47 protein-coding genes (2 of these 47 running past the window's edge) are annotated in these 57,671 nt (G+C 40.4%); 26 read left to right on the top strand and 21 right to left on the bottom strand.

What is annotated here, in order from left to right:
- The 3 genes from ACSLUH_RS01770 to ACSLUH_RS01760 form a co-directional block, all read right to left on the bottom strand.
- Nucleotides 1–1,409, bottom strand: partial view of a DEAD/DEAH box helicase gene (locus tag ACSLUH_RS01770; RefSeq protein WP_448563960.1) — the 5' portion only. It extends 343 nt beyond the left edge of the window; only the first 1,409 of its 1,752 coding nucleotides appear in the window; it begins with the start codon at nt 1,407–1,409; its stop codon lies off the left edge, out of view.
- A 292-nt stretch (nt 1,410–1,701) separates the two neighbouring features.
- Complete coding sequence (locus tag ACSLUH_RS01765; RefSeq protein WP_448563958.1) at nt 1,702–4,092, bottom strand: AAA family ATPase; 2,391 nt, start codon at nt 4,090–4,092, stop codon at nt 1,702–1,704.
- Nucleotides 4,093–4,203: 111 nt separating this feature from the next.
- The gene (locus tag ACSLUH_RS01760; RefSeq protein WP_448563956.1) at nt 4,204–4,686 is read right to left on the bottom strand and encodes a zinc ribbon-containing protein; all 483 of its coding nucleotides are present in this window, start codon (nt 4,684–4,686) and stop codon (nt 4,204–4,206) included.
- A 264-nt stretch (nt 4,687–4,950) separates the two neighbouring features.
- On the opposite strand from ACSLUH_RS01760, the gene leuS reads away from it, so the two are divergent.
- From leuS to lipA, 13 genes are all read left to right on the top strand, one after another.
- The gene (gene leuS / locus ACSLUH_RS01755) at nt 4,951–7,530 is read left to right on the top strand and encodes a leucine--tRNA ligase (RefSeq protein ID WP_448563954.1); all 2,580 of its coding nucleotides are present in this window, start codon (nt 4,951–4,953) and stop codon (nt 7,528–7,530) included.
- Nucleotides 7,530–8,033, top strand: coding sequence for an LPS-assembly lipoprotein LptE (locus tag ACSLUH_RS01750; RefSeq protein ID WP_448563952.1), 504 nt, complete (start codon nt 7,530–7,532; stop codon nt 8,031–8,033). Before leuS ends, ACSLUH_RS01750 begins: the two co-directional genes overlap by 1 nt.
- A 14-nt stretch (nt 8,034–8,047) precedes the next feature.
- Nucleotides 8,048–9,091, top strand: coding sequence for a DNA polymerase III subunit delta (holA, locus tag ACSLUH_RS01745; protein ID WP_448563950.1), 1,044 nt, complete (start codon nt 8,048–8,050; stop codon nt 9,089–9,091).
- Between the two features lie 9 nt (nt 9,092–9,100).
- Nucleotides 9,101–9,751, top strand: a complete 651-nt coding sequence (gene nadD / locus ACSLUH_RS01740) for a nicotinate-nucleotide adenylyltransferase (RefSeq protein ID WP_448563948.1) — start codon at nt 9,101–9,103, stop codon at nt 9,749–9,751.
- Nucleotides 9,752–9,826: 75 nt separating this feature from the next.
- Nucleotides 9,827–10,144 carry a ribosome silencing factor gene (gene rsfS, locus ACSLUH_RS01735; protein ID WP_448563946.1) on the top strand — a complete coding sequence of 106 codons (318 nt, stop codon included), beginning with the start codon at nt 9,827–9,829 and terminating at the stop codon, nt 10,142–10,144.
- A 12-nt stretch (nt 10,145–10,156) separates the two neighbouring features.
- Nucleotides 10,157–10,627 (top strand): 23S rRNA (pseudouridine(1915)-N(3))-methyltransferase RlmH, encoded by a 471-nt coding sequence (gene rlmH, locus ACSLUH_RS01730; RefSeq protein WP_448563944.1) that lies wholly within the window; start codon nt 10,157–10,159, stop codon nt 10,625–10,627.
- Between the two features lie 2 nt (nt 10,628–10,629).
- Entirely contained in the window at nt 10,630–12,591 is a 1,962-nt protein-coding gene (gene mrdA, locus ACSLUH_RS01725) for a penicillin-binding protein 2 (protein WP_448563942.1), read from the top strand.
- Complete coding sequence (gene rodA / locus ACSLUH_RS01720) at nt 12,591–13,706, top strand: rod shape-determining protein RodA (protein WP_448563940.1); 1,116 nt, start codon at nt 12,591–12,593, stop codon at nt 13,704–13,706. Before mrdA ends, rodA begins: the two co-directional genes overlap by 1 nt.
- 24 nt (nt 13,707–13,730) lie before the next feature.
- Nucleotides 13,731–14,546 (top strand): septal ring lytic transglycosylase RlpA family protein, encoded by an 816-nt coding sequence (locus tag ACSLUH_RS01715; protein WP_448563938.1) that lies wholly within the window; start codon nt 13,731–13,733, stop codon nt 14,544–14,546.
- Between the two features lie 133 nt (nt 14,547–14,679).
- Nucleotides 14,680–15,876, top strand: coding sequence for a serine hydrolase (locus tag ACSLUH_RS01710; protein WP_448563936.1), 1,197 nt, complete (start codon nt 14,680–14,682; stop codon nt 15,874–15,876).
- A gap of 158 nt (nt 15,877–16,034) precedes the next feature.
- The gene (gene ybeD / locus ACSLUH_RS01705) at nt 16,035–16,298 is read left to right on the top strand and encodes a DUF493 family protein YbeD (protein ID WP_448563934.1); all 264 of its coding nucleotides are present in this window, start codon (nt 16,035–16,037) and stop codon (nt 16,296–16,298) included.
- A gap of 67 nt (nt 16,299–16,365) precedes the next feature.
- Nucleotides 16,366–17,025 (top strand): lipoyl(octanoyl) transferase LipB, encoded by a 660-nt coding sequence (lipB, locus tag ACSLUH_RS01700; RefSeq protein ID WP_448563932.1) that lies wholly within the window; start codon nt 16,366–16,368, stop codon nt 17,023–17,025.
- The gene (gene lipA / locus ACSLUH_RS01695; RefSeq protein ID WP_448563930.1) at nt 17,015–17,983 is read left to right on the top strand and encodes a lipoyl synthase; all 969 of its coding nucleotides are present in this window, start codon (nt 17,015–17,017) and stop codon (nt 17,981–17,983) included. Before lipB ends, lipA begins: the two co-directional genes overlap by 11 nt.
- Nucleotides 17,984–18,043: 60 nt before the next feature.
- On the opposite strand, the gene ACSLUH_RS01690 is transcribed toward lipA, so the two are convergent.
- Genes ACSLUH_RS01690 through prmB form a run of 4 tightly spaced genes read right to left on the bottom strand, consistent with a single transcriptional unit; the run spans nt 18,044 to nt 22,078 of the window.
- Nucleotides 18,044–18,823 (bottom strand): substrate-binding periplasmic protein, encoded by a 780-nt coding sequence (locus ACSLUH_RS01690; RefSeq protein ID WP_448563929.1) that lies wholly within the window; start codon nt 18,821–18,823, stop codon nt 18,044–18,046.
- A gap of 56 nt (nt 18,824–18,879) precedes the next feature.
- Nucleotides 18,880–20,025: an MFS transporter gene (locus ACSLUH_RS01685; protein ID WP_448563927.1), complete on the bottom strand. Its 1,146-nt coding sequence runs from the start codon at nt 20,023–20,025 to the stop codon at nt 18,880–18,882.
- A gap of 17 nt (nt 20,026–20,042) precedes the next feature.
- A complete protein-coding gene (gene aroC / locus ACSLUH_RS01680) occupies nt 20,043–21,134 on the bottom strand; it encodes a chorismate synthase (RefSeq protein WP_448563925.1) in 1,092 nt (363 codons plus the stop codon).
- Nucleotides 21,135–21,139: 5 nt separating this feature from the next.
- A complete protein-coding gene (prmB, locus tag ACSLUH_RS01675) occupies nt 21,140–22,078 on the bottom strand; it encodes a 50S ribosomal protein L3 N(5)-glutamine methyltransferase (protein WP_448563923.1) in 939 nt (312 codons plus the stop codon).
- Between the two features lie 71 nt (nt 22,079–22,149).
- Between prmB and smrB the strand changes: the two genes are divergently transcribed.
- Nucleotides 22,150–22,683: an endonuclease SmrB gene (gene smrB / locus ACSLUH_RS01670; protein WP_448563921.1), complete on the top strand. Its 534-nt coding sequence runs from the start codon at nt 22,150–22,152 to the stop codon at nt 22,681–22,683.
- A gap of 5 nt (nt 22,684–22,688) precedes the next feature.
- Here smrB and sixA read toward each other — a convergent pair whose 3' ends face one another.
- A complete protein-coding gene (gene sixA / locus ACSLUH_RS01665; protein WP_448563919.1) occupies nt 22,689–23,162 on the bottom strand; it encodes a phosphohistidine phosphatase SixA in 474 nt (157 codons plus the stop codon).
- A gap of 195 nt (nt 23,163–23,357) precedes the next feature.
- On the opposite strand from sixA, the gene ACSLUH_RS01660 reads away from it, so the two are divergent.
- The 3 genes from ACSLUH_RS01660 (at nt 23,358) to ACSLUH_RS01650 (ending at nt 31,362) form a co-directional block, all read left to right on the top strand.
- Nucleotides 23,358–26,123 (top strand): insulinase family protein, encoded by a 2,766-nt coding sequence (locus tag ACSLUH_RS01660; protein ID WP_448563917.1) that lies wholly within the window; start codon nt 23,358–23,360, stop codon nt 26,121–26,123.
- Nucleotides 26,124–26,254: 131 nt separating this feature from the next.
- Nucleotides 26,255–30,802 (top strand): EAL domain-containing protein, encoded by a 4,548-nt coding sequence (locus ACSLUH_RS01655; RefSeq protein ID WP_448563915.1) that lies wholly within the window; start codon nt 26,255–26,257, stop codon nt 30,800–30,802.
- 125 nt (nt 30,803–30,927) lie between these two features.
- Nucleotides 30,928–31,362, top strand: coding sequence for a hypothetical protein (locus ACSLUH_RS01650; RefSeq protein ID WP_448563913.1), 435 nt, complete (start codon nt 30,928–30,930; stop codon nt 31,360–31,362).
- Nucleotides 31,363–31,537: 175 nt separating this feature from the next.
- Here the strand turns inward: ACSLUH_RS01650 and ACSLUH_RS01645 are convergent, their stop codons facing one another.
- The 3 genes from ACSLUH_RS01645 to fadI all read right to left on the bottom strand — a co-directional run bounded on the left by ACSLUH_RS01645 (nt 31,538) and on the right by fadI (nt 35,468).
- Nucleotides 31,538–31,741: a hypothetical protein gene (locus tag ACSLUH_RS01645; protein WP_448563911.1), complete on the bottom strand. Its 204-nt coding sequence runs from the start codon at nt 31,739–31,741 to the stop codon at nt 31,538–31,540.
- A 290-nt stretch (nt 31,742–32,031) separates the two neighbouring features.
- Entirely contained in the window at nt 32,032–34,164 is a 2,133-nt protein-coding gene (fadJ, locus tag ACSLUH_RS01640) for a fatty acid oxidation complex subunit alpha FadJ (protein WP_448563909.1), read from the bottom strand.
- Nucleotides 34,164–35,468 (bottom strand): acetyl-CoA C-acyltransferase FadI, encoded by a 1,305-nt coding sequence (fadI, locus tag ACSLUH_RS01635; RefSeq protein ID WP_448563907.1) that lies wholly within the window; start codon nt 35,466–35,468, stop codon nt 34,164–34,166. Before fadI ends, fadJ begins: the two co-directional genes overlap by 1 nt.
- A 249-nt stretch (nt 35,469–35,717) precedes the next feature.
- On the opposite strand from fadI, the gene ACSLUH_RS01630 reads away from it, so the two are divergent.
- The 8 genes from ACSLUH_RS01630 (at nt 35,718) to ACSLUH_RS01595 (ending at nt 43,953) form a co-directional block, all read left to right on the top strand.
- A complete protein-coding gene (locus tag ACSLUH_RS01630; protein ID WP_448563905.1) occupies nt 35,718–36,674 on the top strand; it encodes an AAA family ATPase in 957 nt (318 codons plus the stop codon).
- 98 nt (nt 36,675–36,772) lie between these two features.
- Nucleotides 36,773–37,690: a DUF58 domain-containing protein gene (locus ACSLUH_RS01625; protein WP_448563903.1), complete on the top strand. Its 918-nt coding sequence runs from the start codon at nt 36,773–36,775 to the stop codon at nt 37,688–37,690.
- The gene (locus ACSLUH_RS01620) at nt 37,678–38,157 is read left to right on the top strand and encodes a DUF4381 domain-containing protein (RefSeq protein WP_448563901.1); all 480 of its coding nucleotides are present in this window, start codon (nt 37,678–37,680) and stop codon (nt 38,155–38,157) included. Before ACSLUH_RS01625 ends, ACSLUH_RS01620 begins: the two co-directional genes overlap by 13 nt.
- Nucleotides 38,154–39,161: a vWA domain-containing protein gene (locus ACSLUH_RS01615; protein WP_448563899.1), complete on the top strand. Its 1,008-nt coding sequence runs from the start codon at nt 38,154–38,156 to the stop codon at nt 39,159–39,161. The genes ACSLUH_RS01620 and ACSLUH_RS01615 overlap by 4 nt, the downstream gene beginning before the upstream one ends.
- Nucleotides 39,158–40,978, top strand: coding sequence for a VWA domain-containing protein (locus ACSLUH_RS01610; RefSeq protein WP_448563897.1), 1,821 nt, complete (start codon nt 39,158–39,160; stop codon nt 40,976–40,978). Before ACSLUH_RS01615 ends, ACSLUH_RS01610 begins: the two co-directional genes overlap by 4 nt.
- The gene (locus tag ACSLUH_RS01605; protein ID WP_448563895.1) at nt 40,972–42,627 is read left to right on the top strand and encodes a BatD family protein; all 1,656 of its coding nucleotides are present in this window, start codon (nt 40,972–40,974) and stop codon (nt 42,625–42,627) included. The genes ACSLUH_RS01610 and ACSLUH_RS01605 overlap by 7 nt, the downstream gene beginning before the upstream one ends.
- 65 nt (nt 42,628–42,692) lie before the next feature.
- Entirely contained in the window at nt 42,693–43,247 is a 555-nt protein-coding gene (locus tag ACSLUH_RS01600) for a sigma-70 family RNA polymerase sigma factor (RefSeq protein WP_448563893.1), read from the top strand.
- Nucleotides 43,240–43,953 carry a DUF3379 family protein gene (locus ACSLUH_RS01595; RefSeq protein ID WP_448563891.1) on the top strand — a complete coding sequence of 238 codons (714 nt, stop codon included), beginning with the start codon at nt 43,240–43,242 and terminating at the stop codon, nt 43,951–43,953. The genes ACSLUH_RS01600 and ACSLUH_RS01595 overlap by 8 nt, the downstream gene beginning before the upstream one ends.
- 95 nt (nt 43,954–44,048) lie before the next feature.
- On the opposite strand, the gene putP is transcribed toward ACSLUH_RS01595, so the two are convergent.
- Complete coding sequence (gene putP, locus ACSLUH_RS01590) at nt 44,049–45,491, bottom strand: sodium/proline symporter PutP (RefSeq protein ID WP_448564015.1); 1,443 nt, start codon at nt 45,489–45,491, stop codon at nt 44,049–44,051.
- Nucleotides 45,492–45,910: 419 nt separating this feature from the next.
- On the opposite strand from putP, the gene ACSLUH_RS01585 reads away from it, so the two are divergent.
- Nucleotides 45,911–47,134 (top strand): EAL and HDOD domain-containing protein, encoded by a 1,224-nt coding sequence (locus ACSLUH_RS01585; RefSeq protein WP_448563889.1) that lies wholly within the window; start codon nt 45,911–45,913, stop codon nt 47,132–47,134.
- Between the two features lie 96 nt (nt 47,135–47,230).
- On the opposite strand, the gene galE is transcribed toward ACSLUH_RS01585, so the two are convergent.
- From galE to ACSLUH_RS01540, 9 genes are all read right to left on the bottom strand, one after another.
- Nucleotides 47,231–48,241 (bottom strand): UDP-glucose 4-epimerase GalE, encoded by a 1,011-nt coding sequence (galE, locus tag ACSLUH_RS01580; RefSeq protein WP_448563887.1) that lies wholly within the window; start codon nt 48,239–48,241, stop codon nt 47,231–47,233.
- A gap of 57 nt (nt 48,242–48,298) precedes the next feature.
- Entirely contained in the window at nt 48,299–49,255 is a 957-nt protein-coding gene (locus ACSLUH_RS01575; RefSeq protein WP_448563885.1) for a DHH family phosphoesterase, read from the bottom strand.
- A 51-nt stretch (nt 49,256–49,306) separates the two neighbouring features.
- Nucleotides 49,307–49,909 (bottom strand): adenylyl-sulfate kinase, encoded by a 603-nt coding sequence (gene cysC, locus ACSLUH_RS01570; protein WP_448563883.1) that lies wholly within the window; start codon nt 49,907–49,909, stop codon nt 49,307–49,309.
- Between the two features lie 22 nt (nt 49,910–49,931).
- Nucleotides 49,932–51,650, bottom strand: coding sequence for an SLC13 family permease (locus tag ACSLUH_RS01565; protein WP_448563881.1), 1,719 nt, complete (start codon nt 51,648–51,650; stop codon nt 49,932–49,934).
- 114 nt (nt 51,651–51,764) lie between these two features.
- Nucleotides 51,765–53,180, bottom strand: a complete 1,416-nt coding sequence (cysN, locus tag ACSLUH_RS01560) for a sulfate adenylyltransferase subunit CysN (RefSeq protein ID WP_448563879.1) — start codon at nt 53,178–53,180, stop codon at nt 51,765–51,767.
- 55 nt (nt 53,181–53,235) lie between these two features.
- Complete coding sequence (cysD, locus tag ACSLUH_RS01555; protein WP_448563877.1) at nt 53,236–54,135, bottom strand: sulfate adenylyltransferase subunit CysD; 900 nt, start codon at nt 54,133–54,135, stop codon at nt 53,236–53,238.
- Between the two features lie 151 nt (nt 54,136–54,286).
- Nucleotides 54,287–55,924: a glucose-6-phosphate isomerase gene (gene pgi, locus ACSLUH_RS01550; RefSeq protein ID WP_448563875.1), complete on the bottom strand. Its 1,638-nt coding sequence runs from the start codon at nt 55,922–55,924 to the stop codon at nt 54,287–54,289.
- Nucleotides 55,925–55,971: 47 nt separating this feature from the next.
- A complete protein-coding gene (gene galU, locus ACSLUH_RS01545) occupies nt 55,972–56,868 on the bottom strand; it encodes a UTP--glucose-1-phosphate uridylyltransferase GalU (RefSeq protein ID WP_448563874.1) in 897 nt (298 codons plus the stop codon).
- A 117-nt stretch (nt 56,869–56,985) separates the two neighbouring features.
- Nucleotides 56,986–57,671: the 3' portion of an NAD-dependent epimerase/dehydratase family protein gene (locus ACSLUH_RS01540; RefSeq protein WP_448563872.1), read on the bottom strand. 334 nt of this gene lie beyond the right edge of the window; 686 of the gene's 1,020 nt are visible here — the last part of the coding sequence; its start codon lies off the right edge, out of view; it ends in the stop codon at nt 56,986–56,988.

Raw genomic sequence — 57,671 nt, 5'->3', positions numbered from 1 at the left:
TCACCGCGCTCACCTCTTGCAGAGCGCTCACCACGACGTCCTCTATCATCACGTTCTCGCGCTTCTTTACGCGGTTTCGGATCTTCTTTTGGTTGCAATGGCTGCTTCAATTGTTTTTGGTACAACAAGGCTGCAGCAAGATCGGTCATTGATAATTCTGCTTCATTAGCCATTTGCTCAATAATTTCGCGCATATTGGTTAAGTCTTTTTCACTTACCAGTGACATTAGCTCTTCACGAGTGCGCTTAATACGTGCTTGTCCAATTTCTTGAATGCTAGGCAATTCGTACGTGTTAATCACCCCAGATGTTAATCGCTCATAATGACGTAACGAATACATCTCACGAGGTCTAACAAACGAAATAGAAATACCTTCTCTACCCGCTCGACCAGTTCGACCGATACGGTGAACATAAGCTTCGTTATCACCTGGTAAATCGTAATTGATAACTAAAGAAATGCGAGGAATATCTAAACCACGAGCAACAACATCTGTTGCGACAAGAATAGACGATTTTCCTGATTTAATTTGATCAACAGTACGCTCGCGCTGTGCTTGGTTCATATCACCATTTAATGCAATCGCACTGTAGCCGGCACGCTCTAATTTTTCAGCAACTTCAACAGTATCATTACGAGTACGTACGAAAATGATCATCGCATCGTAATCTTCAGTTTCAGCAATACGCTCTAACGCAGTAATTTTATTAATACCACTTACTTTCCAAGCATACTGGGTAATGTTCGCTTTTTCTTTTTTGACCGCAGCAATTTTCACATGAACGGGGTCTTTCAAGAATCGATTGGCAACTTTACGAATTTGAGCCGGCATGGTCGCTGAAAATAACGCCATTTGCGTTGCTTCAGGTAAGTGCTCTAAGATCCATTCAATATCTTCTAAAAAGCCCATGTTTAACATTTCGTCGGCTTCATCAAGCACACAAAACGATAAATGCTCAAGCTTTAAGCTCTTACGACGTAAATGATCCATTAAGCGGCCAGGTGTTCCAACCACAACTTGAGCTCCGCGCTCGAGTTGTTGGAATTGAGGACCATACGATTGGCCACCATACAAAGTCGCTACTTTTAAACCTTTAATATTTTGTGCAAAAGATTCTAATGCTTCAGCCACTTGAATCGCCAACTCACGCGTTGGAGCTAAAACCATCAACTGAGGTTTTTTAATGCTGACATCAATTGAAGCAAGTGCTGGTAAACCAAATGCCGCTGTTTTACCGGTACCCGTTTGTGCTTCACCTAAAACGTCAGCACCAGCCAATAATGGCGGAATCGTTTGCGCTTGAATAGGAGTTGCAGAGGTAAAACCTAGGTTACTTAGAGCGGATAACAAGTTTTCAGGCAAGCCAAGGGTATCAAAGCCAGTAATGGCATTGTTAATATCTATCATAAATTTTGTCTTCTCAAGGCAGGCAGTTTGGCAATACTTCGCCGTTACCTACGTACATTTAACGAGGAAACCACCAAGAAGACTTCAGGCACATTCTATAAGCTAGTTCAGACGCTAGCTGGGCAAGTCTATTGGGATAACCCCACACATTTCGTCGGCAATTCCATTAGGGCCGAACATTCGAGGCGCGAATTATACAGATGTTTAATAAATACTCAAGGGAATTCTTAAAAGAAGTTGTACCAGTTGCGATACAACTTCTCATTCTGACATAACTGATACCCGATTTAGTTTACGATTCTTCACCATTTAATAAGTCAGCAAAGGTCGATAATTTATCTAACACCATGGCGTGAATAGACTTTCTGGGGTAACGTCCTGTTCGACTCATTTCTCCTGCAGGGACGCCAGTAAGTAATTCTAGTGCCTGATCGATATTATCAACCGCATAGATAGCAAACTGTTTATGCTTTACCGCTTCAACCACTTCATTATCTAACATCAGGTTATTCACATTCGTTTTAGGAATAATAACCCCTTGTGAACCCGTTAAACCTTTATCTTTACACAAACGATAAAAACCTTCGATTTTCTCATTTACACCACCGATGGATTGCACACCACCATGCTGGTTTATCGAGCCGGTCATCGCGATACCTTGATCAATCGGCAATTGTGCAATCGCCGATATCAATGCACACAGTTCTGCCATCGAAGCACTGTCACCATCAATATGCCCATAAGATTGCTCAATAGCGATATTAGCTGATATTGCCACCGGTATTGTTTGACCATATTTATGACCAATATAACCACTGAGTAACAAGACACCTTTAGAGTGAATCGACTTGCCAAGGTCAACTTCTCTTTCAATATCAGTAATGCCGTTACTTCCGGCATAAACGGTTGCCGTGATACGGGCTGGAGTACCAAAAACACTATCGCCAATTTCGAGCACGGTTAAACCATTGACGGTACCAATGCGCTCGCCTTGGGTGCTAATTAACACTTGCTCTTCTTTAATTTCGCTGAGCCACGCTTCGCTGATCCTACCGGTACGTCTTTGCTTTGCTGCTAACGCTTTTAATACAAAGCTTGCATCTAAGTCACCTTCTGCTTTTGCTTGATGATAGTGATAAACAGCTTCATCCAATAAATCATTAATTTGAACAATGTTGGCTGATATTTTTTGCTGATGTTCAGCTTTTCTCAACGCATATTTTACCAGTTCATAAACCGCTGTATCGGCAACTCTTGGGTATTCTTTTTTAAATGCCCGTTGGCGAATTAATTGTGCATATTCAATTAGACTTTTATCAGAGCGCTCGATATAACGATCAAAATCCGCTAACACACGAAACAGTTCAGTGAACTCTTGATCATAATCTTGTAGGGTGTAATAAATATCAGAATCCCCTAACAGCACAACCTTCACCGACAAAGGAATTTTTTCTGGTTGTAAGCTAAAACCACCCGAATGCCCCATTTCTGAGTAAGGGTTTTCAATGGTAATTTGTTGGGTTTTCAGGGCAAGCTTTAGACGCGACCAGACGAGTGGTTGATTTAACAATTTATCCGCATCAAGCAACAAATAGCCACCATTAGCCTTATGCAAAGCTCCCGGCCTGATCAAGCGATAGCTGGTATAGGTAGCTCCTTGAAACGTGGCAAAGTCAATATGACCGAACAAATTTTGAAAGGTAGGGTTTTGCTCATAAACCACTGGTGCCCCTTCTTGCGGGTCTCGTCCAACCAATAAATTAGGTAAAAATTGCTCAACCATGAGTTTGCGAACATCTTTATCGTTGGTATTTTCATTATTTTCTTCAACGAGTATTTCCAGCACGGTATCAACCACATGAGCTTTAACACGTGATAGGTATTTAAGTACCCCTAAGTTACTGGCAAATTCATGCTCCAATTCTTTCAAAAAAGGCCTAATGGCTTGCTCTGCAGTTTCGTATTTCAATTTACGCTTTTTATCCGATGAAATACGCTTCCATTGAGGGAGCTCGATCAGTTTTTCTGAGAGCAAGTTTTCTAACTTAGTGAGTAGCAGGTAAAACTCATTGCGCTTGGCTTCGTCCAAATTTGCAAACTCTTTATCATTTAGTGGTTTGCCATCAACCATGGGCGCAAAGCCAATCTCACCGGCCTCTTCATATAAAACCACGTCATTTTTTAATGCCGTTTCTTCGACAATGGCAATCGCTTCATCGTACTGTTGATTAAACTCTCTATCGATTGCTGCTTTTTGTCTTTGATAACCTGGGTTGTCAAATATCTCTGGAAACAGATCGAGTAATTCATCAATAAAAGTATTAATACGAGCAACTAGCTGCTTTCCGTCGCCGGGACTAACATACAATTTATAAGGAGCATGAACATCATCAAAATTATTGATGTAGCACCACTCTGGCGGAGTCGCCTGCGCTTGAGCCGCAGCAGTAAGCATTTGTTTAATCAATGTTTGGCGTCCCGTACCATGCTCTCCCATGGCATAAACATTAAAGCCAGGTGATGACATTGCTAAACCAAACTCTAACGCTTCTTTGGCGCGATCATGTCCAATAAAGATTTGTTCAATGTCTTCGGCATTTTCTAAATGAGAAAATAACGACAAGGGTAAGTTGGCGGTTAAACGTTCTGGTGAAAGGCGCAACTTTTGATGGGGATTATTCATCTAAACTCTCGTATTAGCGCTTAAAAAACAAACACTTTGCAAATTAACTATACGACAGTCTACTACCTTGATTAGGTCTTTGGCAAAGCCCTTGTAGAAAGAATATCAACCTTAAGGCGTTAAGCTCTCGCGCTTAAAGTGCTCATGCCCGCAATATAAGCACGGCATCACTTCACTTAGATGTGAAATAATGATCGACTTTTCACATTGACGACAAGTGAGTTTACCAAAGCCAATATAGTCTCCGACGTGATAATCACCACTGTGGTTAAAATCTTCAACAAGCTCTGCCCATTCTACTTGAGATTTATCGGTTATTTTTGACAACAACGCCCAAAAGGACTCCTTCATTAACGATAAAAAAATTGAATGCTTGGCTTGCTCACGATTTTGCTGGTAAAACTCTTGTAAGTCATACTTAAAATTTTCGATGAATTGGTTTATTTTTTCTTCTGGAATCGACTCCGCGGCGCGAAGTATCACTTTTGCTTGTTCTACTAATTCAATAATTTCCGTTATTTCATGTTTTTTTACGTCTTTAAGCCAAACCGAAAGTTTATGATGAACATCAGCTAACATTGACTTATTTTCCATAGCGCCCCCGAAAAAGAAAGCTGTACTACCTCATTAAAATCACCTTATCGATAGCACAAAAACCAAGACTCTCTGTCAGTATAGACAAGAAATAAGCACAGTTACGTTTCTCGATAAAAAATCCTCGCAATAACCTTGATTAAGCTTGTTTATCGCCCCTTGGATAAGGTATTCTATGCCGATTAATTTTTTGTTCGCTTTTGGCGTTTAATTTACATCGCAATACAGCCATAAAGCCCTATCTAGTGACTTGAGAACTCTTAAATGGAATCGACGTACAATCCCAAATCAATTGAAGCAGATGTTCAACAATATTGGACAGAAAACGAAACATTTCGCGCTAAAGAAATCCCTGGTAAAGAAAAGTTTTATTGCCTCTCAATGTTTCCATATCCGAGTGGGCGCCTGCATATGGGTCATGTCAGAAACTATAGCTTAGGTGATGTAATTTCACGCTATCAACGCATGCAAGGTAAAAATGTCATGCAACCTATGGGTTGGGATGCATTTGGTTTACCTGCGGAAAACGCAGCAATTAAAAACAACTCTGCGCCAGCGAAGTGGACTTACCAAAATATTGACTATATGCGCAATCAATTAAAATCGTTAGGTTTTGGTTACGATTGGCACCGCGAATTGGCAACATGTCAAAAAGATTATTATCGTTGGGAACAATGGTTCTTTACTAAACTTTTCGAAAAAGGTTTGGTTTATAAGAAAAATGCGACAGTAAACTGGGATCCGGTCGATCAAACCGTACTCGCTAATGAACAGGTTATTGATGGCAGAGGATGGCGTTCGGGTGCAATAGTTGAGCGCAAAGAGATCCCGCAATGGTTTATTAAGATCACCGATTACGCCGAAGAGCTTTTAAATGATTTAGATGAATTAGATGGCTGGCCTGAACAGGTGAAAACCATGCAACGTAACTGGATTGGTCGCTCTGAAGGGGTCGAGATGACCTTCCAAGTTGCCGATAGTGATGACGCATTTGACATCTACACAACTCGCCCAGATACCTTAATGGGTGTCACTTATGTCGCGTTAGCGGCTCAACACCCATTATCACTGGCAGCCGCTGAAAATAACCCAGAACTTGCCGCTTTTATTCAAGAATGTAAGACCAATAAAGCCACTGAAGCTGATATGGCAACAATGGAGAAAAAAGGCGTTGATACTGGCTTAAAAGCAATACACCCACTAACGGGTGAATTAGTGCCTGTTTGGGCCGCCAATTTTGTCTTAATGGATTACGGTTCGGGCGCAGTAATGTCAGTTCCAGGTCATGATCAACGTGATTTCGAATTTGCGCAAAAATATGGTTTAGACATCAAACAAGTCATTGCTGCCAGCGAAGGTGATGACATTACAAAAGCCGCGATTACCGAGAAAAACACCTTAATAAACTCTGGTGAGTTTGATGGTTTAGACTTTGACCAAGCATTTAAAGCGATTTCGGATAAATTAGTCGCAGAAAATAAAGGCAAGGTTACCGTTAATTACCGTTTAAGAGATTGGGGCGTATCACGCCAGCGTTACTGGGGTACCCCGATCCCAATGATAAAATTAGCGAATGGTGAATCAGTTCCTGTTCCTGAAGATCAATTACCGGTTGTACTACCTGAAGATGTTGTTATGGATGGCGTTACCTCGCCAATTAAGAGTGACCCAGAGTGGGCGAAGACGCAATACAACGGTGAAGAAGCATTTAGAGAAACCGATACCTTTGATACCTTTATGGAGTCTTCTTGGTATTATGCGCGTTATTGTTCTCCATCAGATGATAGCCAAATGCTTGATCCAGAAAAAGCAAATTACTGGTTACCTGTCGATCAATATATCGGTGGTATAGAGCACGCCATTTTACATTTATTATACGCTCGCTTTTTCCATAAACTGTTAAGAGATGTTGGTTTAGTCAACAGCAAAGAACCGTTCAAGAGCTTATTATGTCAAGGTATGGTGTTAGCTGATACTTATTACCGTGAAGCAGACAATGGTGCACAAGAATGGATTTCACCATCAGATGTTGAAGTAGAGCGCAATGAAAAAGGCCAAGTAACTTCAGCCATTAGCAAGTTAGACGGACAGCCGGTCATTTCTGCGGGCATGAGCAAAATGTCTAAATCTAAAAATAATGGTATCGACCCACAACAGGTTATTGAACAATATGGTGCCGATACGGTTCGTTTATTTATCATGTTTACTTCTCCACCGGAACAAACCTTAGAGTGGTCTGATTCAGGTGTTGAAGGTGCTCACCGCTTCTTAAAACGTGTGTGGAAGCTAGTTCATGATGTTAAAGCGAGTGGAGAATTTGCGAGCTTAGCTGATATATCACTTTCAAGCGCGCAAAAAACATTGCGTCGTGAAGTGCATAAAACTATCGCTAAAGTCAGTGATGATATTGGCCGCCGCAATACCTTTAATACGGCAATAGCTGCGATCATGGAACTCATGAATCATTTAGCTAAGGCACCACTTGAAACGATTGAAGATAGAACGGTAATGCAAGAAGCAGCCAGAGCGGTGATCTTGATGTTGACCCCTATTGTCCCACATATGTGTCATAAATTATGGCAAGAAATCGGCGATGGCTCGCAAGTAGAAGATACCTTATGGCCAGCAGTAGATGAACAAGCCTTAGTTGAAGATGAAAAACTGATCATTGTTCAGGTTAACGGTAAAGTTCGCGCTAAAATCACTGTGAGTGCTGATGCGAGTAAAGAAGATGTAGAAACGCTTGGCCAAAACGAAGAAAACGTTGCTAAGTTTATCGCTGACAAAACCGTACGCAAGGTTATTTACGTACCGGGCAAGTTACTTAACATCGTAGCGAACTAATGGCCGAATTACTTAACAAAAAACTGCTAGCCAGCACGCTAATAATGATTAGTGTGCTGCTTGCGGGTTGCGGTTTTAAAATGCGTGGTGACTATTTCATCGCTCAAGAACTTCGCCATATCAATGTTACGTCACTAGACAAATATGGCGAATTAACTCGATTAGTTAAACAACAGTTATTGTTAAATCAGGTCAAACTTAGCGACAGGTATGATAAAAACTTACCTGAGCTAAAGATATTAAAAGATACGCTCGACAGACGAACCTTGTCGGTATCTACCAATGGGCAAGTAGCCGAATATGAATTAATTTATACCATTAATTACCAACTACGTTTTGCCAACGAAGCCTTTCAAACGTTTCATATCGAGTTATATCGCGACTATCAAGATGATCCTAATTTGGCGCTAGCTAAAAGTCGCGAATTAGCATTGATGCTAAGTGAGATGCGTTTAGAAGCAGCGAATAAAATCATAAGAGATTTAGCCAGCATTCAACGATAAGAAGACAGTTAATCATGCGCATCTACCATAACCAGCTATCAACAACCTTGCGACAAGGATTAGCGCCAATATGGTTAGTGTTCGGGGATGAGCCTTGGCAAAAAAATGATGCCATCGCACAAATTCGTGCAACCGCTCAACAACAAGGTTTTGATGAACTTTTACGTTTCTATGCTGACGATAAGTTTGATTGGCAGCAAATAGACCATGAATATCATTCAATGAGTTTGTTTGCCCAACGCAAAATTATTGAGATTGAACTGGTTAGTTTTAAACTCAATGACGCTGCAACTAAGTATTTAGAAGCGATTGCGGCTGATCCCTCTCCAGACATTGTTGTCCTTATTTACGGCGACAAAATAGATGGCGCATCTCAAAAACGTAAATGGTTTAAAGCACTAGATAAAGCGGGTATCTTTATGCCGCTTTACGACATCGAAGGTAAACACTTAAGCCAATGGATTTTTACCCAATGTAAAAAGCTTTCCCTTACTGTATCCAATGATGTCGTTAACTTACTTTGTCACCTATTTGAAGGTAACCTTTTAGCGCTTTATCAAGAACTTACTAAGCTTTCAATACTTTATGGTTCAACGCCAATTGATGTCGAAAATATAGAAAAGCTAGTTATCAAACAAGCAAGGTTTACCGCCTTTCAATTAAGCGATGCTATGCTCGCAGGTAACATTAAGCAATGTTTTTCAATGTTAACTCAACTTGAAGATGAAGGAATTCATGTTGCTCAATTAGTCTGGCCTTTGCATCGAGAAATATCACAACTATTGAGTATGAAAGAGCAATTTGAGCAAGGAATTGCACTTGTGCAAATATTTAGTGAACATAAGGTCTGGGAAAAGCGAAAACCTCTCTATCAACAAGCGCTTAAATCAACAACACTTGAAAACTTAGCGATTGCACAGCAACGATTAGCGCAAGTGGATATATTAACCAAGACAACAAGTGAGTTTAATGGTTATCAACTATTAGCAGATGTCATTGTTTGTGTTCAACAGGGGCAACAACTATCAAATTTATCGTTAGATTTGGAATACATCTAAGGTATTAAGATGGAAAACTTCGAGAGACTGGGCATATTTGGCGGCACTTTTGATCCGATACATAACGGCCATATTTCTTCCGTTCTCGACAGTGCGCAACGTGTCATGCTTGAGCAAGTATTGATGATCCCTGCCTATATCCCTGTGCATAAAAACGCAGCGGTTGCCAATAGCCACCATCGCTTAGCCATGGTTCAACTGGTTTGTCAGCATCATGCTATTTTTCAAGCTGACGATAGGGAGTTAAAGCGAAGTAAACCTTCATATACCATTGATACCTTGAATGAAATAAGCGCTCTTTACCCAAACAAGCAGTTATTTTTATTTGTCGGTTTGGATTCATTATTAAGCTTTACTCAATGGTACCAATGGCAAGAGATTTTAACGCTATGCCACTTGATCGTTAGTGCGCGACCATTGCTAGCGCCTATTGCCCCTCAAAAAGCCATAGATAAACGATTGACTAGCCGCATCGTCGATGATGTTAATTCATTAGCCAATAAAAAAGCTGGAAAGATACTCATTAATCAGTTGCCTGACTATCCAATCTCATCGACGCAGATCAGAAAACAACTGAATCAAAACAAACCAATCGATAATGACGTACCAAGTTATATAAAAGCGTATATTGATCAACACCAACTCTATCAACATAAGTGACCATAATTTTCTATTAACCTACACTAGGGTTAGTGGTATTATGTCGATTAAGTTTAATTGAAAAGAGAATATACATTGCAATCTGAAGCATTAGCCGATTTTGTAGTAGAGAAAATCGATGATATGAAGGGGCGTGATATCACGACTATCGACATATCTAAAAAGTCTAGTTTTGCCGATTTTATGATTGTTGCCTCAGGTAATTCGAATCGTCACGTTAAGTCAATTGCGGAAAACGTTAATACAGAATGCCGCGCAGAAGGCATTGAACCTTTGGGTATTGAAGGCAACGATGTCGGCGAATGGTCACTCGTAGATTTAGGTGATGTGGTTGTACATATTATGACTGACGAGCTAAGAGATCGTTACCAACTCGAGCAACTTTGGGAATAGCACAATATTACGATGCGATTAACCCTATATGCTGTTGGCAATAAAATGCCCTCTTGGATCACTGACGGATTTAATGAATATTGTCGTCGCTTTCCTCGTGATATGTCTTTTGATCTTGTTGAAATTCCACCAGGTAAACGTGGCAAAAATGCCGATATTCAGCGTATCCTTGAAAAGGAAGGAGAACTAACATTAGCTGCCATCCCTAAAGGTAATCGTATCGTAACCCTCGAAGTCGAAGGCAAACCGTGGACCACGCCACAATTAGCGAAACAACTTGAAAAGTGGCAACATGATGGACGCGATGTCGCTTTACTGGTTGGTGGTCCTGAAGGTTTAGCCCCTGCTTGTATAGCCGCATCAGAGCAAAAATGGTCGTTATCTCCCTTAACCTTACCACACCCTATGGTAAGAGTCGTTGTCGCAGAAAGCCTTTATCGTGCTTGGAGTATCAATAACAACCACCCATATCATAGGGAATAGAGATGGCGACAAAAAGAGTCTCTATTCGTAACCATACCGCTGAAGCAAATCTATTTGCACGTCGTACGTTTATTGCACTTGTCGTCGTTAGCGCCATGCTTTTATTACTCTTTAGTAATGTTTATAATCTGCAAGTCACTTCCTATGATAAATACCAAACCCGCTCAAACTCCAATCGCATCAAATTACTACCGGTCGCTCCTAATAGAGGATTAATTTACGATCGAAATGGCGTTTTACTTGCTGAAAATAAGCCTGTTTACAGTTTAGAGGTCATTCCTGAGCAAACGGAAAGCTTTGCTAAAAGTTTAAAGCAAGTCAGTGAGCTTTTGGAAATTAGTGAAGAGCATCAACAAAAAGTATTTAAATCACTTAAAAGTAAACGTCGTTTCAAACCAATTGAAATAAAATCTCGTTTGAGTGAACAGCAAGTGGCGCTGTTTTCAGTACACCAGCATAAGTTTCCTGGTTTTTTTATTGACGCTCGATTAAAACGTTACTACCCATTTAGCGACCTAACCACCCATTCTATTGGCTATGTTGCGCGTATCAATCGTCAAGATGAAATTAAACTTGAAGAGCAAGGAAAAGCCGAAAACTATGCGGCAACGCGCAATATCGGCAAATTGGGCTTAGAACGTTATTATCAAGACATTTTGCATGGCACCATTGGCAACCAAGCTGTTGAAATCAATAGTCAAGGGCGAGTATTACGTACGCTAGATTTTACGCCGCCGATCCCTGGTAAAGACTTAACCCTAACACTCGATATTGAACTACAGATGATCGCTAAACGAGCGCTCACTGGCCGTCGCGGAGCGGTAGTCGCCATCGACCCGCGAGATGGCGGCGTACTAGCGATGTACTCGAATCCAAGTTATAACGGCAACTTGTTTGTTCATGGTATTAGCTATAAAGATTATCGAAAGCTAACCAGCTCAAAAGATTTGCCATTGATAAACAGAACCGTACAAGGCTACCCGCCCGCTTCAACCATCAAACCACTGCTGGCACTTGTTGGCTTGGAAGAAGGTATTATCACACAACATACCACCATCAATGATCGAGGCACTTATAGCTTACCTGGCATAGAAACCAAACGTCGCGATTGGAAAAAGTGGGGCCACGGAAAAGTTGATTTAACTAAGTCGCTTGAACAATCATGTAACATCTATTACTACGATTTATCCTATAAACTCGGCATCACCAAAATAGCCAGAATGATGGAAAAATTTGGCTTTGGAGACCATACCGGCATTGATATACTCGAAGAAAGCCGCGCCATCATGCCGAGTGTCGAGTGGAAGAGAGCACGCTACAATAAACCTTGGTACACAGGAGAAACACTTTCTGTCGGTATCGGTCAAAGTTATTGGACGGTTACTCCACTGCAACTTGCACAAGCGATGTCGATTTTGGTCAACAAAGGGACTATCAAGGTACCCCATTTACTAAAGGCTACTGACGAAGTAACCGTTGATACTCAAACCGGTGAAACCAAGAATCTAACAACACCATTCCCCGTAGATGAAAAGCAACCAATTATCTTAAAAAACGACTACCATTGGGAGTTGGTTATGGATGCGATGCATAATACCGCCCAAAAAAAAGGCGCTACCGCATATAACGCATTTAAAGGGGCTACCTATGACGTTGCCGGTAAAACCGGTTCAGCGCAAGTAACCAGTATTGGCCAAGATGAAGAATATGATGCTGAAGCACTGGCTGAAAACCAACGCGATAATGCCATGTTTGTTGCCTTTGCACCCTATGAAGCACCAGAAATCGTGGTCGCTGTCGCCATTGAGAATGTTGCTAAGGGCGGCGGTGCAACTAACGCCGCGCCTGTCGCTAGACAAATGTTGGATCAGTATTTTGGTGACCGCGTTATTGTCAGCAAAAAAAAGCATCCGTTACACGATAATACCTATAATGCTGACTTAATTGAAAATAGGACACCCTAGTGCGCTCAACCGGACAAGATCAACAACGACGCCCTAATTTTTGGCAACGACTTCATATAGATGCTCCGCTTCTTGCTGGCATCATTACGCTAATGCTCGTTGGGTTATTTGTCGTTTACAGTGCCGGCGGGCAAAGCGTCGATATGGCGATAAAACAAGCACGTAATATGGGGATCGCATTATTAGTGATGTTTGTTGTTGCACAAATTCCTCCTTTAGTTTACCGAAAATGGGCGGTACCCGTTTTTTGTATTGGAATACTTTTATTGATATCTGTACTAATTTTTGGTCATGTTGGTAAAGGTGCACGCCGCTGGCTAAATCTTGGTGTTTTTATGTTTCAACCCTCGGAAGTTATGAAGTTAATCGTTCCAATTATGATTGCTTGGTATGTTAGTCAACAAGACCTTCCAGTAAAAGTCAGTAATGTTATTGCAGCGTTTATACTGGTACTGATCCCGACATTATTAATCGCAAGACAACCCGATTTAGGCACCTCTTTGCTTATTGCAAGCTCAGGTATCTTTGTGATTTTTCTTGCTGGTGCTAGCTGGAAACTCATTGGCACCTGCACTGTACTCGCGTCAGCATTTACCCCCATACTATGGCTGTTTTTAATGAAGCCCTACCAAAAACAGCGCGTATTAACGTTTTTAAACCCTGAACAAGACCCGTTGGGTGCAGGTTATCACATCATTCAGTCTAAAATTGCTATCGGCTCAGGAGGCATTGACGGCAAAGGCTGGCTACAAGGCACCCAATCGCAATTAGAATTTTTACCCGAACGTCACACAGACTTTATATTCGCGGTTTTTAGCGAAGAGTTTGGCTTGTTTGGGGTGACCTTATTATTTGCCGTTTACTTAGCGGTTGTGATGCGTGGTCTTTGGATAGCAGTCAATGCTCAACAAGCATTTACTAAATTATTGGCGGGCAGCTTAACGTTAACCTTCTTTGTCTATGTCTTTGTCAATATTGGTATGGTTTCAGGGCTCCTTCCCGTTGTTGGGGTCCCTTTACCACTAGTCAGTTATGGTGGAACTTCTATGGTGACACTGATGGCAGGCTTTGGTATCTTGATGGCTATTAGCACACATCGGCGATTTATCGCTTAATTTTATCCGATAGGCCAAGCTATTGTGAATTACAAAACTATTAGCTACATCTTCATTATTCTATTTACGCTATTGCTGACATCTTGTAGTCAACAATATGGCCGTTACCAACAGAAACATGATAGCCACCCTACTCGTCTACCAACCGCAAATGAATTACGAGATGCCGTACCCAAATTAGAACCTCAAAGCCCCGGCGGCAACAGAGACTATACCGTTAGAGGGCAACGCTATAAGGTTATGGATAGTGCAGAAAGTTTTGTCGAACATGGCACAGCTTCGTGGTATGGGGAAAAGTTTCATGGTCATTTAACCTCAAATGGCGAAATCTACAATATGTATGGCATGAGTGCCGCACATAAGCACTTACCTCTTCCAACCTACGTTAAAGTGACCAATTTAGAAAATCAAAAATCAGTCATTGTAAGAGTTAATGATAGAGGCCCCTTTCATGCAGGGCGGGTTATCGACCTTTCATACAGCGCAGCATATAAGCTAGATATGCTAAAAACTGGAACTGCTGACGTTAAAGTCGAAGCAATTATTCCAACAAATCATCGTTTAGCAAATTCAACAATAAAACCAAAGCCCCAAGTAGACAGCTCAAGTGAACCGCTTAACGGTTTATATATTCAAGTATTTGCAACTAAAGATAAAAATATTGCCGAACGTAAAGCTTCAACATTATCTCTGTTATACAAACAACCCTCGCTTACCAGTGCAAACAATGGTATTTACCGCGTCAAACTGGGGCCGATAACGGATGAAACTCAACGCACAAAATTACTCGAAAGTATTCAAAGAAATGGCTATCCAACGGCTTTTAAACTTGATATTTAACAACGCTTTTACATTTAATAATCTGCTGTAACAATTTGGGTGTTTTGACCATGGTATTCCAAGTTAAAGCTGGTATACTTTCGCCATTATCATTCGAACCTATTAATTTTTTAATCATTTTTACAGGACTATTATGCCTTCAAAATTGGCCAATAAATTAACAAAATCTCCAAAAATACTCGTTTCTCTCCTTGGTAGTTTAGCCATCACCTTTTGCTCATTTTCTTATGCTAATACCATAATTCCTTCACCTCCTCAGGTTAATGCTAAAGGTCATATTCTAATTGATTACACTACCGGTAAAGTTATCGCCGAGGGTAATGCCGATACCTTGCTTGCACCGGCAAGCTTAACCAAAATGATGACCAGTTACATTATCGGTAAGGAGTTATTAGCAGGCAATATCACTAATGAAGATCAAGTAAAGATCAGCGAAAAAGCCTGGGCAACGGGTAACCCTGTATTAAAAGGCTCATCGTTAATGTTTCTAGAAGTTGGCAAAGAGGTTTCAGTTGCTGATCTTAATAAAGGTATCATCATCGCATCAGGAAACGATGCTTGTATTGCCATGGCTGAGCATATCGCCGGCAGCGAAAGTGCTTTCACTGATTTAATGAATGCCCATGCTGAACAGCTAGGAATGAGTAGCAGCTACTTTGAAAACAGTCATGGTCTAGACAGCACCGAGCATAAAACTACTCCACGAGACATGGCAACTTTGGCCAGTGCGTTGATACGTGACGTGCCAGAAGAGTTTGCTATCTATAAAGAAAAGTCTTTTACCTTCAACAATATCAAGCAGTACAACCGTAATGGATTACTGTGGGATAAAAGCATGAATGTTGACGGTTTAAAAACAGGACATACCTCTGAAGCTGGATACAGTTTAGTGACTTCTGCAACTAAAGGGGATATGCGCTTAATTAGTGTTGTCATGGGTACTGAAAGTGAACGTGCACGTAAAGTAGAAAGTAAAAAACTACTTAATTATGGTTTTCGCTTCTTTGAAACCTATACCCCTTATCAAGCCGGTGAAAAATTTGTTTCTAACCGTGTTTGGATGGGGGATGTCAAGCAAGTCGATTTGGGTATTTTAGAAAGTACGCCTATTACAATTCCACGCGGCAATCGCAAAAACCTTGAAGCAAACTTTGAGTTAACTCGCCAACTTAAAGCGCCGTTAGCAAAAGGTGAAGTTGTTGGCACAGTATTTTTGCAATTAGACGGTGAAGATATTGCACAGTATCCATTAGTCACTCTTCAAGAAGTGAAAGAAGGCGGTTTGTTTAGCCGCTTAGTCGATTACGTTAAATTACAGTTTGCCGATTAACTTTTCCCTCTTGCTGATAAAAAAAGCTCAGATTTTCTGAGCTTTTTTTATTGTTCTCAGTAACTGCTTGAAAATGCGAAAAACATCACCATTTAGCTAACACAAGATTAGTGTTAAAATACAGCCCAATAAACGTTAGCTGTCGTAGTGGTATTGAAATGAAAACAAAATTTGATGAACTCCTAGAGTTTCCAACAGTATTAAATTTTAAAGTGATGGGCATTGCCTGTGACGAATTGCCTGATCTCGTGGTTAGCGAACTACAAAAACACACCCCTGGTGACTACGCCCCCAAAGTAAAACCAAGCTCAAAGGGGAATTACCATTCGGTATCGGTAGCGGTAACCGTAACCAGCAAAGATCATATTGAAACGATATATAAAACCTTAACCGCGATTGAGCAAGTCAGGTACGTTTTATAATCTTTCTAATATAAAATTTTATTTAGTTCGGATATAATACACTAAATAAAATAATTGAGGTTTTTCTTTGAAAAATTCGTTAATTATTCGCCAGCTAGCCAATATGGAATACACAAAGGTATGGCATGCAATGCAATCGTTTACCGATTCTCGTGGTGACGATACCTTAGATGAATTATGGTTAGTTGAGCATCCACCGGTGTTTACGCAAGGACAAGCTGGCAAGGAAGAGCATTTGTTGATGCCTGGAGATATTCCAGTGGTTAAAGTAGATCGTGGCGGTCAAGTGACCTATCACGGCCCTGGACAACAAGTGATTTACTTTATGATCAACCTTCGTCGCCGGAAGATGGGTGTTAGGGAATTAGTGACCTTAATTGAAAACGCCATAATTAACTGTTTGGCAGAGTTTAACATTGTCGCTAATGCCAGACCTGATGCCCCTGGCGTTTATGTTGATGGTAAGAAAGTAGCCTCACTTGGCTTGAGAGTTCGTAAAAGCTGTTCATTTCACGGATTAGCACTTAACGTAAATATGGATCTCGCACCATTTTTACGAATAAACCCTTGTGGTTATGCTGGCCTAGAAATGGTACAAACTAGTGATTTGGGCGGCCCCACAGATGTTGAAACTGCAGGCAAATATTTAATCAAACATTTAGTAGCGTTATTCAATGTTGAAAACGTTACACAAAAAATAGGGTTGGAAGAACAGAATGACCACTAAAACTTCTCGTATTGAACCAGGTACTAAACTGCGTGATGCAGAAAAAATGGCGCACATTCCTATTAAAGTTGTACCTTCTGAGCGGGAAACTATGCTTCGTAAGCCCGAATGGTTACGTATAAAACTGCCTAGAAGCTCTGAACGTATTGATCACATCAAAGCGTCATTAAGAAAGCATAACCTTCATTCAGTTTGTGAAGAAGCCTCTTGCCCAAATTTATCAGAATGCTTTAATCATGGTACCGCTACCTTTATGATCTTAGGCGACATCTGTACACGCCGTTGTCCATTTTGTGACGTTGGTCATGGGCGTCCGCTTGCACCAGATAGCGAAGAGCCTAAGAAACTTGCGTTAACCCTAAAAGATATGGCCCTGAAATATGTTGTCATCACATCTGTAGATCGTGACGACTTGCGTGACGGTGGTGCGCAACAATTTGCCGAATGTATTAAAGAGATAGAGCACCATTCTCCGAATACAAAAATTGAAATTTTAGTACCTGATTTTAGAGGTCGCATGGACAAAGCATTGGAGATCCTTAATGCCCATCCACCTCATGTTTTCAATCATAATTTAGAAACGGCTCCTCGACTTTACACCAAAGCACGACCGGGTGCTAACTACCAATGGTCGCTAGATTTATTGAAAAAATTTGGTGAAGCTAATCCGAGCGTTCCAACAAAATCAGGCTTAATGGTTGGCCTTGGCGAAACCAACGAAGAGATCTTAGACGTCATGCGCGATCTACGTGCTCATGGTGTCACGATGTTAACCATAGGTCAGTATCTTCAGCCAAGTAAGCATCATTTGCCTGTAGAGCGATACGTTCACCCTGATGAGTTTGACATGTTTCAGCAAGAAGCAATGAAGATGGGCTTTGTTCACGCCGCATGTGGACCGTTAGTTCGTTCAAGCTATCATGCAGATAAACAAGCTGCTGGTGAAGAAGTAAAATAATTACGCTATAAACAACATAAGCTTGGCGTCAACAGCCAAGCTTATACTTGTATACCACAGCTACTTTATCAAAGGCACGACACCATGATTTGGCAAAGACCTAAACGCTTCTGCACAAGAATAAATCCGTTCAACAGATATCACTTTGAGTAATTTATCTAACTCAGTTTTTAATTGGTTTCCCTTCGCTGTTTTTGGCACCGCTAAACTTATTGGTATGTCGGCAATGGTGTGATAATAAGCGCCAAGTATTGGGTAGTTTTGCAACAAATACATCATAGAGATCCGCTCAAAAAACATCACATCTATGCGCCGATTAATAAACATATCTGTTAGCTGATAAGGAGTTGCCACTTCAATAAAATAAGATGCAGGTAAATCTAACTGTTGAGCTAAAAAATCGGCATTCCCAAGCGTGGTGCCAATGCGCTTTGGTGCTATATTTTTTATTTGGGTAAAGCTTTGATTAAAAAACACAAGATCACCGGTAGTTTGATAATGCCAATCAAGCTCTTGCGCGTATTGATAAAAAGATGCCGACTCTCTGTCTTTGGGGGTTAATCCACCTAAGTCTAATTGCCTATTTTCAAGCTGTTGTTTTATTCTCGCGTAAGTCATGATTTCGATATCAAAGCGATAGTCAGAGATCTTTTCTAATGCGCGCAGCATATCAACAGTCAAACCTGACCTATCTTGGTTAACATAGGGCGGCATGAGTTCAAGTCCGACTTTAATTACTTCTGCAACGGCACTAAATGATAGTATGAGAAGAAGAGAGATGATGGATAGTTTACAGCTAAAAATAATAGATGACCTCTTAACAACGACGAATTCAAACACTGAAAATTCTACAAAAGAGTGTATTGCATATTTTCTTTATCGACCGCTATTAAAGATTATTTAGTTTTAAACATCAATAATGTTAATCCTACGCCAAATAGCGCAAGAACTGCTGCAACGTTATAACTCAAGGTTGCCCCTACACCATCTTGCCACAAAATCCCGGCAAGATAAGCTCCCAAAGCACCGCCAACACCATAAACACCGCCAATATAAATTGCCTGCCCTCTGTTTTGTTGATTAGCGTGGAAATGACTCTGAAGAAATTGAATTGAGGCACTATGGTATAAGCCGAAGCTCGCTGCATGAAAAACTTGCGCGATAAATAACAACATCGCGCTATCAGCATAATGCCCGGTCAGGTACCAGCGAATGGCAGTTATAAATAAGCTAAAGCTTATTAGCCAAATCGCGCCAAAATACCGATACAAAGAGCCAGCGACGATAAAAATAAAGATTTCAGCGACAACCCCTAAAGAAATATAGAACCCTGCGGCGTAGCCAGGGTAATTTAAATCACGTAAATACAAGGCAAAAAAGTTATAAAATGGCCCGAAACTCACTTGCAGCAAAATACCAGCAATAAAAAATAATACAAATCCCCTATCAAGGCATTTTTTCTTTATGCCATGTTCGCTTTGAACACCTGACTTCACTGTGTAGGGTTGTTTCAATTGCAGTGTTGATAGAAACAGCATCAGTAATATGATTAAACCGATAATCTGAAAAACCTCACTACTGAAGGCGGCAAGTAATTCACCACTAAGTGAAGCAATGATGATAAAGCCAATACTCCCCCATAACCTAACTCGCGCGTAGATTTTAGCACTGCGACGAACCGTCCTCATTGCTAAGACTTCAAGTTGTGGCAAGACAGCATTCCAAAACAAACTAAAAAGCGCCAGCACAAAGCTTAATGGCCAAAAATCATTGACAAAAAACAGGGCAATAAAGCTCAAACAGGCAGCAAGTGCTCCCCATCGAATAATGGAGACTTGTTTCCCTGAATGATCTGCTATGTAGGCCCATAGTGACGGACCAACAATTTTTGTTGCTGTGACAATGGCGAGAATTTCTCCAATTTCATAGGAACGAAATCCTCGGCCATCAAGAAATACTGGTAGAAAAGGCACCACTAAACCAAGTATGGCAAAATACCAAAAATAACTTGACGATAATCTAAAAAATAGTGGTGAAGGCAATACGCTAGCGCACGTTGTTATCGACTAATGTCGGGAGTTTCACAAATAACATCAGCATTTTGCGCCCGATGCCGTAAATAATGATCCATCAAGGTAATCGCCAACATTGCTTCAGCAATAGGTACTGCACGTATGCCGACACATGGGTCATGACGTCCTTTGGTAATAATATCTGTCGGTTGGCCATTAATATCGACCGTTTTACCACTCACGCCAATACTGGATGTTGGTTTTAATGCTGCATAAGCGACAATATCTTGACCAGATGAAATACCACCTAAGACTCCACCGGCATGATTACTAGCAAAACCGTTTGGTGTTAATTCATCTCGGTGTTCAGAGCCTTTTTGATTGACCACGTTAAAACCATCGCCAATTTCTACACCTTTAACAGCATTAATACCCATCAATGCGTGAGCAATGTCAGCATCTAAGCGGTCGAATACCGGTTCTCCTAGACCTACAGGCACATTGCTGGCCTGAACCATAATCTTAGCGCCAATCGAATCTTTATCTTTAATAATACTGCGCAACAATTGATCTAACGACTCAAGCTTAGAGCTATCAGGAAAGAAAAATGCATTTTCTTCTACTTCCATCCAATCAATACGCTCGGCAATCACTTCACCAATTTGGGTAACACAACCTTTGATGTTGATATTAAATTTTTGTTTAAGGAATTTTTTCGCAATCGCGCCAGCAGCTACACGCATCGCTGTTTCGCGAGCAGATGAACGTCCACCACCTCGATAATCACGAATACCGTATTTATGCCAGTAAGTATAATCAGCATGTCCAGGACGAAACGATTGGGCAATATTACCATAATCTTTAGAACGTTGGTCGGTGTTCTCTATCATCAAGCCAATTGGCGTGCCTGTGGTTTTTCCTTCAAATACACCAGACATTATCTTCACTTGGTCGGCTTCTCGACGAGCGGTAGTATAACGAGATGTTCCTGGTCGTCTACGATCTAAGTCAACTTGTAAATCGGCTTCTGAGATTTCAATTCCTGGGGGACAACCATCAATAATAGCGCCTAACCCTAATCCATGACTTTCGCCATAGGTTGTTACTGTAAATAACTTTCCAAATGTATTACCAGACATTGCAACTACTTCACTCGTTGTTTAAATAAGGATTGATATTGAGTCAATTGCGCTTTGGTCATCGCAAACACACCGTGCCCACCGCGCTCAAATGTCAACCAGTTAAAGTTCACCTCAGGATATGCTGCTTCTAAATGAATCATCGAATTACCAACTTCACAAATCAATAAGCCTTGATCTGTTAAATGATCGGCCGCCTGCGCCAATATTTTCCTAACAATATCGAGACCGTCATCGCCACAACCTAAGCCCATCGCTGGCTCATGCTGAAACTCCGTCGGCAAGCTAGCGACATCTTCACTATCCACATAGGGAGGATTGGATACAATTAAATCATATTTTTGCTGCGCAATCCCAGAAAAAACATCAGATTGAATCGGAATAACTTGTTCTAATAAACCATGGTTCTCAATATTAATTTGAGCAACATTTAATGCATCAATCGAGAGGTCTACTGCATCGACTTCCGCCTCAGGGAAATAATGAGCACAAGCGATGGCAATACAACCACTGCCCGTGCATAAATCTAATATTCGATTAACCGATTGCTCTTGATTAATTAGGCTACTGAATCGCTGCTCAATTAATTCTCCTATCGGAGAGCGAGGCACTAATACGCGCTCATCGACGTAAAATGGTAAACCAGCAAAGTAAGCTTGATTAATTAGATAGGCAGCAGGAATCGCTTCATTGATCCGTCTTTCAATTAAATCGAGCACGCCCTCTTTCTCTTCAGAGATTAAACGACACGAAAACACATGCTCACTAATTTCACTGGGTAAGCTCAACGAAAAACTCACTAAAGTAATCGCTTCATCCCAAGCATTATCATGCCCGTGTCCAAAAAATAAGTCAGCTTGATTGAACTGTGTAGTAGCAAAGCGAATAAAGTCACCGACAGTAACTAACTGCGATGCAATTGCTTGACGATCAAATAAAGACACTTTTACTCCTGATTTATTACATAAACAACATTTCACTTGTTATTGTGCAAAGTTATTCATAGACTTCGACTATGAAATTTAAAGACGCGTTAACGCCACAAGAAAAACTGCTATTTAAAGAGGCCATAGGTAAGGTTAAGCCTTTGGTGCAGGACACCATACACCCGTCGAAAAGAACCATCAAGAAGAAATCAGCGCAAAGTCAACAAAATCAAACAAAACAACGTGCCACCTTTCACTTTTCAGATGAATTTGAACCTTATTTATCTACCAATGGCCCAGTAAAGTATGTGCGTGAAGGTGCGGACAGTTATGCCGCCAAAAATCTTCGTCGTGGTGTCTATCAGCCGGATCTGATATTAGATCTTCATGGCTTGGCGCAACATCAAGCGAAACAAGAAATCGCAGCGCTGTTATATGCTTGCCAAAAAGAACATGCACAATGTGTCTGCATCGTTCACGGCCTAGGTGGCAAGGTACTTAAAAACAAAGTACCCCATTGGCTAGTTCAACACCCCGATGTCCTTGCCTTTCACCAAGCCCCATTAGAATGGGGAGGTGACGGCGCATTACTTGTTTTGATAGATTTGCACGACAAGTTTTAACATGGTTATAACTCGTTCGGAGAAACCATGCTAATCAAATTCCCCCGCATGTTATCAACATCATAGTCAATTTGAGCGATGGAGGCAGTTTGAAAAATAGCGGCATTGCCTTCTGCGGTTAATTCAGCAACTAAGTAACTCACTAAGGGCATATGAGATACAATTAACAAGGTATTCATTGAATGGTTTGCCAAAGCACCATCGATAAAGTCATGAACCTGCTTGGCGTTGCCTGAAGGTGTTATTATTGGCAAGGTATCTGTCGTTTCTACATCGGTTAGCTGACGCTTAACATACTGAGCCGTTTGCTGAGCACGTAAGTAAGGGCTCACCCAAACTGTATCTATTTTGCTATCTAAACGGCTTAACCATCTTGCCATTTTTTCAGTTTCTTCGATTCCATAAGGTGTCAAAGGGCGCTGAGAGTCAGTTTCACCGGAAGGAGATGCCTGGCCATGACGCATGATAAAAATCTGCATATTCGGCTCGTTTTACCAATTTTTAGTCGGGTTTGCTTAATTGCGGCTATAGTAAAGGATATTAATAAATTGTTATAGCATCAGTTAAGAATAAATTAGACTCTTATTATTCCTTGAGGTAATTTAAAAGGAATAATAATAAGACAAAAACATACTCACTAGAGTATTTTGCGCAAAACAGAATTGGAGTTTCATTTGAAACAAAGTCCCAATGACCATAAACAGTATCGGCCGATAACACTCCCCAATGGATTGAATGTATTATTGGTACATAACGCTGACAGCGCAAAGTCTGCGGGCGCCCTGTGTGTAAATGTTGGTCACTTTGACGATCCACTTCATCGTCAAGGAATGGCCCACTTTTTAGAACACATGTTGTTTTTAGGAACACAAAAATACCCTGATAGTGGCGAGTATCAACAGTTTATCAGCCAACATGGCGGCACTAACAATGCCTGGACGGCCACAGAGCATACCTGTTATTTTTTTGATATACATTATCAACAGTTCGAGCAAGCACTTGACCGTTTTAGTCAATTTTTTATCTCGCCTTTACTCTCTAAAGAGTTTGTCGAAAAAGAACGACAGAATATAGATGCGGAATTCCAACTAAAATATAAAGATGATATCCGTCGGCTTTATGATGTGCATAAAGCGACGGTAAATCCTAAACATCCATTTGCAAAATTTTCAGTTGGCAATCACCAAACACTAGCTGACAATCAAAATCAGCCGTTATATCAAGAAATGATGACCTTTTTCGATCAACACTATCATGCCAAAGCAATGACCTTGGTGTTAGAAGGGCAACAATCACTTGACGAGCTTGAGCATTTAGCAACAGAGAAGTTTTCAGCGATAAAAAGCGGTAAAGTTAAGCAAAATAGTATTAAAGAACCTCTTTATCTTGACGAACACTTACAAAAGCTCATTCATGTAAAACCCGTTAAGGACGACAGGCAACTTATCATTAGTTTTGCGTTGCCCAACATTAATCATCTGTACCAGACGAAACCTGAGGCGACACTAGTTTACTTGCTTGGTCATGAGGGCGAAGGCAGTATTCTCTCGAAGCTTAAACAAGAAAACCTCGCGCTTGGGTTAAGTGCCGGTGGTGGAGTAATGGGTGCTAACTTCAAAGACTTCAACATCAGTATTCACTTAACCGAATATGGCGAAAAACAAATTAATCGCATTGTCGCGATTGTGTTTCACTATTTAGGTTTAATTGACCCGAAAACGATAGCGGAGTTTTATTATCAAGAGAAGAAGGCGATCGCAGAGTTATCATTTAATTATCAAGAAAAGCTACGTCCTCTCGACTCGGTTTGTCAGTTAGCAATAAACATGCATTACTACCCCATTGATGATGTTCTCTATGGTGAATATAAAATGGCAGAGTTTGATCGCGAAAACCTCTGTTATTTGTATCAGTTTTTTACCCCAACGAATATGCGATTAATCATGGTCAGCCAGCAAGGCAACTTTGATCAAACCAGTAATTGGTATCAAGTCCCCTATTCAATATCAGATATCAGTAAAAGCATTGAAACTTTGCCGCTTTCAGCAGAGGACGTAGCTACGCTAAAGTTACCCGAGAAAAACCTCTATATTGTTGATAATCCAGCGATAGTAACGCCAGACAATAGTCCAATGGACTTACCAACAAAAATTACTCAATCAGACGGCTATGCGCTGTGGTTTTTACAAGACAACCATTATAACGTGCCTAAAGGCTACATATATATTGGTATCGATTGCCCTGTCGTTGTGAGTTCAGAAAAGCATATCGCGATGACTCGTTTGTTCGTCGATACCTGCACTGCGTACCTATGCGAAAAGCTCTACGATGCGGAATTAGCAGGAATACACTATCATTTATATGCTCATCAAGCGGGGTTGACTCTGCAAATTTCAGGGTTAAGCGAAAAGCAACCGTTACTTTTAACACAACTTTTAGCTGAGCTGTCCTCTTTTACCTGTGCTGAAGACAAATTTGAACTGTTTAAGAATCAATTACTCACCTACTGGAGAAATACCGAAACCAATAAGTCAATTTCCCAATTATTCTCGTCGCTAAGTACCTTAATGCAACCGGCGAGCCCGAGTAACCAAAGCTTATGTGCAGCCTTAGCATCGACAACCTATGAAGACTTTAAAGCATTTTATCCCAAGTTGTTTGACCTTGTTGCCATAGAGGGGCTAATACACGGCAACTGGCATCGTCAACACGCCCAACAAATAAGTGACACGATAACGACACATTTTAAACACGCATTAGCACATGAAAATAACGTAGCAATAGAAACTTTAGATATTCAGGGCCAAGGCCCAATCAAACTACCTTTGTTATTAGAACAGCATGATCATGCTTGTGTACTTTATATACCAATGGCTAACCGACACTTATCTGTCACCGCTAAAACCATGTTAGCAAGCCAAATATTAGCGCCAGCATTTTTCCATCAAATGCGCACTGAAAATCAATATGGCTACTTAGTTGGTGTCAATTTCGTGCCGATAAATCGCTTCGCAGGACTCGCTTTTTATATTCAATCACCACATGTCAACGCAGATAATTTGTACCTTGCTATCGAAGATTTTGTTAATCATAGTCACCACTTTATTGAAGAGATTAGCGATCAGCAATGGCAACAATTGGTGCTTGGCTTAACCAGCCAACTTGAAGAGAAATACACCAGTCTGAGAGTTAAAAGCCAACGATTTTGGGCGGCAATTTGCAATGATGATGACACCTTTTCACAAAAAGCCAAATTAATTCGTGAGATTTCAGCGGTAACTAAAGATGACATGCAACACTTTATTGAACAAAACGTCAGTTTATTAACCAATAAAGACCATATTAGTTTGCTGTCTTATCAATCTCAAAATGAGTTTGATTTTACAGAAACTGATGAATTATTAGAAAAAATTCAAAATAAATGCTCAACTAAACGTTAATACCGCCGATAACAGTTTGACTTAACGTCAGTCATGATTTGTAATGTAACTAAAAAATAACAAAATATTTTACTTGGTGTATTGTGGTTTGAAAACCGACAATGTATTCGTTTTCCCTAAAGGTCATATTTGTGCATAGATTGTTAATTTGGCAAAGACATTCAAAAGCTTCGTTAATTGCTATGCAACTGCTACTCTTTTTTCTGGTTCTCTTATCAATTTTCCAAGCTAAAGCAGCTGAAAAAATAGCCATTCCGTTTACCAATACCGAGGTAAGATTTCAAAGCCTAGATACGTTTGACGGATTATCCCAAAGCTATGCCATTGATCTTGCCCAAGATGAAAGGGGTTTTATTTGGATAGCAACCACCGATGGCCTCGATAGGTATGACGGTCAAGAATTTGTCCATTATCGAAGCGACGCCTTTAACCCCAATGCGATTGCGCATAACTTTATCCGCAACTTATTTATCGATAATCAAGGGACTTTATGGGTTGGAACCAGCGGTGGTCTAAGCCGTTATAACCCAATACTAGACAATTTTGATAATTTCAAACGTAACACTACAACACACCCTAGCGGATTAACTGATGATGTCATTTGGAGCGTCTACCAAGATAATGCGGGAAAAATTTGGGTGGCTACTGAAGAAGGTTTGCACAAATATGATGAAGCAAACCAGCGTTTTACTCGCATTAAAATCAGAAACTTTAACAATCAACTTAAAGAAATAAAAACAATTTTCCAAGACAGTAACAATAACTATTGGCTTGGTACTTATGAAAACGGCATTTTTATCGTGAATGCTGATTTTTCCAGTGCGGTTTCATTGCAACAAGATAATAAAATGCAACTTAATATCCGCAGCAAAGGCTTGCATCAACTAAAAGAAATCAATGGAAACTATTGGCTAGCAACTAACGATGGTGTCTTTGTTATCAATAAAAATTATCAGCAAGTTGAACACTACAGCTTCGCTGATAAAAACGCCAATCCAGTAAAAGTAAAAGGCATTGACTATATTACAGAAACACATGTTTGGTTAGCAACCAGTGACGGCATTAAAATAATCGATACCTTAAGTGGTGATATAAGCCATTATCGAGCCGATGACAACATTTCCACCAGTATTTCACACAATGACATTTTTACGGTGAAAAGAGTCGACTATAACAAACTTTGGATTGGCTCTCGACAAGGGATTAACATTTATGATCCAAAAGCGAATTTAATTAAAAGTAGTAGCCAAATTAGCACTGAACTAAATGGTGCTGTCACTTCTATCGTTGAGCTTAACAATTCAATTTGGTTTGTCCACAACAATGAACTGTATCAATACAGCCCTGATAGTATTAATAAAATAAACTTGGATAACAGTATCATTGTTAATCAATTAATTACCGCTAATGATAATCTTTACTTACTATCCGACGAGCTATTCCTGTACAGAGTGAATGACGATCTATCACTGACCCAACTAAACAATTGGTCAAATACTCTGCAGGATGAAGATTGGAGAAAGCCTATAGCTTTAGGCTACAACATTTGGTTTATCAACAAAGAAGGCAAAATAGCGTTCTATCAGACGCAAAACGATAACATTGTTATAGACAGTACACTAAAAAGCAAAGCCTTTAGAACATTTGACATTGTAGGAAATGTCATGTGGTTGGTTTCTGTCAATGGTGAAATTATTCGATATGATTTACAAACCCAGAAACAAAACACACTGACTATTGCACCTTTTAATAACTTTGAATTGCAAGAAACAACCTCAATTAAGAACTCAGCTGATTGGCTATTATTAGGCTCTGAAAGTCAAGGGGCTTTATTGCTCAATACAAAAACTAACGCTATTCAAGTATTTAATGAGCGAAATAGTTTAACCAATAATACTATTGCTGATATTCAAACAGACAATCAAGGAAATTATTGGTTCACCACCAATAAAAGCATTACTACACTTGAGCCAACTACATTAAAAATTAGAACATTTGAAAGTGTATTTAATATCCGCAACAATTCATTTTTAAATCGAAGCTCATTGTTGTCATCGGACGGTAACCTTTATTTTGGTAGTGTTAAAGGCTTTAGGTTTTTTAATCTTGTTGACTTAAAAGCAGCCGAACAAAACTTTAAGGCACCATTACTAACGCGGTTACTAATAGCCAACAAGCCGGTTGAAATTAACCCCCAAGCTAAGGGGGGGCAAAACGCTAATAAGCTTTATCTACCTTCAAGCTTACCTTATGTTGACAATTTAAAACTAAAATATATTCACTCTCCTATCACGCTTGAGTTTAGTACACCAAATGCGGAAATTCCCTCGAGTATAGGTTATAGCTATAGACTTAACGGCTTAGAAGAAAAATGGATTGAAACTAGCAGTCGTAAAGCCTACGCAACATATACCAATTTAAGTGCCGGCCACTATACCTTTGAATTAAGAGCCTTCGATCTTTTAAATCCAGAAAACTATAAAGCAGTGTCACTGCCAATAACCATCGAGCCGCCATGGTGGCTTTCAAATAGTGCGATATTGATTTATAGCCTCACCACCCTACTAATGATCGCCTATTTTCTTCAACAGTTAAGACATAAGCGCTTATATCATTTGCAAATAAAGTTGAGTGAAGAACGTTTAAAACTATCACTATGGGGTAGTGGCGATGAAATGTGGGATTGGAATATTAAAAGCGGCAAGATTTATCGTTCCAATATCTGGGGCATTTTGGAGTTTCCACAGGATGGAAAACGTAATGTGGGGGATGATAAAACCAATATCCATGAAAACGATATGGAACGTATTCGACAAGCATTAGATGATCATTTTGATGAAAAAACGGAACACTTTGAAGCAACCTATCGTGTTCGTAATAAAGATAACAAATGGGTCTGGGTGTTAGATCGAGGCAAAGTCGTAGAGCGTGATGATGATGGCAAGCCAACACGTATGACAGGAACGTTAAAAGATATTAGTCAAATAAAGAAAGCTGATGAACGCTTAAAGCTTTTTGCAAAATGTATTGAAAATATCTCCGATGCGGTGGTGATCTACGACAGACAATTTACCATTGTCGATATCAATAAGTCATACCAGCGAATTACCGGTCGAGGTAAACGTCAAATGATTGGCTCCACTTTAAAGTTCAGCCAATACCCTGAAGCGTTTACCTTAAGCGTTAAAAAGCATTTGTTGCAAAAAGGTGGTTGGCACGGCGAGATAGAAAGTAAACGTGAAAACGGCGAACGTTATTTAACCGACCTAAATATCGATATCATACGAGATGAAAGCGGCAATATTTCGCATTTTGTTGGTGTATTTTCAGATATCACTAAACGAAAAGAAACCGAAGCCGAATTAAGAAAACTGGCTAACTCAGATACATTAACAGGCTTACCAAATCGCTCCTACTTTCAGGCTAATCAGCTTAGACTGGTCAAGTCAAAAATACCTCATGCTCTTTTGGTCTTTGACTTGGATAACTTTAAGAAAGTTAACGATTCCATGGGCCATGAAATGGGCGATCTTTTATTATGTAAAGTCGCGCAGCGAATAAGACATGTTGGCCGAAGTCATGACACTGTATACCGTCTTGGGGGTGATGAATTTAGCATCATAGTTGAAAATACAAACGATATTCACACGATAACAACGATCGCAAAACAGATACTTAAAACCATTGCTGAACCATTAAAGCTTAGAAACCAAGAAGTGGTGTTATATTCCAGTATTGGCATCGTCCTTTATCCCGAAGATGGTGCAAATCCTCATGAGTTGCTTAAAAATGCTGATACCGCGATGTATCATGCAAAGCACGCCGGTGGTAATCGCTATCAATTTTTCAGTGATTCAATGAATAAGAAAGCAGTTAAACGCTTGCAAATTGAAAACCTGATCCGACATGGGTTGAAAGAAGATTATTTTTCGGTGTTTTATCAACCTAAGATTGAAATTGCCACTGGTAAAATTGCCGGTATGGAAGCGTTAGTTCGTTTTGAAACACCGTCAAAAGGCATTATCAGTCCAATAGTGTTTATCCCTGTTTCCGAAGAAACGGGGCAAATTATTGATATCGGCGAAATCGTTTTACGCAAAGCGTGTATTGCCACCAAAAAATGGGTTGATAGTGGACTTTTTGACGGCCGAATCGCCGTTAATTTGTCTGCCGTTCAATTTACCCAGCCCAACTTAGTCGGCATGATTTCAGATATTTTAAAAGAGAGTCAGCTTCCAGCTAAACATTTAGAGCTTGAAATTACCGAAGGGACGGTAATGGATTCACCGCAAACAGCGATTGAAACCATGCTTCAAATTCGTTCCATGGGCATTCATTTATCGCTAGATGATTTTGGTACCGGTTATTCATCTCTTGCGTACTTGAAAAAATTCCCGCTCAATACCTTAAAAATTGACAAAGCCTTTGTTGATGACATTGAAACCTCAGATCAAGGCCGGAATATGGTGGCAACCATAGTCACTATCGCCCATAACCTAGGTTTAAACGTTGTTGCGGAAGGTGTAGAAACCAATAACCAGCTAAGTTTCCTGGCTGGTCTTCGTTGTGAGCAATTGCAAGGGTATTTATACAGTAAACCACTACCGGAGAAAGACTTCCGTAGCTATTTATTGTCACATCAAATAACCGACAAATCTACGTCGTTCACTCACTATTAACCCTTTCAATATTTTGACACTTAAGTAAAAGTTGACTTTAGCCCTTATACTACAAGGGCTAGCTTATTGGCATGAATTTCGCTTTCTTAGAGCTGAATCTAATAAGAAGGAAAAAGGAAATAAACATGTTAACATCAATCATCCTAGCATTAAGTGTATCTACATCAACTGAAGCTGCACCAGTTCAAATTAACCAATCACTAATTTCAGATGTCGTCGCTCGTCGTGTCGTTCGTGTTGAAGATAATGCAGAACGCGCTGCTCGACGTGTCGTTCGCGTTTCAGACATTGCTGAACGCGCTGCCCGCCGTGTCGTTCGTGTTGAAGACAATGCTGAACGTGCTGCTCGTCGTGTCGTTCGCGTTGAAGACAATGCTGAGCGTGCTGCTCGCCGTGTCGTTCGCGTTGAAGACAATGCCGAGCGTGCTGCTCGCCGTGTCGTTCGCGTTGAAGACAATGCTGAGCGTGCTGCTCGCCGTGTGGTTCGCGTTGAAGACAATGCTGAGCGTGCTGCTCGTCGTGTAGTTCGCGTTGAAGAGCAAGCGAATATTAACTTATAAGGAGTGCCTTATGATCAAGTTTATCAAAAAGTTATTCGCAATCGACTATAAAGAAAATGCTATCGCAGCGAAAATAGAGATAAAAGAATTTCCAGCTAAAAGCCTGTGGTAACAGTCAGCCATGATGAAGTTGTGACAAGGATGTCTGCGACTTTACTTACCTTATTATCAGTTACTAAGCCTTCCATATTGTGTAGTCAAAACCAAAAAGCCTGTTGATTTTCATACGCTTTTTCATACAAAACATCGGCCAAATTGCTGGACCAAAAACTAAACCAGCAAACGCCCAACGTCTACGTCCTAAGCCACTTTTTAACGCCTGACAATAAAAGAAAATAGAAAATACTATAGCAATTACGCTAACAACAAGTACTAACATTGAACATCTAACCCTTATATGATGAAAAGCGCGAGGATAATAGCTAATTTAGAGTAAATATTCAACCATTTTAGAGTAAAAAATCTACATTTATTTAGTGGCGATAATTTGCCCGTTCAACCTGCAAAAGTTTGCCTATAATCGGAATCAATAGGCCGAATTGCTTTAATGCTGGAATTCTGAATGAATTAAAAAAGGCCTAATAGATTAGGCCTTTTATCGATTTAGTGACGTACAATCAACTCAAATACCGTCAACGCACTGCGAACTAATGTGAGCAAGTCAGCTTATCAATAGAACGTCTCATTATTCTCAGCCATGTTAACCAGCAGCTCACATGGTTTAAAGCGCGCTCCATATTGCGCTGCCCACTGATTTAGTTGGTTTACCACTTTAGTGACACCTATGTTATCCATGTACCTAAATGGCCCGCCCAAAAACGGCGGGTAGCCAATACCAAATATAGCGCCAATATCACCATCCCGAGCGTTTCGAATAATACTCTCATCTAAACATCGCGCTGCTTCGTTTAACATCATGTAGACACAACGAAGCGCAATATCATCACTTACTGAACCTGTTTTTTTAGTAATACCCAATAAGGTATAGACACGCTCATCGACCGCTTTCTTTTTCGAGTTATTATATAAATAAAACCCTTTTTTCACTTTTTTACCTAGACGTCCATCGGCGATTAATTTATCAAATGCTGGTGGTGGCGCGAAACGTTCACCAAGCTCTGCTTGTAGTATCGGACCAATCTTAGCGCCAATATCTATCCCTACTTCATCTAGCAGTTGCATTGGTCCAACAGGAAATCCAAACTTGACCAATGCTTTATCAAGTTGCTCAACTGGTGTGCCATCAAGCAACACCATTGCCGCTTCATTCATGTAAGGGGCCAAAATACGATTAACGTAAAAGCCTGCTTTATCTTGAACAACGATTGGTGTTTTGCCTTGCTTTTTGGCCAACGCAACCGTTGTTGATATTGTCGTATCAGAGGTTTTTTCATGCGCGATAATTTCAGCAAGTGGCATCTTATCAACGGGTGAAAAATAATGTAAGCCAATGACATTCTCTGGACGTTCTGCTTTAGCCGCTATTTTACCAATAGGTAAGCTTGAGGTATTACTGGCAAAAATAGTCGTTGGTTTACAGTGTGCTTCAATATCAGCGACCATACATTGCTTAAGTGTTAAATCTTCAAATACCGCCTCAATCACCACATCGGCATTATGGAAACCGCTATAGTCAGTCGTACCCGTAATCATCGCCATTTGCTTTTGCATTTCGCTTTTACGAATAAAGCGACGACGAACTTTTTTATTAAGTAAATCAAAAGAGTACTTAAGGGCATGATGAATCCCCTTTTGATTAATATCTTTAAGTCGAACGGGAAGCTTTGCTTTGGTTGCTGTTACAAACGCAATACCACCACCCATTAATCCACCACCAAGTACGCCGACATGCTCTATAGCCGCAGCTTCGACCCCCTCAATTCCTTGCTCTTTCTTCATATCTGTCGTTGCAAAAAATATTTGTCGCAACTGCGCTGATTCTGAACTCATTGCTAATTTACCAAAGTGATCGGCTTCAAGCTGATAGCCTTTGGCAAGCGATTGCTCGGTACCAACTTTAATCGCTTCAATAATTTTTATCGGAGCAGGATAATTGCCTTTCGTTTTTGCCAACACAGTTTTTAATGCTTGACTGAACAGGACTTTGCGTCCTATTGCCGTTCGCTCCAATAACTTGGCAACAAAAGAGAGTTTAACTCGAGGTTTTGTCAATTGCGCAACGGTCACTTTACCTGATAGAGCCAGCTTTTCAGCCACTTCTATTAAAACGCTATTTGGCACAACATCATCAACTAAGCCAGCTTTCAATGCTTGTTTAGCTCTAAGCTGTTTACCGGTTAGCATCATATCCAATGATTTTTGAAGCCCGACTAATAAAGGTAAGCGTTGTGTGCCACCACTACCGGGTAACAGACCTAACTGTACTTCAGGTAGCCCTAGCGATGTTTTAGCACTATCAGAACAAATTCTGGCGTGACATGCCATTGCTAACTCTAAACCACCGCCCAGGCATGGGCCGTTAATGGCAGCAACAACAGGTATTGATAAATTAGCAATTTGATCAAAAATCATCTGCCCCTTTCGAGAGAGAGCAGTTGCTTCTTCAGCACTTTGACAGCCCGCTATCATATTGATATCAGCACCTGCTACAAATGAGTCATTTTTACCGCTGACCAAAATTAAGCCTTTTAATGAATCATCACCGCGAACTTGGCTCAATATTTCGGTAATTTCTTCAGCAAATTCTGCTTTTAAGGTATTCATGGATTCACCTTGGACATCCATTACCAAGTGCGCAAGACCATTCTCTTGTTTAACTAACGTAAATGATGACTGCTCCATTATTCTGTCTCCACTATCATAGCGGCACCAAGACCACCTGCCGCACACGCGGTGGTTAAACCGGTACCTCCGCCACGACGATTTAATTCATTTAACGTTTGAACAATCAAACGAGTTCCCGTGGCCGCAAATGGATGACCGTAAGCCAGTGAGCCCCCCATGACATTAAATTTATCCATATCAATTTCACCAATCGCTTTATCACGGTTTAAATGTTGCTGTGCAAACTTATCACTAGCAAACATTTTCATGTTTGCTAGGGCTTGTGCCGCAAAAGCTTCATGCATTTCTATTAAGTCTAGATCTTTAAGTTCCATACCGGCTCTTGCTAATGCAATGGGTGTCGCAAAGCTTGGACCCATTAACATATCTTCCCAGACATCAATAGCAGCAAATCCATAACTACGAATGTAACCTAATGGCTTGTATCCTAATTCTTTCGCTCGACCTTCTCGCATGATTAACACAGCAGAAGCACCATCGGTCAGTGCCGTACTGTTTGCCGCCGTAACGCTACCATGTTTACGATCAAATACCGGGCGTAACTTTGCGTAACTTGAGAGCTCAGAGTTTTCTCTAAAACAATTATCTTTATCAATGTAACTTTTATAAGGCTCAACATGGGCTGCCATCACTTCGCCATCGAGCTTACCTTCATTCCAGCTTATAGTGGCTAAAGTATGAGAGCGATGGGCTAACTCATCTTGCGCTTGTCGCGTAATGCCATGAGTTTTTGCCATTTGCTCTGCCGTCTGGCCCATTGACAATCCTGTGGAGTATTCAGCAACGGCTGGAGGAACTGGCAATATATCTTTAAAGCTTAACTGTCGGATCAATGAAAACTTTTGACCAAATGTTTTTGCTTTACTCAAATCTAAAAGCGTTCGAGCAAACTTTTTAGAAACCCCTATAGGTGCTACCGATGAAGAATCGGCACCTCCGGCAACACCGATATCGATAACCCCTGCCATAATAGATTCAGCAATGTTAACGGTAGATTGAAAGCTAGTCGCACATGCTCTAGAGACACTATAAGCATCCGTATGGACGTTCATTCCTGTACCAAGAACAATTTCACGAGCGATATTAGGCGCTTCAGGCATTTGTACTACTTGACCGAATACCAATTGCTCGATTAACTTGGGATCAAGCTCACTTCGCTTGATCAGTTCATTAACGACTAACTTTCCCAAATCAACAGCTGGCACACCATGAAAAGCGGTTGCTTGTTTGGCAAAGGGGGTTCTAAGACCTGCTACGATTGCAATACGATCGCCGTTGGCAGTTTGAAGTTTGCTTGTCATTATCATTCCTTCTTTAGAGGTCAGACCTCTTTGAGTTATTGCTCAATTCTAACCACTATTTTTGATTTTTCAACTGTTCTTCAAAGACAAACGCAGTTTCTCCTGTTAGTTATTGCTCGCACATGGTAAAAAGAAAGATAAAATTATTTACAAAATAACACTGGCGCTTGTTTTTTAATTGATAAACCATATATCCCTTAATTATTGATCGAACGTTACAGTAAACTAACAATAAGAACCGTTATTATTATGGCAATTGAACACTTTTCTTCTCTAAAAGAGCATCTATCAGGGCAAATCATTGGGCAAGAAGCTCTGGTTGAAAATTTACTCATTGCGCTTCTTGCCAATGGTCATTTAATTGTAGAAGGTCCTCCAGGTTTAGCAAAAACACGCGCTGTAAATGCCTTAGCGGATGGCATCGAAGCGGATTTTCATCGTATTCAATTTACCCCCGACCTTTTACCTGCTGATTTAACCGGTACTGATATTTATCGTCCAGAAGATGGCAGCTTTGTTTTTCAATCAGGTCCGTTGTTTCGCAACTTAGTGCTAGCGGATGAAATTAACCGTGCCCCGGCGAAAGTACAATCAGCCTTACTTGAAGCCATGGCAGAAGGGCAAGTTACCGTTGGTAGAAACACTTACAAGTTACCAGATCTTTTTCTCGTGATGGCGACACAAAACCCAATAGAACAAGAAGGCACCTACCCTCTTCCTGAAGCACAATTAGACCGCTTCTTAATGCATATTGAAATTGATTACCCTAATGCAGACAGTGAATTGGAAATATTACGTCTCAATAGAGGCGAAGCGATTGGTCAAAGTACGAAGGCCCCTGCTGAGCTCTCTCAAAAAGATATTTTTGCTGCCAGAGACCAAGTGTTAAAAATACATATGGCACCAGCCATTGAGCAATACATCGTTGATTTGATCATGGCAACACGCCAGCCAGAAAAATATGATGACAAACTGAAAGCTTGGTTAGCGTATGGTGCGAGCCCGCGTGCAACGATAGCACTTGACCGATGCGCTAGAGCAAGGGCATGGTTAAACGGAAGAGATTTCGTCGGCCCAGAAGATGTACAAGCCGTTTTTCACAATGTGTTACGTCATCGTATTTTGTTAACGTATCAAGCAGAAGCAGAAGGCATTACCAGTAACCAATTACTTGATCACATTCTAAGTTTAGTTGCCGTTGCATAACCTGTAGATCTATGATTAATTGGTTTAATACATCAAACGTGGCAAACGCGAGCGACGCGAGCTCGCTTCTTAAAAGCCTAAATAGTGATGGTGTCAATTTGACACTAGAAGAGCTATTGCGCTATCAAAGTAAAAGTGGTTTGATTAATCTCACCGCGATCAGAAACCTCCATGGCAGAATGGCAGGGAACTACCTAGCTCGCTCGAAGGGGCGAGGCATGGAGTTTGATGAAGTACGTCATTATCAAGTAGGTGATGATATTCGTGCGATTGATTGGCGTGTGACGGCAAGAACAGGCGAAACCCATACCAAACTTTTTCGAGAAGAAATAGAACGTCCCGTATTAATCGTAACCGAATTAAGCAATAACCTAATGTTTGGTTCAAGTTTATTGTTTAAATCTGTGCAAGCATCTCACTTAGCCGCATTAGTTGCCTGGCATGCAAAAAGTCGAGGAGATCGCGTTGGTGGTATTGTGTTTAACCAACAAGCTCACCTCGAAATAAAGCCTCGCAGCAGACAACAAGGTGTTTTGCATTACCTTAATGCGTTAGTTAAGATTCATCAGGACGCTCAATCGATGATGAAAAAGACCAACGCGCTATCAAGCGACTACTTCGAAGAAAACTGTTTAAGAGCCCGACAAATAGCTCGTCCCGGTAGCATGATGTACTTTATTACCGATGGCCATAGTATTACCTCAGAATCTATTCGTCATTTGGCACGTATTTCAAAACATTGCGAATTAGTAATGTGCCTAATCACTGATCCGCTAGAGCATCAACTGCCTGAAAGTCAGATGAACCTTAATGTGAGTATTACCGATGGTAAAAATCGACAACAACTGACCTTAGGCGATGTTAAAACAGCGAACCTCTACAAAGAAAAAGCGCTGGCATTTAATCAACATATTGAAGAATCATTGGCTAAGGCTGGAGCGCGAATATTGCACTTTAGCGCGGGTGATTCGATCGAAAATCAATTAAAAAATGGAGTCGCACCGTGGATCCGCTAGCTCAACTTAAGGATATTCACTTACCAGACCCTATTCATAACTACCCTATTGCCATTGGCTGGTGGTTATTATTGGTTGTTGTTATCGTATTAATTACCTTAGTTTTGATTAAGTTGCTCAAACGCAGAAAGCGCTTGATGGCAAAACGCATAGCAATGCAGCAGTTAAACCATCATGTTCAAGATAATGATGATATTGTCGTTACCCTAAAATGGGCGGCTAGCCAATATTTTCCTAGAGCTGAAATTGCGAAACTCTATGGTCAACCTTTAGTTGATTATTTGGCTAAACACCTGCCTGAAAAGTATCAAGATAATTTTATCAGTACGGCTAGCAAAGGGTTAACGTTGCGCTATCAGTTAAGCGAAGCAACTATTGACGACCAGCTTCTTGAAGCTGCCAAGTTATGGGTAAGCAGCGCCTTACCTCCATCGGCCAAACCATCCAAAAAAGGAGAAGCATCATGATAAGCTTCGCATTAATTTGGGTGTTATTACTTTTACCATTGCCGTTGATCGTCTACTGGTTACCCGCTAAAAAATACCAAGAACCCGCTGCGCTTAAAATGCCGACTCTAGTGCCTAATATTAAAACAACTTCGGTTGGGTCGGGTCAGAAAAAAGCGCCACTTTGGCTAATGACTATCGTCTGGGTTTTACTGGTGATCTCTGCCAGTCAACCTCAATGGCTAGGCGAGCCAATCAGCATACCGACCGAAGGAAGAGAAATGATGCTTGCTGTTGACCTATCAGGCAGTATGCAAGTGGAAGATATGTCACTAAATGGTAAAACCGTCAACCGCCTACAAATGCTAAAAGTCTTACTTGGCGATTTTATTGAGCGCCGTGTTGGTGATCGCTTAGGATTGATATTATTTGGTGATGATGCCTATATGCAAACACCAATGACCTATGACAGAAATACCGTTCAACAAATGTTAGATGAAACGGTGCTTGGTTTAGTAGGTAAACAAACCGCTATCGGCGACGCTATTGCCCTGGCGGTTAAACGATTTGATGAAAAACCGCAATCAAATCGCGTGTTAGTCTTATTAACTGATGGACAAAATACCGCCGGCAAAATCACACCAGAACAGGCGCTAGAGCTCGCTATCGCCAAAAAAGTGACTATCTATTCTGTCGGTATTGGTGCTGATGTTATGATTCAAAAATCCTTGTTTGGTGCCAGACGCGTCAATCCATCCAGTGAATTAGATGAAGAAACCTTAAGTGAGCTTGCTGAAAAAACTAACGGCCGATATTTTCGTGCTAAGAGCAGTGAGGATATGAGTGAAATTTATCAATTGCTAGACCAATTAGAACCGGTTGATCAAGAAAAACAACAAATGAGACCATTAACGGCATTATTTCATTACCCATTAGCTGCCGCATTATTGCTTGTGTTTAGTTACCTCTTATTAACTCATCTGAAAAACACTGCGCCAGCATTTCAGCGGGAGAATACTCGATGATTAGCGATTTTCATTTTATTCGCCCTTGGTGGTTGCTTGCCATTGTTTTATTAGTGATTGCAATACGAATATTAAAGCGTTATCGAACAAGCCAATCGGGATGGCAAAGACTCTTACCGGCACATCTTGCTAAAGTACTGATCGATGATAACTCAACCAGTAAGCCATTGTCGCTGACGATGCCATTTATCATCGGCCTTATCTCCATTATCGCACTCGCTGGACCTACGTGGAAAAAACTTCCTCAGCCCGTATACCAAGTTGCAAAAGGCTCAATTTTGATCATGGATATGTCCTATTCAATGTATGCGACTGATCTTGTTCCCAATCGTTTAACACGTGCAAGGTTTAAAGCGATTGACTTACTGGAGCAGCTTAATGAAGGCGAAATAGGTTTAATAGCCTATGCTGGAGATGCTTTTATAATTAGCCCACTGACTGAAGACATTAACAACATCAAGTTATTACTTCCATCATTAAGTCCAGATTTAATGCCTGAGTTAGGAAGTAACCCACTAGCCGCTTTGACGCTAGCAGATGACATGTTAAAAAATGCTGGTCATCTTCAAGGGGATATTTTCTGGTTTACTGACGAGATTGAAAACAGTGAACTCCAGGATATTACTGAGTGGTCGAGAAATCACCCTCATCGTTTGAATATACTCGGTATTGGGACCGCAGAAGGCGCCCCAATTAAGCTAACGACTGGCGAATTAATGAAGGACAACAGTGGCGGAATCATTATTCCTAAACTGCCAGAAAAACGATTAAAGGGCGTTGCTCAAAGAGGCAACGGCCGTTTCGCGACATTAACAACAACAGACGATGATATTGAAACCCTGCTCAGTGCCCCTTTAGATGTCGACAAAGAAAAACAAAGTGATAATCAAAATCGTTCAGGCGATCAATGGCAGGAATTTGGTCCTTACTTATTGCTGATTGTTTTACCTCTCGTGGTCGGCTATTTCAGGCGTGGACATATTTTAGCAATCATCCCTTGCTTAGTGATGTTATCAACACCGACGCCGGTGCAAGCCAATTGGTGGCAAGATCTGTGGAAAACGAAAGATCAACAAGGCTCACAATTGTTTGAACAAGAACAATATTCGCAAGCGGCAGAGCGCTTTAAAAATTCGATGTGGCAAGGGAGTGCACATTATAAAGCCGGTGACTATCAAGCAGCTTTAGACGCTTTTAAGCAAGATGATAGTGCGTTGTCTTGGTATAACCAAGGCAATAGCCTAGCTCAACTGCAGCAACTTGACCAAGCGATAGAGGCATACGAGCAAGCCTTAAAGCGCGACCCAAACATGGAAGATGCTAAAACGAATAAAGCACTGCTAGAGGAGTTAAAAAACCAGCAGCAACAGCAGCAGCAACAAGATAGTGATAACCAAGAGCAAGACTCTCAGGGTGATCAACAAAATAACCAAGATCAACAGCAGAGCGAACAAAATCAGCAACAAAATGAGCAACAGCAGGATCAACAAGACCAGCAATCGCAATCAGATCAACAACAGTCTGAACAGCAAAACGAGCAACAACAAAATCAACAACAGCAAGACGAAAAGCAACAAGAAGCTCAAGAGAAAAAAGAGCAGGAAGCAAAACAATCTGATAGTGACGATGAGCAACAAAAAGATCAGCAAGCGGCTCAACTCGCTGAACAATTGGAAAAAGAACAAGAACAAAAACATCAGCAGTTACTTAATAAAGTCACTGATGATCCTTATTTATTATTGAGAAATAAGATGCAATTGGAATATCAAAAGCGACGTCAAAACAATAGCCAAATGGGAGTTCGTAAAAAGTGGTAATTAGAATAATTTGCTTATTGGCCTTGCTCTTTGCAACACAAGTTTCAGCGTTAACAAAAGTCGTATCGTCAATAGATAAAAACCCGGTGATTGCTAACGAATCATTTGTACTCACCGTCACAGCTGATGATGATGTTGATGCTGATGCATTAGATACTTCCGCCTTGTTAAACGATTTTATTGTCGGGCGAACGTCTGTCAGCTCTCAAACCAGTATGATCAATTTCAATACCACACGCACAACAACATGGACAACCGTATTAATTGCAAAGCAAGAAGGCGATTATACCATTCCATCATTTACCATTGAGGGAAAGCAAACTAACCCGATACAAGTAAAAGTACTCTCTGCGCAAGATGCTGGAGCAGATACACAACAAGATATTTTTATCACAACCGAAATTTCAGCTAACGAAGTTTACGTGCAACAACAAGTCACCTTATCAGTCAAGCTGCACTTTGCAGCAGAACTCAAGCGAGGAAGTTTAACTGAGCCAGAGCTTATCGGTGCCAGTATCGCCCAAATAGGTAAAGATATTGAAAGTGAAGCCATTATCAATGGTAAGCGTTATAGAGTGATAGAACGAACTTATGCGATCAGCCCGCAACAAAGTGGCAAGTATATCGTAAAGTCACCGATGTTTTCTGGTGAAATAATGAAACCGTCAACACGACGAAATAGTTTTTTAAGCTTTGCTGAAACGAAACCGGTGAGTGTGATTGGTGATGATATCGCGTTGAACGTTAAGCCTATTCCAGCGAATTATCAAGGTACCTGGTTACCCAGTGAATTATTGGCATTGCACCAAGAGTGGCAACCCGATGTTAATGAACTAAAAGTTGGTGAACCCATTACGCGTGTTATTACATTAACTGCGGCAGGGCTATCAAAAGAACAGCTTCCTGAAATTGATATGCCAATGCCTGATGGTTTAAAAGTATACCCAGATCAAGCTGAACTGCATTCCGGTATCAACAACAACCGACTTGTCAGTCAAAAGGTGAGAAATTTTGCTGTTGTTGCAAGTAAAGCTGGACAATTTACCCTACCTGAAATTCGTATACCTTGGTGGAATACCAAGACAAACCGCCAAGAAATAGCCACTATACCGGCACAAACGATCACGGTTAAAGAGAATCCTGCTGCACCATCTACACCGTCAGCACAACCTCAAACTCAGCAAGTTAATGTGCAACCACCAGGCCCTGCAACGCAAATAATCGTTGAAAAAGCGCACTGGCTTCAATGGTTATTTCTTGCTTTATGGTTACTGACATGCTTTGCTTGGTGGCTCAGCGCCTACCTGAAAAAACCAAAAAACAAACCTAAAGCAGTTTCTCCAAGTGATGCTTACCTTGCACTGCTAGCTGCCGCCAAAAAGAATCAGCCGCAGCAAGTACTTGAGCTCATTTGCCCTTGGTATCAACAATTAACGGGGCGTCAAACAAGTACATTAAACCAAGTGACAAAAGCGCTAAAAGACCCGCAATTTGAGCAAGCAATCAGTGCATTGCAGCAAGTATGCTTTGGTAAAGAACAAGCAACTTGGGACAACAGTGAATTTTTAACACTTATTCAAGAAATTCAAAAACGTCAAAGCCAGCGTGGCAAAGATAACAAGCCCAATCTACAATTAAATCCATTGTAAAATGTTGAACACCAGTACTCGACTTACTGGTGTTCAACACCACTCGCTAAATTTTAATTAACGCTATGCGAAATTTATTTGATAAGACTAAGGTCTCTAAAGGTATGGCAAGCAAGCAAACACGATATGAAGCCCTAGTTAATGCATTACATAGCGATCTTTATCGATATGCGTATTGGCTCACCCACGATAAACAGGTAGCCGAGGATATCGTACAAGAAACATTTTTGAGAGCGTGGCGTTCACTTGACTCGTTAAAAGATGAGAAAGCAGCAAAGTCTTGGCTGATCACAATTTTACGGCGAGAAAATGCAAGGCGCTTTGAACGTAAACAATTGGAGATGAGTGATTATGAAGAAGCGACTATCGTCGATAAACAATCACACTCTCAAGAACAAAATATAGAGAACGACTGGTTAAGAGAAAAAATTGCGCAATTGCCGGAAGAATATCGTGAACCTTTGCTGCTACAAGTGATTGGCGGATTTAGTGGCGAAGAAATCGCACAGTTATTGTCGTTAAATAAAAACACGGTAATGACCCGACTTTTTAGGGCACGCAACCAGTTAAAAGACGCCTTAGACGAGCAATCTTTAGTAAGAGGTCAAACTAATGGATGATTTGCAATTTAGACGCAGTATATATGCAGATCCAAATAACCAAGATAAAGAGTTATTAGCTGCAATGTCTGCAGATCCAAAAAAACAACGTTTTACCCAAGAGCTACAACAACTCGATAGAGATATAACGGATGCATTAGAAGTCCCTGTTCCTGAAGGATTAAAAGAGAAATTACTGCTAAAACAGTCTTTAGAAAGTCACCAACAACATAAACGTAAAAGCCGTGTATATATGGCAATGGCAGCGTCTGTTGTTATGGCATTGGGTGTAACCTTCAACACGATGCACTACTCCCACGCCTATAACTCTGTCGCTGATTATGCAATAGCTCACACAAACCACGAGGCACAGCACTTTTTAAATAGCGATGAAAACAGAGTCTCTTTAGTGAGCTTAAACCAAAAAATGGCAAGTTTTAATGGTCACTTTAGTGAAAACCCAGGTGAACTTATCGCCGCCAACTTTTGCCGCTTTGATGGTATGGAAAGTCTGCATTTAGTGTTTAAAGGTAAATCTTCACCGGTAAATATTTATATTGTGCCCAATGCTGCACATTTAAGTTTTAAAGCGTATTTTACTGACCAACAACTACAAGGCATGGTAAAAAACTACAATCAAAGCAATGTCATTGTCGTTGGTGATAAAGAAGAACCAATAGAGCATTGGCAGCAAAAACTGAATCAACAACTCAGATGGTCTGCCTAATCAATGGTGTGCTAATTAATTATCGATAAGAAAAAGGTCGACAACAAGTCGACCTTTTTTAACTTTATGGCTTAACTAGCTAGGCCTAGTATGGACTACTTATGATGGCCTAACACTTTATCAAAGGTAGTTTCAATCTCAAGCTGCGCTTTGCGAGTAATTTTACTAACAACAATAATAGCCAGTGTTGATAAGCAAAAACCAGGGACTATTTCATATAAGGTTGCACTTAACGATTGACCATCAATCGTTAACGGGGCGTATATCCAAAAGAGCACAGTTGATGCCCCCACTATCATGCCAGCCAAAGCACCGTTACGGTTCATGTTACGCCAATACAAACTTAAAATAACCACTGGCCCAAACGCCGCACCGAATCCCGCCCACGCGTTACTCACTAATGTTAATATCGTGCTGTTACGATCAAATGCTAAGAAAACGGCGACAACCGCAACCAAAAATACCGAGATACGCCCGACTCTCACCAACTGTGTTTCTGAGGCAGTTTTATTTAAAAATGCCTGATAAAAGTCACCAGTCAGTGAACTTGATGTCACTAATAATTGTGATGAAATTGTGCTCATAATAGCAGCCAAAATAGCAGCTAATAAAAAGCCAGCGACAAACGGGTGGAATAATATTTGTGATAGCAAAATGAAAATCGTTTCTGGATCGGTTAAATCAGCACCAGTTTTACTGACATAAGCTAAACCAACAAACCCTGTTGCCATTGCGCCGATAATAGACACTATCATCCAACTCATCCCGATTCGCCTTGCCGCGGGAATGTCTTTAATTGAACGAATTGCCATAAAACGGACGATAATATGTGGTTGACCAAAGTAGCCAAGCCCCCAAGCCATCGCTGAGATAATCCCTAGTAAACTAACACCACTTAACCATTGCGTTAATTGAGGATCAATATCATTAACAATTTGAGTCGTTTCCGTGATCCCACCAACTTCAGTTAATGCGACAACAGGTACAAGCACCAAGGCAACAAACATAATACAACCTTGAACAAAGTCGGTTAAACTAACCGCTAAAAAGCCTCCAAATAAGGTATAAGCGACAACGACACCTGCTGTAATATAAAGCCCGAGGTTGTAATCTAGGCCAAAAGAAGTTTCAAATAGCTTGCCACCGGCAACAATACCTGAAGAGGTATAAAGGGTAAAAAAGACGATAATAACAATCGATGACACTAGCCTAAGTAAACGACTTTTATCATTAAAACGGTTCTCAAAATAATCCGGTAGCGTTATTGAGTCATTCGCGACTTCGGTATAGGTTCGCAATCTTGGGGCGACAATAAGATAATTACAAAATGCGCCAATCACAAGACCTATGGCTATCCAGATACTACTTGCACCACTGACGTACATGGCACCAGGCAGGCCCATTAACATCCAGCCACTCATATCTGAGGCCCCTGCTGATAACGCGGTTACCGATGGGCTCAAATTGCGCCCCCCTAACATAAACCCGGCAACATCACTGGTTGACTTTCGATAGGCATAAAAACCAATAGCAAGCATGGTTATGAAATAAAGCGCTAATGCGACAAACGTTGCAACAGCCAAGTAAACCTCCTTTGAAAAAGTTAATGCTATCCGAGGACTGTTGTTTATCGTGCAAACGTGGTTAAGAAAATAATCAATTCAATGACTGTTTATATCGACTAACCCGCCGTTATTGCATAAGCTTAATGTGAAATTAAGTTCAACTGACCCCAATTAACAAGAAAATTACAGTAAAAATACAAAACATCGTAAAACAAAACGCTATAATATAGACAATTCATGAGTTTTTCTTCACTTTATGTTAAAAACTAAGCAACAAATACAAAATCACCTGCTTTTTGCGCTTGAGGCTTAGGTTCAAAAGTGAAATAGTAGATGTAATTCAGTATTAATTAGAATATATTGAAAAAAGCTAAAAATAATCAGGAAGCTATATGTATTTTTATGCCGCGCGACAACCTATTCTGGATAAAGAAAAAGTATTAGTTGGCTATGAGTTACTGTTTCGAGACAGTTTAGACAACGTTTTCCCAGATATTGATGGTGATGAAGCAACCAGTAAAATGGTTGAAGCCAGTCAATTTAATATGGGGATCAGCGAATTTACCGGAAATAAGCCGGCATTCATAAACTTTACCCTCGATACGTTAGAGAAAGGTTATCCGACAATGCTCACCTCAGAAGAGCTTGTCGTTGAAGTATTAGAAACTGTTAAGCCTGGTAAGAAACTCCTTAACCTAGTCAAAGAGTTACATGAAAAGGGCTATACCATCGCCTTAGACGACTATAAACACCAAAATGTTTGGGCTCATTTCTTTCCTTACATCAATATTATCAAAATTTGCTGGCAAGCCTCGAAAGAAGCTGAAATTTTAGAAATCAAAAGTGCAATTGAGAAATTCCCGCACATTAAATTATTGGCGGAAAAAATAGAAACCTATGAGCAATATAACCAAGCGCTCGAATTAGGCTTTGAGCTGTTTCAAGGTTACTATTTTGCTAAGCCAGAAATGGTTAAAACGAAGAACCTCTCGCCATCACAAATGGCAATGGCAGAGCTTTTATACGAAACGTCAAAACCTGAATTAGACTTAGAAAGTATCACGGAAGTATTTCAACGCGATGTTTCTTTATCGTATAAATTGCTTCGATACGCTAACTCCCCAGTATTTAGACGCAGAACTGAAATTTCAACGATTAAACAGGCTCTTGTGACATTAGGCTCTGGAGAGTTAAAGCGTTTCCTTGGCTTAATGTTTGCGACGAATGTTAACCCAGACAAGCCCACCGAGCTTATCAATTTAGCAATGACCAGAGCAAAATTTTGTGAATTAGTCGCTGGTGACATCAAAGCGCCGCTTGATACTTCAATTGCGTTTTTAACCGGTCTTTTATCGATGATTGATGCCATCTTAGATGAAAGCTTAGAAAGCATTTTAGAGAAGTTACCATTGGCTCAGGAGATCAAAGACACCTTACTTACTAAAAAAGGCGTTATGGCGGCATTAATCAAGCTTGTCAGCTTTATTGAGCGAGCAGAATGGGATAAAACCGGCATTGTGATGGAAAAATTAGGCTTAGAGAAAGAGAAAGTCGTTAAAGATTATAATGAAGCGGTATCATGGGCTGATGAACAATCCAGAAATGTTATGGATTAACCTTTACCCAAATTTAATCGAGTAAATCAAAAAAGAGAACCGTTAGTTCTCTTTTTTGAGTCAGTGGAGCAAGACGATGTTTAACGCTATTGCCTTTTACTCAAAACCGTTCGGGTTTTTTGACTGCCAACGCCAAGTATCTTCAATCATGGTCGATAAGTCCCTGGTTGCTCGCCAACCGAGTAACTGCTCTGCTAACTGAGCATTAGCAAATACTGTAGCTATATCTCCAGCCCTGCGTGGCTTTATTTCATATGGAATTTCTTGACCACTGATATGGCGAAAGCTATCAACGATTTCAAGCACTGATGTTCCATTACCTGTCCCTAAGTTTATCGCTTGGCATCCTACTATATTAGCTAAATTTTCCAGCGCTTTAACATGCCCTAACGCCAAATCAACCACATGAATATAATCTCTAACACCGCTACCATCTATGGTGTCATAATCATCACCAAACACTTGCAATTTAGGCAATCGACCAACGGCTACTTGAGCAACATAAGGTAATAAGTTATTCGGAATACCATTAGGGTTTTCTCCGATCAACCCTGAGTGGTGAGCACCTATAGGGTTAAAGTAACGCAAGCAAATGATTGACCAATTGGGATCACTTTTAGCTAAATCAAATAATATATGCTCTATCATTAATTTGGTTTGGCCATAGGGATTAGTCGCAGACGTAGGCATGGTTTCCACCAAAGGAGAAATATTATTCTCGCCATACACAGTAGCCGATGAACTAAAGACCAACTTTTTAACATTATGCTTTGCCATCACCTGCAGCAATGTTACTGTCCCTGAAACATTATTGTGGTAATAATCAAGTGGTACCTGTGTCGATTCACCTACGGCTTTTAAACCGGCAAAATGAATAACAGCATCGATATTGTATTGTGAAAACAACTGCTCCATTGCAATGCGATCGCAAATATCAGCTTTCACAAAAGTAACATTTTTATCCGTTATTTGAGTAATTCGCTCAAATACCTTTTCGCTGGCGTTAGATAAGTTATCAACAACAATAATATCCTCGGTTGTCGCCAATAACTCTACGACGGTATGGCTACCAATATAGCCTGCGCCACCTGTTACCAATATGCTCATTTATCATTCCTTTAAGTAGATAATACTTGAGGTTGCCCCCTCGTATCTTGATTTAATCTAGCAATAATATAGTTTAACCGATTCGATAAACGATGACAGCATATCCGATGGTAAAAAGTTTATGCCTGCTGCTGCAGCTCTGCCACCACCGGTTGGAAACTTAGCACAAATATCGCCTGCTCCTTGCTTATTTGTCAAAGGCGCTCGCAAACTCACCCGGTATGTTCCATCACTATTTTCTGTTAACACCGCATGGACTTTCTCTGGAGATTGATTAGCTAAATCATTACCAAGCACGCCACTTACTCTTCTCGCCCAGGGAGCATCAGGTAAGGCAATAATCTTACATTTTTCTTCATCAACGATAATTGCAGCTTCGCTCGCCTGACGCATATCTTCTTGGTAAGCAGCCTCTAAGGTATAAAAAACTGATGCTTTGTCTGTCATCAAAGATAACGGATCAGGGTACTCTTTTAGTATTTGATATAATTTTGCAGGATGAAAGTGAAGATCCGTTAAATCTTCTCCGTAGCCATTGTAATTAATATACACGCCCAATGCTTTGAGTTGATCCTGTTGTTGTTGAGTTAAACCATGCTTTTGTGCCAGTTGTTGGGCTGCCTGCGTCATGTTATCACCAAAAGCTGCGGCTATCGCCCAATGAGCAAAACGGTGTTCTAAATAATCATTAATCAGTAAGCTTGTGCAGGTATTAGCATCGGTATCAATAATGGTATTGAGTAGCGGGTGAGAGGGAATATCCCCTGGGCGGTGATGATCAACATAAAAAACAGAAATTTTATTGTTCAGCAATTGATTTAAGGCTTCAATATTCTTTTCCATTGATATATCAAGCACGGTCACCGAATGTGCTTTATTCCCATCCACCGCTTTAAGTAAGCTAATATCTCGTTTAACGCCTGTGATCAATGCCGACTCTAGCGGTTCAGCTAACCTAAGCTGAATTAAGGCAATAATACCATCGGCATCGCCATTAAAAACATCGTATTGCATAACACTTCCAACCCTATTAAAAATTAATCGCTGAGCAAACGTCTCAAAACATTAAATATCAACATAACCATGTTGCTGCAGATATTCTACGATTGACTCTGCACATTCTTTAATACTTAGCTTATCGGTTTGTAAATGAATTTCTGCTGAAAGAGGGACATCATAACTAGAATCTATACCGGTAAAATGCTTAATTTCACCTTGTCTTGCTTTTTTATATAACCCTTTAGGATCTCGTTGTTCGCAAACCTCTATTGGCGTATCAATATAAACCTCGATAAATTCCCCAGGTAATAACATCTCTCTTGCCATTTTTCGATCACTGGCAAATGGTGAAATAAACGCCGTAGAAACAAGTAAACCAGCATCAACAAATAGTTTAGCCACCTCGCTAATGCGTCTAATATTTTCGATACGGTCACTGTCATTAAAACCAAGGTCACCATTTAGTCCGTGACGAACATTATCACCATCAAGTAGGTACGTATGACATTTTTTTTCAAACAACAACGCATCTACCGCATTAGCTATGGTAGATTTTCCCGAGCCACTTAAGCCGGTATACCACAACAAACAAGGACGTTGACCTTTTAATTGAGAACGTTGTGCTTTAGTCACTTGGTGATGATGCCACACGGTATTTTCAGTTTTCATGTTATCTCGGTACTCTCACTAATTAAAAAGGAAACACTATCGGCAATACAATCAGAACCACTGTGCTATAGGCTACAGATACAGGTAAGCCAAACTTAACTACATCAATAAGACGATAATTTCCAGCGTTAAACACCATGACGTTGGTTTGATAACCATAAGGACTAATAAAGCTGCCATTTGCTGCATACGCAACCGCCATTACAAAAGGTAGCGGACTTAATCCTAATCCAATTGATGTGCTATAGGCGATTGGAAACATTAGCGCTGCAGCCGCAGTATTTGTCATCAATTCCGTCATCAACAAGGTAATAACAAACAACACAATTAAGGTTAAGTAGTTACTATAGCCTTGCAAACTTTCTTCTATTTGTTGGGCAAGCAAACTAGCAACGCCGCTATTATCAAGTGCTTGAGCTAATGTTAATGCGCCGAGCACTATCATCCATATCTCTAACGGAAAGCGACGTTTGACTTCATTAATAGTCAAGCATTCGCTAAAAATCAGTATCGCTAAATAAAACATCAATGCTTTTAGTAAACTAACTGACGTAAATACCGATACCGCTATCACGGTTATAAAACCAAACACGGTAAGCGAATCTCGCCAACCTGAAAGCATATTGTCCGGTTTCTTTCCGGAAAGGATATAAAAGTTTTTACTCAAATTGGTGCGAGAGCTAAAATCACGACCTACTGCCAACACTAAAAAGTCACCGGGCTGAATAACTAGCTCACCTAACTTACCCGATAATGCCTCGCCTTCACGTTTAATTGCGACGACCGCTGCATCAAAACGAGCTCGAAAGCCTGCTTTTTTTAAGGTTTTACCTGCCACAGCCGACCCAGGTTTGATTACTACCTCAGTTAAGTTGTCGCGCAGTAAGCCATCTTTTTCGGCATATAGCGTCAAACCGTCAAATTGTTGTAGAACCAGGACTTTGGATACATCTCCAGAAAAGATGAGTTTATCGCCTTGCAATAATACTTCATCAGGCGCTACAGGGGTTATCAATCGTCCTTGGCGGATCACTTCAACTAAAAAGAGTGCATCTAAATTACGTAAACCATTTTCTTCAACGGTCAAACCAATCAACTTCGACTGCGGACTTACCTCTGCCTCAACAAGGTAACTCTGATCAGTTAACTTCTCTTCAATCATATCTGGCAAGGTCGCTTGGCGAACAAGTATTACCGCTAAGCATACAACGCTTGCACATAGCCCCACTAAGGTAAAATCAAAAAAGCCTAACGATGGATAACCTCTTTCAATCAGCATGGTGTTAACTATGAGATTAGTTGAGGTACCGACGAGGGTTAATGTCCCGCCAAGAATAGCGGCGAATGAAACCGGTAAAAGCAGTTTACTCGGGTTGATCACTTTATTATTTTTAATGGTCGATAGTAGCGCTGCAACAACAGCAGTGTTATTCATTAATGCCGAAGCCAACCCTGTAAAGATCAAGGTTTTAACGGTAGATGTGAATTTACTACCATTAATCATTAACGCGGAAATTCGCCTTAATATGCTAGTCCGCTCAAGAGAAAACGAGGCCAGCACTAATAATATCAATGTGATCAGACCGGGGTTAACGGCATTGGCTAATATACTGTCTGTATCGACAAACGAGCATCCTAAACATGCAAACATAGCAATAGCAAAAACTCGTTCAGGAAATTGTTGAAATTTAACTAGCCCAGCAAATGTAGCCAAAAATATTGCGATCAGAAGCCACTGCATCAGTTGCATTACTTGGGCCTCGATAAAGGCGAGATAGGCTTAAACCGGATTAAGTATAACACTCAGATTCACCAATAAAGAGCGATAAGCTTAAGCTTATCGCTCTATCGACTATTATGCATTAAACAGTTTTTTCAAATCACGCGCTCCCCAATGTGGAAAGTGCTTTCTAACTAATGCATTAAGCTCTACTTCAAACTCGCTATAACTATGCTGTTGTTCATCAACGACAGTGTCAGAAATCATTCCAGCGCCAACCGTTATATTGGTAAGGCGGTCAATAATGATGAACGCACCGGTATCTTTGTTACGCTGATAAGCATCAAAATGAAGTTTTTCAGCGACTTCAAAATTGACCGAGCCGATTTCATTTAACGCTAAATGGCCTGTTTTCGACGTTTGCATGGTATTAACGTCAACTCGGTGCTCAATCTCAGTGACATGTCCCGTGGTCAATTTGCTACCATGTTTGATATAATACTCACGGCCTTTTTCAAGCTCATCTTCGTGCATCCAGACGACTTGCGCATTAAACTCTTTAGCGGAAGTTGGTAAATAACCTTTTTTGACGATCATTTCACCGCGGCTAATATCAATCTCATCTTCTAACGTTAAAGTGATTGCCTGTCCTTTCTCTGCACGCTCAAGTTTACCATCAAAAGTGACGATTGATTTAACCGTACTTTCTTTACCTGATGGCAACGCAACGATGTCATCACCGACACGAATGTGTCCAGATGCAACAGTGCCAGCAAAGCCTCTAAAATCTAAATTAGGACGATTAACATACTGCACTTGCAAACGAAATTCATTGGTTGACTCTGCCGATTCAATATTAACGGTATTAAGCAATTTCATTAAAGTTGCGCCCGGATACCAATCCATATTGGCACTTTCTTCAACAACGTTATCACCATTTAATGCCGAAATAGGGACAAAACGAACGTCTTCAAATGCCAATTGTTCAGCAAATTCACGATACTCTTTTTTAATTTCTTGGTAGCGATCTTGACTATATTCAACAAGATCCATTTTATTAACAGCGATCAGTACATGCTTTATGCCCAATAGAGAGCATATAAACGAATGACGGCGTGTTTGTACTTGCACCCCATGACGTGCATCAATCAAGATAATCGCTAAATCACAAGTAGAAGCACCGGTTGCCATATTACGGGTGTATTGTTCATGGCCAGGCGTATCAGCAATAATAAACTTGCGCTTTTCCGTTGAAAAATAGCGATAAGCAACATCAATAGTAATCCCTTGTTCACGCTCTGACTGCAGCCCATCCACTAAAAGAGCCAAATCAACCGCTTCACCGGTAGTACCTGATTTTTTACTGTCCTTTTCAATCGCGGCTAATTGATCTTCAAAGATCATTTTAGAATCGTGTAATAAGCGGCCTATTAAGGTGCTTTTACCATCATCTACACTGCCACACGTTAAAAACCTGACCAGTTCTTTATTTTCATGTTGCTTTAAATACGCTTGAATGTCTTCTGCAATTAAGTCTGATTGATGACTCATAATATTTCCTTTGAAACTGTTATAACGTTACGATAAAAAAAATGGCTAATAGGATTTAAAAGTAACCTTCCATTTTTTTCTTCTCCATCGAACCTGAAGAATCATGATCAATCACTCGACCTTGACGCTCCGAGGTTTTCGTTAATAACATTTCTTGTATCACATCAGGCAAAGTTGCTGCTTCTGACTCAACTGCCCCTGTTAACGGATAGCACCCTAAGGTTCTAAAGCGTACGCTTTTCATTTGTACCTCTTCACCTTCGGCTAACGGCATCCGTTCATCATCGACCATAATTAAGGTGCCATCTCGCTCTACCACTGGTCGCTTGGCCGCTAAATATAACGGTACAATTGGAATACTTTCTAAATAGATATACTGCCAAATATCAAGTTCCGTCCAATTCGACAAAGGGAACACACGGATACTTTCACCTTTATTAACTTTACTATTGTAGATATTCCAAAGCTCAGGACGCTGATTTTTTGGGTCCCAACGATGCTTTTTATCCCTAAATGAATAGACTCTTTCTTTAGCACGAGATTTTTCTTCATCTCGACGAGCACCGCCAAAGGCAGCATCAAAACCAAATTTATCAAGAGCTTGCTTAAGCGCTTGCGTCTTCATAATATCAGTGTGCTTAGCACTACCATGATCAAATGGGTTAATATTCATCGCTACACCTTCAGGGTTTTGATGGACAAGGAGTTCAAAGCCGTAGTCTTTGGCCATTTGATCACGAAACGCAATCATTTCTTTAAACTTCCAAGTGGTATCAACATGTAGCAATGGGAATGGAATTTTGCCTGGTGCAAATGCTTTTCTCGCCAAATGAAGTAAAACAGCTGAATCCTTCCCAACAGAATAGAGCATCACCGGTTTGTCAAACTCAGCAGCAACCTCACGGATAATATGAATCGATTCAGCTTCTAGCTTTTGCAAATGTGTTAAGTTCATCAATACCCACTAATATCAACAAAGATTTATAATGACGCTATTCTGACACAATCAATGCAAGTGTTCTATATAAGAAACCATTCAATTATAACAAATTAGAATATGGATTCTGCCAAGTAAAAATTTTTTGGATATAAATTTAGATAAGAAATTAAGTTTTAAAATTAAGGCTTTTATATTTTTCAATAAGCATATGGGTAGAGCTAGAGAATTGTTTGAATTCTTGACCATTTATACTTTCAATAATTTCATGGCTTAATTGCTTACCTAACTCTACTCCCCACTGATCAAAAGAATTAATCTGCCATAAAAAACCTTGTACAGCGACTTTATGCTCGTACAACGCGAGTAAAGCTCCTAAATTAAATGCTGTTAGTTGATTAAGTAGTATGGTATTACTCGGTGTATTGCCTTTCATGATTTTATGCGGCGCTAAATTCATAGCTTCCGCCTCTTTCATACCATTACTTAGTAATTCAAGTTTTACTTGTTCGAGTGATTTACCGCGCATTAAGGCTTCACTTTGAGCGAAACAGTTGGCAACTAAAGTAGAGTGATGCTCTCGATATTGATTATCAACAGTTAAAGAAACAATAAAATCAGTGGGAATGATATCTTTAGCCTGATGCATTAATTGCATAAACGCGTGTTGACTATTGGTTCCTTCTTGCCCAAAAACAGTCGGTGCGGTATCCCACAGCACCGCTTTTCCATCAAAGTCTACAGCTTTACCGTTACTTTCCATATCAATTTGTTGGAGATAGCCTGGCAAGGCTCTAAGTTTATGTGAATAAGGTAATATCGCTAAGCTGGGGTAGCCTAAAATATTACGATTCCAAATACCAAGCAACGCCATAATGATCGGCATATTCTGATGAAAGTCACTATCAAGAAAATGCTCATCCATCGCTTTCGCGCCATTTCTGAATTCTGTAAAAACTTCATAGCCAAATGCCAATGCTATTGGAATACCAACCGCTGACCAAGCGGAAAAACGTCCACCGACCCAATCCCACATCGGAAGAACATGCGTTGAAGATAAACCAAACTGAAGAGCTTTCTCTATAACACTGGTAACCGCGAACCATTGATGCTTAACAACGTCTTCGCTTCCCAGACTTTTTACCATCCAAGCTTTGACGGCTTTAGCATTCAACATGGTTTCTTGAGTAGTAAAGGTTTTAGACACCACCACAACCATTGTAGTTTCTGGGGGTAATAAGGTTAACTTTTCAAGCATAGCTTCACTATCAACACTCGCTAAAACATGAACGTTCAACTTTGGTTTTTTTTGAGGTGAGCAAAGCGCACTTAAAGCGACCTTAGTCCCGTAATATGAACCACCAATTCCAATGACAAGGACGTCTGTAAATGGCTTTCCACTTGTTGATAATTTTTCTCGGCTGTGAGTGCTATTGACTATTTTCTTTATTGAGTGTTCTGTCTCGACGATTTGTTGTATCTGCTCGTCAAGCTTACTATCTTTAGTTAAATCACTCGTCCTTAACAAAGTATGCAATACCGCTCGATTCTCAGTGGTATTAATTTTTTTTCCAGTAAACATATCAGTCACTTGTTCAGATAAACCTGATTCATATGCCCACTGGATCAATGTATTAAGTTCTTGTTCAGTGATATTTTGCTTAGAGTAGTCTAAAAGTAGCTCTCCTGCCTCAATGCTAAAGCGAGCAGCACGGCTTACCTTAGTTGTTTCATCCTCAGCAAATAGTTCAGTAATATTTCGATTTTTTGCACTGTCGAAAATTTTTTGTAGTTTAAGTAAGTTCAACGATATGCTCTTTAAAATTTATTGATAAAACCATAAGTAGATTAAACTTAAGAAATGAGTTCTTTTAAAAATTCAGAAAATTCATCTTTAAGTTCAGGATGGCGCAATGCATATTCAATATTGGCTTTCATATAGCCAAGTTTAGATCCACAATCATGTGATTTACCTGTCATATGAAAAGCTTCTACCGTTTCTAACTTCATTAAACTTGCGATAGCATCGGTTAACTGGATTTCATCGCCAGCACCAGGCGGTGTATACTCGAGTAAGTCCCATATTGGTGCTGATAAAATATACCTTCCGACCACGGCTAAATTTGACGGCGCTTCATCGATGGCTGGCTTTTCAATAATCTGAGTCATTGATTTTGATTCACCAGCAAATAATGACTCACCATTACAATCCGCCACACCGTAACTGCTTACTAACTCTTTAGGCACCGGTTCCACCATAATCTGGCTGTAACCTGTTTCCTTAAAACGTTTTAACATTGCCGCCATATTCTCAGTCTTTAGATTGGCGCTAGCATCGTCTAAAATCACGTCAGGTAGCACAACGGCGAATGGGCTTTCGCCAACTAGGGGTCTAGCTTTTAGGACCGCGTGCCCTAGGCCTTTAGCTTCACCTTGCCTGACGTGCATAATAGTAACCTCCTTTGGACATATTGCTTGGATCTCATCAAGCAATTGCCTCTTAACACGCTTTTCAAGGGTTGTTTCTAACTCAAATGATTTATCAAAGTGGTTTTCAATCGCATTCTTAGAAGAATGCGTCACTAAAATAATCTCGTTAATCCCTGCATCAACACACTCATTCACAATATATTGAATTAATGGTTTATCAACAATAGGTAGCATTTCCTTTGGAATAGCTTTGGTTGCGGGTAACATTCTCGTCCCCAATCCTGCAACAGGAATAACCGCTTTAGTGATCGTTGAATTCATAGCTAACTTTACCTTTTATTGCCTTTTAATCAGTATAACGTTAATCACGTTGATCAATCAGGCGAATAATTTTCATCCGATAACTAATTATTTTTCACTTATACGTTTGATGAAACCTTATAAATGTTGCACATACCACTGCATTGCTTTTTCGATGCCATTTGCGATACGATACTCAGGTTGATAGCCTAATAACTTCTTCGCTTTACTTATATCTGCTTGAGAATGGCGAACATCACCAGCTCTAAACTCTCGATATACTGGATTTTTGTCTACTTGAATATCATGCTGAGTTAACGCATCCTTCAAACTATTAAAAAGAATATTCAGTGTCGTTCTATCACCAACAGCCACATTATAAACTTGGTTTTTAGCATCATCATTCGCTAACGCCGCAAGAATATTAGCCTGGACGGCATTTTCAATAAAACAAAAATCTCGAGATGTTTCACCATCGCCATTAATGTAAACGTCTTCTTGGTGATACATTGACGCTATCCATTTGGGAATAACCGCAGCATAAGCCCCATCTGGATCTTGGCGCTTGCCAAAAACATTAAAATAACGCAGCCCAATACAATCTAGATTGTAAGTCCGTTTAAAGACATCAGCGTAAAGTTCGTTAACATATTTGGTCACGGCATAAGGCGATAATGGTTTACCAATATTTTCTTCCACTTTAGGCAATGCTGGATGGTCACCATATGTCGAGCTTGAAGCCGCATAAACAAAAGTTTTCACCTTTGCCTCTTTGGCGGCAACTAGCATATTAACAAACCCTGTAATGTTAGCAGCATTCGTAG

The organism is Thalassotalea ganghwensis (assembly GCF_053485795.1).
The sequence above is the reverse complement of the archived record's forward strand: the minus strand, read 5'-3'. Positions and strand labels throughout refer to the sequence as shown.

Bases quoted from the DNA above. Each gene is read 5' to 3' on its own strand.
- lipA (WP_448563930.1), top strand. From the start codon at position 17,015: ATGACCACTAAAACTTCTCGTATTGAACCAGGTACTAAACTGCGTGAT.
- ACSLUH_RS01565 (WP_448563881.1), bottom strand. From the start codon at position 51,650: ATGCAGTGGCTTCTGATCGCAATATTTTTGGCTACATTTGCTGGGCTA.
- cysD (WP_448563877.1), bottom strand. From the start codon at position 54,135: ATGAACTTAACACATTTGCAAAAGCTAGAAGCTGAATCGATTCATATT.
- ACSLUH_RS01595 (WP_448563891.1), top strand. From the start codon at position 43,240: ATGGATGATTTGCAATTTAGACGCAGTATATATGCAGATCCAAATAAC.
- galU (WP_448563874.1), bottom strand. From the start codon at position 56,868: ATGAATTCAACGATCACTAAAGCGGTTATTCCTGTTGCAGGATTGGGG.
- ACSLUH_RS01610 (WP_448563897.1), top strand. From the start codon at position 39,158: ATGATTAGCGATTTTCATTTTATTCGCCCTTGGTGGTTGCTTGCCATT.
- ACSLUH_RS01585 (WP_448563889.1), top strand. From the start codon at position 45,911: ATGTATTTTTATGCCGCGCGACAACCTATTCTGGATAAAGAAAAAGTA.
- ACSLUH_RS01650 (WP_448563913.1), top strand. From the start codon at position 30,928: ATGTTAACATCAATCATCCTAGCATTAAGTGTATCTACATCAACTGAA.
- mrdA (WP_448563942.1), top strand. From the start codon at position 10,630: ATGGCGACAAAAAGAGTCTCTATTCGTAACCATACCGCTGAAGCAAAT.
- holA (WP_448563950.1), top strand. From the start codon at position 8,048: ATGCGCATCTACCATAACCAGCTATCAACAACCTTGCGACAAGGATTA.
- sixA (WP_448563919.1), bottom strand. From the start codon at position 23,162: ATGCAGATTTTTATCATGCGTCATGGCCAGGCATCTCCTTCCGGTGAA.
- ACSLUH_RS01765 (WP_448563958.1), bottom strand. From the start codon at position 4,092: ATGAATAATCCCCATCAAAAGTTGCGCCTTTCACCAGAACGTTTAACC.
- cysN (WP_448563879.1), bottom strand. From the start codon at position 53,180: ATGAGTCATCAATCAGACTTAATTGCAGAAGACATTCAAGCGTATTTA.
- fadI (WP_448563907.1), bottom strand. From the start codon at position 35,468: ATGACAAGCAAACTTCAAACTGCCAACGGCGATCGTATTGCAATCGTA.
- fadJ (WP_448563909.1), bottom strand. From the start codon at position 34,164: ATGGAGCAGTCATCATTTACGTTAGTTAAACAAGAGAATGGTCTTGCG.
- nadD (WP_448563948.1), top strand. From the start codon at position 9,101: ATGGAAAACTTCGAGAGACTGGGCATATTTGGCGGCACTTTTGATCCG.
- leuS (WP_448563954.1), top strand. From the start codon at position 4,951: ATGGAATCGACGTACAATCCCAAATCAATTGAAGCAGATGTTCAACAA.
- ACSLUH_RS01600 (WP_448563893.1), top strand. From the start codon at position 42,693: ATGCGAAATTTATTTGATAAGACTAAGGTCTCTAAAGGTATGGCAAGC.
- rlmH (WP_448563944.1), top strand. From the start codon at position 10,157: ATGCGATTAACCCTATATGCTGTTGGCAATAAAATGCCCTCTTGGATC.
- ACSLUH_RS01760 (WP_448563956.1), bottom strand. From the start codon at position 4,686: ATGGAAAATAAGTCAATGTTAGCTGATGTTCATCATAAACTTTCGGTT.
- cysC (WP_448563883.1), bottom strand. From the start codon at position 49,909: ATGAAAACTGAAAATACCGTGTGGCATCATCACCAAGTGACTAAAGCA.
- ACSLUH_RS01710 (WP_448563936.1), top strand. From the start codon at position 14,680: ATGCCTTCAAAATTGGCCAATAAATTAACAAAATCTCCAAAAATACTC.
- ACSLUH_RS01750 (WP_448563952.1), top strand. From the start codon at position 7,530: ATGGCCGAATTACTTAACAAAAAACTGCTAGCCAGCACGCTAATAATG.
- ACSLUH_RS01630 (WP_448563905.1), top strand. From the start codon at position 35,718: ATGGCAATTGAACACTTTTCTTCTCTAAAAGAGCATCTATCAGGGCAA.
- putP (WP_448564015.1), bottom strand. From the start codon at position 45,491: ATGCTTGCTATTGGTTTTTATGCCTATCGAAAGTCAACCAGTGATGTT.
- ACSLUH_RS01575 (WP_448563885.1), bottom strand. From the start codon at position 49,255: ATGCAATACGATGTTTTTAATGGCGATGCCGATGGTATTATTGCCTTA.
- galE (WP_448563887.1), bottom strand. From the start codon at position 48,241: ATGAGCATATTGGTAACAGGTGGCGCAGGCTATATTGGTAGCCATACC.
- ACSLUH_RS01615 (WP_448563899.1), top strand. From the start codon at position 38,154: ATGATAAGCTTCGCATTAATTTGGGTGTTATTACTTTTACCATTGCCG.
- ybeD (WP_448563934.1), top strand. From the start codon at position 16,035: ATGAAAACAAAATTTGATGAACTCCTAGAGTTTCCAACAGTATTAAAT.
- smrB (WP_448563921.1), top strand. From the start codon at position 22,150: ATGAAATTTAAAGACGCGTTAACGCCACAAGAAAAACTGCTATTTAAA.
- ACSLUH_RS01645 (WP_448563911.1), bottom strand. From the start codon at position 31,741: ATGTTAGTACTTGTTGTTAGCGTAATTGCTATAGTATTTTCTATTTTC.
- aroC (WP_448563925.1), bottom strand. From the start codon at position 21,134: ATGTCTGGTAATACATTTGGAAAGTTATTTACAGTAACAACCTATGGC.